The sequence below is a fragment of the Niallia sp. FSL W8-1348 genome, from assembly GCF_038006745.1.
Taxonomy (GTDB): domain Bacteria; phylum Bacillota; class Bacilli; order Bacillales; family Cytobacillaceae; genus Niallia; species Niallia alba.
Genome location: NZ_JBBOVV010000001.1, coordinates 2,803,872 through 2,861,542 on the forward strand (window position 1 = coordinate 2,803,872; position 57,671 = coordinate 2,861,542).

A 57,671-nucleotide genomic window follows, 5' to 3' on the forward strand; every position below is an offset into this window, starting at 1 on the left:
TGCATACGGAATGCCTACTCGATTTTCCCATTGGAGTTTTGGAAAACAGTTTCATAAAATGAAACTACATTATGATTTAGGATTGTCAAAAATATATGAATTAGTTATAAACTCAAACCCGTGCTATGCATTTTTGCTTGATAGTAACTCGTTAATCAATAATAAACTGATCGTTGCCCATGTTCTGGCACACTGTGACTTCTTTAAAAATAATGTGCGGTTTCAAAATACGAAACGTGAAATGGTCGAAAGCATGGCAGCAACAGCCGATCGAATTCGCCAATACGAAATCAAATATGGAAAGCATGAAGTGGAAACGTTTTTGGATGCTGTATTAGCCATTGATGAACATATTGATCCAAGCTTGATGAGACCTAAATTGGCATGGTCGATGGATGATGTAGAGTTTGTGGAGGAAGAAGAACCAACCAGTACTCCTTATGATGAATTATGGGGATTGGATGACCGAAATAAACCAAAAAAGCAAAAGAAAAAGGTAGCGAAGAAATTCCCGCCACAGCCTGAGAAAGATTTATTACTTTTTATCGAAAACTTTAGTAGAGAGCTCACGGACTGGCAAAGGGATGTTTTAACGATGATGCGAGAGGAAATGCTTTATTTCTGGCCTCAATTAGAAACAAAGATCATGAATGAAGGCTGGGCATCCTACTGGCATCAGCGAATTGTCAGGGAATTAGACTTAACAAGTGCAGAAGCGATTGAATTTGCGAAGCTAAATGCAGGGGTTGTACAGCCGTCTAAAACGGGCATAAACCCCTATTATCTAGGATTAAAGATATTTGAAGATATTGAGGAACGCTATAATAATCCAACTGAGGAAATGAAGAAACGCGGAGTTAAGCAAGGTTCAGGACGGGAAAAGATGTTTGAGGTTCGCGAAATAGAATCAGATATTTCTTTTCTAAGAAACTATTTAACAAAAGATCTCGTGATGAGAGAAGACATGTATCTTTTCCAAAAGCAAGGCAGAGATTATAAAATTGTCGATAAAGCATGGGAGCAGGTACGTGATCAATTAGTAAGCATGAGGGTTAACGGTGGATTCCCATATATTACAGTCAATGATGGTGATTATAATAAAAATGGTGAGCTATACTTAAAGCATGGTTATGAAGGAATTGAATTAGACTTGAAATATTTAGAAAAAGTACTTCCGTATATTCATCAATTATGGGGGAGAGGCGTGCATATTGAAACAGTGGTAGAAGATAAACAGCTTGTTTATAGCTATGACGGAAAAGCGCTGCACCGAAAATATTTATAAGAAGAACAGACCTACAGGGACATATTGCGCTGTAGGTCATTTTTTTGTTTTGGCTGTTTTCTAAAAGATTGTTGTTTTTTCAATAGGAAAAAAGAATTAATAGGAAAATTGGAGCAGCCGGAATACACGAAGACGCCACGGGGATTAGCGAGACAGTCTGAGACCCCGGAGGCGAAAGCTGAGGAGGCTCAGCGCGAGCCACACGGAAAGCGAAGTGTATTCCGGCTGCGGGTAATAGCAACAAACTATACGAAAACAGCCTGTGCTTTTATCTATTCCAATTCCAAAAACTTATTTCATCAATGCGAATGTCGTTTATCCAGCTTTCCTTTTTCAACTTTAATATTTCCTCTGTGGGACCTGTAATGACAATTCCATAGTGATAAACCCCATGCTTTTCCAGATACTCTAATCGCTTGTCTAAGTCTAAATGACCGAAATGAAACTTTTCTGCCTTTTTTTCATAGGGCTCTAAAAATTTTAGTGTTTTTAGAAATTGTTGATGTAGAATCTTGGAATCTCCTTCTGTATACTCAGGTGAAGAAGCGGAGCTGGATTCCACTGAGAACCAAAAATTTCCTTCCTCTTCTACGGAATCCGTGATCATATCATCATCATGCCATATTGGTGTACTAGGAAATCCAATGGCTTCGAATCCATATTCCTCTTTAGCTTCTACTCCTGTATCTACTGCAAACCAGATAATATCTAAATTTCTATCTTTAAAATGATCAAAGACTTCATTAGTAGATAATAATTCAGAAAAGGACAGATAAACAGACGAGACAGTACCACTCTTTACTTTTTCAAGTCTGTTCCATTCTGATGGAGAGGTTTCTTTTGATAAAAAAGAAAAAGAAGGTTGTTGCTGTGGTATAATTCCCTCTGTTTCCTTTTCTGGAAAACTCATCATCGAAAATAAAAAATTTGTTTTATATTCTCCTACTTTAAAGATTTCATCTCCAACCCGTTTTTCTATATCTGTTGTTGCTTCCAGTCCAAAGTAAGGTTTTGTATTTGTGCTGGTTCCACTAAACTGACCGTATGGATCTGTTACAGTTAATGTTAAATCAATGATGTTTCGGTATACATCCGTTCTATCTGGAGTGCCCCAGGAGTAATAAACAGCAGTTAAAATGGAAGAAATAATGGTGAAAGTAATTATTAGTCCTAAGGCAGTAAATGCTGTTTGAAATCTGGCTTTCCATTTTCCCTTTCTTAAAATTTTCTTTTGTTTTTTTTGATCCATCATCGGAGTTACAGCTTGTTCTTGATTTCCCATTTCAGCTTCCTCAAAAACTTGTAAATATTGTTCGACTTTTTCTAAATCCCTTTCCATTTCTTCCGCTTCCACTTCCGAAAGTTCTCCTCGTTTAAAGGCCTCTAATTTTTTTTTGTATTCCTCACTCATGGAATTCTTTCCTCCTCTGTCTTATAATCTGTCTTCCCCGGAACAGTAGTACTTTAAAGTAGGTAGGACTAACGTTCATGACCGCTGCGGCTTCTTCTGTTGTTAGTTCATGAAAATCAGCTAATAATACAGCCATCTTTTGTTTCTCAGGTAATATTTTTAGAATGTCTATAACCCTTTGGATATCTTCTTTTAGTACGATTGTCTCCTCTATTCTCTGTGCGTTATCCATCTTTCTTTGAAAGAAATCATCCTCTTTGATTACTAGTCGCTTATTTTTTCGAAACTGATCGATAAATACATGATAAGCAACAGTAAAAAGCCAAGCCTTCACATTTTTTCCTTGAAAATTTTCTAGATAGAGATGTGCCCTAAAAAATGTTTCTTGAACTAAATCTTCTGCAGAATGATGATTATGGCAGAGTGAAAGGAGAAAATAATATATATCATTAAAATCACTAGTGTTGCATTAATTTAAATTCACTATTAAAAATACTCAAAATGTTCAATATTATTATTTTGCGCAAAGAAAAAGTCCTTTATAATGGATTAGTCAGGTGGTAACCCGTCCAAATCCACTAAAAAAGGACCATCACATGGACAAGATTACACGAAAAACTTCATTTGGACAATGGTTTTCACCTATAAATCTTCAATTATTTGAAGAAAACGTGAAAACGATGAAATTAGATTACTATACGAAAAAATTAACGACAGAGTCATTTCTAAAATTACTACTTTTTGCGCAGCTACAAGAAATTGAAAGTCTGCATGCGCTGGGTGATTGTCTTTTCGATGACCAGCTTCAAAAAGGGATAGACCTTGATTCTATTAGTATTTCTCAGTTGTCACGGCGGTTAAACGGCATAAACCCTGATCTATTTCAAAGGCTTTTCCTTGATTTAGTGTCACAAATTCATGCCAAAACGCATTACACGAAACTCGTGATGCCGTTAAAAATCATTGATTCAAGCACATTGCCACTTAATTTGACCAATCATAAATGGGCTAAATTCCGCAAAACAAAAGCAGGTGTAAAGTTACATTTGCGCCTTGTGTTTATGGAAAAGGGTATATCCTATCCTGAAAAGGCCGTTATGACAACGGCAAAAGAACATGACCGTGGTCAGCTTGAAATCATGGTGGATGACAAGGAATGCATGTATGTGTTTGACCGTGGTTATCTAGACTACGAGCGCTTTGATCGCATGACTGATGATGGCTACTTCTTTCTTTCACGGCTACGCAAAAATGCAGTCATACGGAACGTTTACGATTTTAAGCTACCCAAGGATACAGCTGTTTTATCAGACCAAATGGTGTTGATAGGTACGACTCAAAACCGTGCTGAAAATTACTTTCGGCTTCTAAAAGTGATGGACTCAAAAGGAAATGAACTTCATTTAATTACAAATCGTTTTGATTTAAGCGCCGAAGAAATTTCAGAAATGTATAAATCACGGTGGGCAATTGAGCTGTTTTTTAAATGGATCAAACAACATCTCAGCATCAAAAAGTTCTACGGTCAAAGCGAATGGGCGATTCAAAATCAAGTATTTATCGCACTAATTGTTTTTTGCCTACATGTTCTCGTGCAAATCGAGACCAGAAGCAAGCGAAAAACCTTACAGATTAGCCGTTATCTAAGGGCTGCATTGTGGAAACCAGCGAATGTTTGGCTTCGAAAGATTGAAGGAAAAGCCATCCCTTAAATATGCAAATTGTCGTCGTTGCAAAAGTCTAATTGTAAATAAATTTCCAAATGGATGGGGCCACCTTTGATTGGGTATTTACTTTTTTGCCTCTAAACAGGGAAGGTGAGTAAACTGAAAATTATGACACTATTTATGCAACACTAGTGCATTAAAATAAGTTTGATAAATAGTATCGATAGAATCCTTCATCTTCGCCCCCTATTATGTATAACACGGTGATGCAAACGAAAAGTTACAGTAAATTTACTGACATCAAAAATTTTAATCCAAAATAAAGGAAATAGTTACAAAAAGACAGAAATCTATAGCAAGAAAAGCAAAGAAAGGAATAATAAAGGCGATGAAGCAAAGAAAAATAGTTATTACTGGATATGGCACAGTTGCTAAAGAATTTGTCGAATTATTATATCGTAAAAAAGAAGCGTTCATAGAACAATATCATACAGAATATACAGTAATCGGAGTGGTTGGCTCAATTGGGATGATTTATGACCCAGAAGGATTAGATCTATCTATATTGCACGGGCTCCCCACAGGATCAATTGGAATTTCGCAATATGCTAGCATGAAAGATTTAGTGCTTGAATCTCCATCAATGAAAGGGGATATTCTCGTAGAATGTACACCAACGAATCTAGAAACAGGAGAACCCGCCCTTTCTTATATAAAACAAGCGCTTGAGGCGAATATGGATATTGTTTCTGTCAGCAAAGGGGCACTTGTTCATTCCTTGCCTGAATTACTGGCAATTGCAAAGGCAAAAGGGCGGTATATCAAGTATAGTGGAGCTACAGCAGCAGCGTTACCTACATTAGATATTGGTGAATTTAGTTTGGCAGGCAGCACTATTCAATCGATAAAAGGGATTTTAAACGGGACATCTAATTTCATTCTGACAAGTATGTCAGAGGGGAATCTAACTTTTGAAAAAGCATTGCAGCTAGCACAAGAAAATGGAATTGCGGAGAAGAATCCCGATTTAGATATTAAAGGATTGGACAGTGCATGCAAAATACTGCTACTAGCAAATGGCTTATTTCATACTAATCTAACATTAGAAGATATTGTGGTAGATGGCATAGAAAAGGTCACAAAAGCGGATATGCAACGCGCTAAAATAAATGGGTGTGAGTGGAAGCTGATTGCATCAGCAAAAAAGCAAAGAGATAGGTTGGTTTTACAAGTAAAACCAGAAATCATTCCTCCTGAAAATCCGCTAATTCATGTAAAGGGAACAAATAAAGGAATTTTGTTTGAAACGGAAGAGATGGGAACCATTTGCTGTGTTGGCGGTGCGTCTCATCCGAAGGGCGCAGCAGCGGCAGCAATGAAAGATATTATTAATCTTATTCGCTAATTAGTAATCGGTTTAGATGAGGATTCGCAGAGGATTTATGTATAGTATTCTATTTTTGAGCCATTTTTTTCTGATACATGACAATATATGTGTCTAGCTGTTCACTTATTTGAATGGTATTGGGATCATTTAAGCCTTTTTCAATCCCATATTTAAGCAATTGGGTCTTTAGTAAATCGATAGTGTCTAGTAGTTCACATGCATTTTCAATATTAATGCGAGAAAGTACCATTTTTGACGCTCCTAATTTTGATAGATTGCTTTCCTATTTTACCAAATTGAATTGGAAATATTAAGTGCTTTTTCTAAGGAATTTACAAAAAAGTGTATGGATGACTTGTTTCTTTAAGAGGAATGCAACCTAACAAAGTTTTCTAAACAGGAGCCTGGAGGATACGCTGCTTTTTTAGTTGGAAAAGCAGCGTATCCTCCAGATTATTTTTCCGAAGCAATGTTAAATAAATATTCAAGGTAGGATTCTAATTCGAATTTATCTTTGTCAATAAAATCAGTCATTGCAGTATTTGTTTGTAGTTTCATCATGATCCTCTCCTTTAAAAATGCTTTTTCTTTTTCAGTAGTATTTGTCTATAATATTCCCAAACTATTAAACTTTTATACATAGTTTCTAAAAAAATTTGGGAAAAATAATTTTTTCGGAAAATACCAGAAAGGAGAATGGTGTAAATGAAGGGATGGTACGGGCATCTTGATAATGATTTCCCCTTTGAATTATTTTCTGTATCCCATCTAGTTATGATAGGCATTCTTATTACAGGGGGTGTGTTACTTGCTGTTTTTCGGAATGACATCGAAAATCGAAGTGGTATTGTTCGATTTGTCTTTTTCCTATTACTACTAGGTTTAGAGGCGATGTATCATTATTGGATGTATAAGGATCGGTTATGGAATGCTACTTTTATGCTGCCGTTCCATCTTTGTTCCATTAGTTTAGTTCTTTGCTTGCTGCTACTAATTACTAAATGGGAGCTTGTTTTTCAAGTAGTTTATTTTATTGGAATTATAGGCGCATTAATGGCTATTGTCACACCAGAATTGTTTTTTGGTTATCCCCATTTCCGTTATTTTCACTTTTTTGTTACGCACATTCTTATTATATGGACATGTCTTTACTTTGTGCTTGTCCACCAATATAAACCGACAAAAAAAGGATTGTTTCTGTCATTCGCCTTTCTAAATAGTTGTGCTGGACTGGCGTGGATGGTCAATAAATATACAGGTGGTAATTATATGTTTTTAGCCTCTAAGCCAGCAAATGGTTCCCTTTTCGATTATTTGGGACCATATCCGTATTATGTGTTTGTTCTTGAGGTAGTCGCACTTTTATTGTTTTTAGCTTTGCTAATTCCATTTCGATGGAAAAGGGGACAGCAGAGGAGAAAAGGAGCCTTATAAAAAGACTGCTTCATTAGAATATAGTGAAGCAGTCTTCTTTAACGGGAAAATGAATTCAATTCTTTTTTTAAGGCTGTTTTCTAAAGGATTGTTGTTTTTTTAATCGAAAAAAAGAATTAGTTGGAAAAATGGAGCAGCCGGAATACACGAAGACTTCTGTGGGAGGCTCAGCACGAGCCCGACGGAAAGCGAAGTGTATTCCGGGTGCGGGTAGTAGCAACAAACTTTACGAAAAACAGCCTTTTTTAATGATTTACTCGCTCTTTATTCAATAACGCTAAAAATTGTTGTTCATTGATAATTTCAATTGCCTTTCCTTTTGCTTGTAAATCGTATGCTTTTTTCTCTTTTGAACTTATGCCTTCTGATCCGACAAGCTTTTGGTCTTGTACGCCGACAACCAAATAATCGGTTTTGCTGCTGACGCCACTTTTGATGACTCCACCTAAGTCGACAACTTGCTGCATGGCTTCTTTTCGTTCAAGTGATTGTAGATCGCCAGTGAAAACAAGGTTTTTTTCATAAAGTGGGTGGTTCTCATCAAAAGAATCAGTTGTTGGCGTAATTTCTGAAATGGAAACTGATGAGAATTTTTTGACTGGCTTTCTTTTAGAAAAAGTAGTAGCTCTGCCAAAAGTAGTTTGTGGTTTTAGTTCAGAAAATTGTTTAATAGGAAGAGTTGGATAAGAAGCACAATAGGTACTTAACGAATCCTTTTTTCTCGACTGAATGCAAGCAATGACAAGCTCTGCACATGCTCGCGCATCCGAACCTGCGTGATGATGTTCTTCCATTGAAATACCAAAATAAGATGTTCGCTCCTTCAATGATTGGCCCACCTTCGCCCCTCTAGTTGCGCGATTACTAATGGGAATGCTACAAATATAAGAAAAATCAGGCATATCGAATTGATATTTTTCCAGACAGCAATAGAGAACACTCATATCAAACTGAGCATTGTGGGCAATGATGGTATGAGAAGAAATAGCTTCTTTTATCCATTCCCAAACCTCCGGAAAACTTTTCGCTTCCTCAACATCTTTTTCGGTTATTCCATGAATCGCTGTAAACTTTGGATCAAATAATAGACTTGGAGGTTTAATTAAAAAATATTCCTCTTTAATAATAGAATTATTTTCTACATAAGCTAGTCCTATTGAGCAGGCACTTGCCATATCCGCATTCGCTATTTCAAAATCGATAGCAATAAAATCCACGGCTTACACGCTCCCTCTTTTTTTCTATTAGTATATCATGTTCTATCTTTTCATCAGAGAAATTAGGTCAGATGGAGAAAGAAGATAATGGTATTAGAGGAATATTATTCTTATATAGTATTGTAATAGAATTGTAATCCAATTTCTATAAAGATGTAACCTAATTATCTGAATAATATGAGAAGATAGATTTGTTGATAGAAGGAAGCCTTGGGAACATAATCTTACGTAAATGAGGTCACTGGATGAAAAAGGTTATTGTCTTGTCACTCCTGTCATTTGGATTGTTTTTTTCTGGCATATTTGGTACCAATGAAGCAAGTGCCGCTTCAAAAAAATCGGTTGTTACCGTTGCGAAGAATTATATAGGTACTCCTTATAAATATGGAGGAACCACTCCGAAAGGATTTGACTGCTCCGGATTTGTTGGTTATAGCTATAAAAAAGTTGGCAAATCTCTGCCAAGAACAGCCGCGAGTATGTATACAAAAGGGAAAAAAGTAAAGAAATCTGAATTGAAAAAAGGAGATTTAATCTTCTTTGAAACATATAAAAAAGGTGCATCCCATGTTGGTATATACATAGGAAGTAATCAGTTTATTCATAGCTCCTCTTCAAAAGGAGTAAAAGTGGACAAGCTATCCAACTCTTATTGGAAAACAAAATATTATGGTGCAAAAAGAATTTAACCCTTTCTTTAGAAGGGGTTTTTTGTGTTTGCTGAGAAATTTGATTTTGAAAAAGGATCAAATTGGTAATCTATCATATTTATTAAAATGAAAAATTTCTATATGATAGGAGAATAAGTAAAAAAACTAGCAACTTGATTTCAGTTTTGGAGGAATAGCATGAGCGCAGCAATGAAATTTGCATTATCAATGGCTATATTTGGTTCGATTGGCTATTTTTCTGCTAAAACGAATTTGCCAGCTATCGAACTGGTATTTATTCGATGTATTTGTGCGTGTGTCGTATTAAGTATTGTCTATTTATTTTCACAGCGGAAAAAGGAAGCGATTGAGAGAAAAGAAATTGGCTACAGTGTGCTGTGTGGCGTGTTTCTCGTTGTGAACTGGGTCTTCTTCTTCCGTTCATTTGAGCATATGTCAGTGACTGTTGCGGTTTCCATTTATCATTTGGCGCCAGTTCTTGTCGTTTTATTGGGGAGCTTTCTTTATCGGGAAAAAGTCAGTTTGAAAGTATTGCTAACAGTTATTATTTGTTTTATTGGAACGTTATTGGTTGGTGGAATTCAAGATTATTTGTCTTTTGATGATCTTATTTCAGCTGGATTGCCATGGGCATTTGGGGCTTCCTTATTTTATGCGTTGACGACATTGACAGGGAAGAAAATTGCAAAGTTAAATCCGATTTTAACAACGATTATTCAAACAAGTGTTGGGATTATTATGCTATTGCCACTGGTCAGATGGGATTATTTTAACCATTTAACAGGAGAAAACTGGTTTTATATTTTATTGACAGGAATTATACATACTGGATTTGTTTATTATTTGTTTTTTAGCAGCTTGCCAAAGCTATCTTCTGGGACAATCGCTGTTCTTGTGTTTATAGATCCTGCAGTTGCAATCTTTATGGACATCGTATTAACAGCATATCGCCCTGATTTTCTGCAAATTATCGGTATTTTGCTTATATTTTGGGGGCAAACTCACGCTGCGCTTAAGCGGAAAATGAGTGAATCAGGGAACTAGCGAGTAAGATAAAAAGAGCCTGATAACAGGGGCATCGCCTTCTAACCATCAGTGGGGAAGAGGAAAAACCCGCACTGATGGAAGTTTTCTTTATCTCATACTTTTGGATAATGTAACTCATAAATTGGCTTTTTATAATAGGGTGGTTTTACCGTTGTTTTTGGCATCGACCATTTGTGGTTGATATATGTCATATGAACAGGTTCGCTAGAATGTTTTTGCAGCAATAATTTTAATTTTGGATGAAATTCATACCTCATAATAAGACCCTCCTCCATTTTCTTCTTTTTAGCGTATTCACTCCCATCAAAAAGAGAGTTAGTCCATGGAAGATAAGTAGGCACAAAATAGGCAGAACCACATAGGATAATTTACTACTATTAATGGAGGGATTAGTATGTCCTTTTATCCGCATGATCCGAGAGATCCAATGTTTCAAGTGCCACAAGCTTATTATGAATTAGTAGAGCCCAGAAATCACCAATCTGAAAAGTACATCGAGCTAAAAGAAGTGCAGGCGTTATTTGAAGCAAATAAGCAGACAGATCCGTATCCGCTTTATCCGAATTATGGAAAAGTGACAAAGTATGAGGAAATTCCGATTAATTTTCCTGAAAATAGACAGCTCCGTCAGCCAGGATTAGAAAGTTATATGGTTCCAAAACCAATTATTGAAAATGACCACTACATAGGAAGTGGAAAGCTGAAAGGGAAAGTAGCCTTAATAACAGGGGGAGATAGTGGTATTGGTGCAGCAGTTGCGATTGCTTTTGCGAAAGAAGGAGCTGATGTAGCAATCGCCTATTTAGATGAGCATGAGGATGCCAATCGGACAAAAAACAGGGTCGAAGAATTAGGGCAACATTGTCTATTGCTGCCAGGTGATTTGCGCAAGAAAAAACAGTGTATCGATATTGTGGAGAAAACGGTAAAGACATTTGGAAAACTAGATATTCTTTGTAACCATGTCGGTATACAATTTCAACAGGCGAAATTAACGGATATTACCGATGAACAATTTGATGATACATTTAAGGTTAATATTTACTCCCATTTTTACACAACAAGAGCGGCCCTTCCCCATTTAAAGCCGGGAAGTAGCATTATTAATACAGCTTCCGTCGTTGCTTACGCAGGGGAACCGCTGCTCATTGATTATGTTGCCACAAAAGCAGCAAATGTTGGTTTCACAAGATCCCTCGCCAGAAGTGTTGTCAAAGAAGGAATTCGTGTGAATGCAGTAGCGCCAGGACGCACATGGACACCATTAATTCCAGCGAGCTTCTCCTCTGATCAAGTAGCAATCTTTGGTTCTGCTAATCCAATGCAAAGAGCAGCACAGCCATTCGAATTGGCACCGACCTTTGTATATTTAGCTTCTGATGATTCCCGGTTTGTAACAGGGCAAGTTCTTCACGTAAATGGAGGCGAGACAGTAAGTTCATAAAAGGAAATGGGCTAGCAGCTAGCCCATTTTCAGTGATTAGCCAAGCAGTTTTACAAACTTTCTTTTCCCTACTTGAATAATTAATTCCTTGTTGATCGTAACTTCAAGATCTACTTCTTCGATTTTCTCTCCATCGATGCGAACACCGCCGTTTTGAATCATCCTTTTTGCTTCACTTTTTGAGGGTAATAGATTAACGTCTACTAGCAGCTGGACAAGTGATTCAGGATTGTTGCCAGTCCACTGGACGGTTGGAATATCCTCAGGTAAAGCTCCTTTTTGAAAAATAGTAATGAATTGCTGTTCCGCTTTTTCTGCCGCTTCTTTGCTATGGTACATACGGACGATTGTTCTTGCTAGCAGCATTTTAGCATCTCTAGGATGAAGAGACCCAGCATGCAAATCCTTTTTAATTTGGGCAATTTCAGCAGGTTCTAAGTCTGTAATAAGCTCAAAGTATTTGCTCATTAATGGATCAGGGATGGACATTGCTTTTCCGTACATTTCATTTGGGCTTTCGTCAATGCCAATATAGTTATGCTTTGACTTAGACATTTTTTCAACACCGTCTAATCCCTCTAACAGGGGCATTAATATCGCAATTTGCTTTTCTTTTCCAAACTTTTCTTGGTAGTGACGTCCCATGAGAATATTAAAATGCTGATCTGTACCGCCAAGTTCAATATCTGCCTCTAATATCACGGAATCATAGCCTTGCATCAGTGGGTAGAAGAATTCATGCAAGGAAATCGATTTTCCATATGCTAACCGCTCTTCAAAATCATCCCGTTCTAGCAAGCGGGCAACGGTTATTTTTCCAGCAAGTTGAATGACATCTTCAAAGGAAAGGGAAGAGAGCCATTTAGAGTTGTAATGAAGCTCGACCTTTTCCATGTCCAGTACTTTGCCGAATTGCTCAAAATAAGTTTTCGCATTCTCCTTCACTTCTTCATCTGTCAGCTGTTTTCTAGCAGAAGATTTTCCAGTTGGATCACCAATTTTGCCGGTGAAATCACCGATGATTAATTGAATCGTATGCCCGTTTTCTTGGAATTGGCGCAGTTTATTCAGTACAACTGTATGGCCGAGATGAACATCTGGAGCAGATGGATCAAGGCCGAGCTTTACTTTTAACGGGGTATTTGTCACAAGTGACTTAGCGATTTTTTCTGCTAGTTCTTCCGTCGGAATAATATCTTGCACGCCTTGACGATAAACATCAAGTTGCCTCTTCATTTCTTTTTCTTGGTCTGTAGTTAACTGTTCAATAAATGGACTCATCTTTCTTTCTCCTTTCGTTGAATTGGTTTGTAAGAAAGGCGCAAGCTCCTTGTTCACCACCTAGCAACCTGGGAGGTGACCTGAAGTTTGCTAGGTGGTAGGCGCTGGAGCTAGACACCAAATTGACTTTAGAAAAACTGTAAAAAAAAACCACGCCCCTAAACAAGGGACGTGGTTGCTTTTAAGCACGTGGTACCACCCTAATTGAAGAATATATAGCTATTCAACACTCATTATGGGTAACGGCTCATCCGTTCTCTGCTAATCGAGTAAACTCTTTCACAAAGAATGCTCCTGGAGGTAATTCGCCCCTATTTTTGTGTCAATTTGCACCAACCATTGACTCTCTAATAACAGGGAAATAGGCACTACTGATTCCAATCAAAGCATATATATTTAAAAGGTATAATTAGTAAAATTTTTCGTTAGCGCTAACTTGTAAAAGATACTAACAGATAAAGTTCAGAAAAACAAGAGGATAATTTATTTTCTTTTGAAAATATTTTTTGTAACATAATCCTCATTTTTAAATAAATGGCGATACTTTCAACGTTTTTAAGTCATTCAGTGGCTTCGCTGCCATCTGGATTTTTTTAGGTTCTTATTCATAATATCCTTCTAAAAGATAAGAATATGTAAGCATCTCTTGACCTTTTTAATCTTATAATTTACTATATATGTAATATTAATGAGCGATGAGGAAGAAGAGTAAGCAGTTAAGAGGTTTCAGAGAGCTGATGGGTGGTGCGAATCAGTACGGATTGATTGCTGAATGGGCTTCTGAGCTACAAGGCTGAACCCACTAGTAGGCTGCGCGGAACGTCTTACCGTTAAAAAAGACAAAGTATCGGAACAGCTATGTTTCTGTACGGATTAAGTGCGTTTATGTGAAATAAACGAATGAAGGTGGCACCACGGGGTTACTCGTCCTTTTTATAGGATGAGTGGCCCTTTTTGTGTTTTATAAAAGGGAGGATAAGCAGATGGGAAAAATAGTTTTAACTGGTATTAAACCAACTGGACAAATACATTTAGGAAACTATATAGGGGCAATTAAACCTGCTTTGCAACTAGCGGAAAACAGTGATTATCAGGCAGCTTATTTTATTGCAGATTATCATGGTTTAACGAAAATTCACGATCGCGAAGAGTTTCGAACGTTAACCTATGGGGTGGCAGCAACATGGTTAGCTCTTGGGTTAGATCCGGAAAAAGTAATCCTTTATCGGCAGTCCGACGTACCGGAAATCTTTGAATTGAATTGGATATTAGCTTGTTTTTCTCCAAAAGGGTTGATGAATCGCGCACATGCTTATAAAGGAATCGTCGACAGCAATAAACAAGCAGGAAAAGAGGTTGATGATGGCGTAAACATGGGACTGTTTACGTACCCAATCCTCATGGCAGCCGATATTCTTGCTTTTCAAGCCAATATGGTACCTGTAGGAAAAGATCAAATCCAGCATGTTGAAATTGCGCGAGATATTGCCGACAGCTTTAATCATCATTATGGGGAAACTTTTGTGCTACCGGAATATATAGTGGATGAAGAAACTAGTATCTTGCCAGGCTTGGATGGTCGAAAAATGAGCAAAAGTTATCATAATACAATTCCTCTTTTTGAAGAGCCAGTAAAGTTACAAAAGCTTATTAATAAAATCAAAACCGATTCTCTCCCACCAGAAGCACCAAAAGAGACGGAGACGTCTATCTTGTTTACTTTGTATAAGGAATTTGCAAGTGCTGAAGAAGTAGAGCAAATGCGCCAAAGATACGAAAATGGAGTCGGATGGGGAGAAGTGAAAAAGGAATTGTTCCAAGTCATGAATCGATTCTTAGAAGAACCACGCAAGAAATACAAGGAGTTAATGGATAATCCTGAAAAAATAGATGAGCTTCTCCGAAAAGGAGCGGAAAAAGCAAGAGCTCGAACACTGCCATTTTTACAAGAAGTAAGAAAGCAAATTGGGGTGTCGCGTTAAGGAGAAGGAAAGTTGGAGATGGAGAGAGTCGCAAGTAAAAATGGTGGAGTCGCAAGTAAAAGGGTGAGAGTCGCAAGTAAAAGGGTGGGAGTCGCAAGTAAGCGGGTGAAAGTCGCAAGTAAGCGGGTGAAAGTCGCAAGTAAAAGTGCGAAAGTCGCAAGTAAAAGAATAAAAGCCACAAGTAAAGCGCCAAAACTATAAATAAAATCAACAGAGTCAACAGCTATTAGCCTTAACATCTAAAAATGTGCTCCATCAGGTGCGAAAAAAGATATCCTTTTTACGTATCGATTGCTCTAAATAGTTTTATCTTGAATAAACTTCCATTTAATTGTAAACATTATAGGTAAAAACACGAAGAGGTGTACATCATGGCACATAAAATGGAAGCATTTCTCGACTATATTAAGACGAGATTTGACTCTGAACCGAAGCCGCTACTTCATATTGGAGAGGCGATGGGTTGCTGGACATATCAAGCTGCAATAGCGGATGAAATTCCTGTACTTGAAATGGCTCTTAATACAACAACAGACAATGTTTTAATTAAATTGATTAATGAAGCAAGAGAATTAGAAACAGAACAGCGAAACAACCTAGAGGAATTCATGATAAATGAAGGCGTGCCTCTTTCCAGCTCTGCTGAATCTAAACCAAAATCTGATCCAAATGCCATTCCTTTAGGGGCGAAATCTACCGATATGGAAATAGCAAACTTACTAGCTGCCAAAGTAACAGGCAATATTGTTATGTGTTCCACAAATATCACGCAAAGTGTTCGTAGCGACGTTGGCTTAATGTGGATTCGTTTCCATACAGAAAAAAGTATTTATGGGATGGAGCTTAAAACGAGAATGAGGGAACATGGATGGATTAAAATGCCGCCAAGTTTCTATCCACCTGGCGCACCGCATGAGTAATTCACAAATATTTCGACCTGTGCTATAGTAAGAAAAGAGCACCTTCCCTTAAACAAACGAGTGTAGGAAAGGTGTTTTAGCTAAAAACAAATAAAGGTTTCACACAAATCTAGTGTTGCGAGCACTAGATTTTTTCTTTTTAAGGAGAAGTGCACATTTCATGTGATCGTCACCTTTACATAAGTTCCGTCTTTTAGGCAAATATCAACAAGTGGCTCAGACAGAGAAGTGTATTTAAGCTCTTTACTCAACATTTTTAATAAAAATTTTATATCACTAGCGTTCCTATAGATGGCCACGGCTGTTTGCTCCTTCGTTCGGTTGTGAATAAATTTCCATAACCGTTTTGAAAAGGCGAAATTAATAAAAGTACTTAACAGAAAAGTAGGGAGAATGATGTAATAACGTTTATGTTTTTCTGTCTGGACAGTTACCTTTACCATAGTTTCACTCCACTATTCCACATACACATTGATGCTGTCACCGTTCGCTAATTTGGCATTAACAATTTCGCCGACTAATTCGCTATCAATGGCAGTTAATAATAATTCCACATCGATATTTTCCGTATAGGTTTGGCTTGGGGGATTTTTGCCGCGATACCTATTCCGGTTTGAAGCAGTACTTTTACTAGTCTAATTGGAACATTAACGTTAATATTATCATTTGTTTCCGATTGGATTCGTACTTTAAGTAGGCGATTTAGATAAGGGCTATCTTCAAGCAAGGTTTTCTTTTCCGTTTTTTCCTCCATTGAATCGATAAGTGTCGTTGCTTGATCAGATGTTAGTTTTCCGTTTTCAACCATTGTTAAAATTCGTTTCAATTCATCATTCATGTTTCATATCCTCCTTAAATGTTCTTCATTAATTGGATGGCTTCCTCTGCTGTTATTTCATTATTTTCTAGCTTTTCTAGAATATCCGCTCTTCTTTCCGTACTAATTTTACTTGGTTGTCTCTCTGTTTCTTCCCCTTCGCCTGTCATAATCCGAATAATATCATCCAGCTTTCCTCGAACAGTTGGATAAGAAATACCAAGTTTTTTTTCTACTTCTTTAATGCTTCCTCGTGAAAGGATAAATGTTTCAATAAAATGCATTTGCTCATCTGAAAAAGAATGCCATTTGGAAAGATGAAAGCGATTTTCAATCGTTGTATGGCAATGACTACATTCTAGCTTTGTTACATGGAGTTCGTGATGACAGACAGGACAATCATTAATAACTGGATAATTCATATTAATGCCTACCTCCTTTCTATGTTAGATTAATAAATTATATTAAAAAGTCAATTTAATAGTTGAAAAAATAAATAAATTAGATTTTAAATATAAGATTATTTAATTTTACATTTAAATTTATTGAAATAACAAAGAATGTAGAAAATCAACAGCTACAAGTTGAAACTTTTTCCTAAATGGGAGCGTAATAAAGGCTATATGGAAATCAAGGCGAAAATACTTTTAGAAGGGAACAATTTATATGGAAGATTTTTATACAGGTGGGGATGATATCATGTTCACGATTGGACCGATTTTCATCTTTGTGGTATTTGTTATTATTATTGGTCTTTTTATTTTTGCTATCATCAGTTCAATTATGAAATGGAATAAAAACAATCAGCAGCCACTACTTTCTACACCCGCTAAAGTGGTTACGAAAAGAACGAGTGTACATGGTGGTGGGGAAAGTAGCTCGTATAGCAACTATTATATAACCTTTGAATTTCCCAGTGGAGATCGCACCGAATTTCAACTAAAAGGAGAAGAATATGGCATGCTGGTAGAAGGAGACAGCGGGGAACTGCAATTTCAAGGAACGAGATATTTGGGGTTCACTCGAAATAAACACATAGAGGAGAATAGGTAATGGACTTTTCTATACAAAAGATGACAGAGCAAGCAACGAGGGAAATTCTTAGCTGGACTTATCCCGCTCCTTACGATTTATATAATAGTGAAGTGACAGAGGAATCGTTGCAAGAGTTCGCAGAAAATCCCTATTATGCAATTGAACATAATGGAGAGTTAGTGGGATTCTATTGCACAGGCTATGCTGCCCAGGTTCCGATCGGCTACCTTTTTCAAGCATACCCAGAAGGATACCTTGATATTGGTTTAGGCATGCGCCCTGATTTAACCGGACAAGGTCAGGGAACCAGCTTTATGCAATGTATCCTCGATTCTATAGAGACGGAACATCCTTTGCGTCTCACCGTTGCAACTTTTAATAATCGAGCCATCGCTTTATATGAAAAGTTTGGTTTTCGCAGAATCTCTGCATTTAAGAATGCTAATGATGTAGAATTTTTCATAATGACAACAGAAGAATAAGATAAAAAATGTTCTGGTGATTAGCCAGAACATTTCAGACTGTAGTCAAACTTCTGAATAGTATATTTATTAGTCCCTTTGAATAGGGATGTTGCTTTCCGCTCCAGGGGTTCGCTTTCCGTGGGGCTCGCGCTTAGCCGCGGTCTGCCTTTGGCCTGCAGGGTCTAAGCTGTCTCGCTAATCCCACAGGAGTCTCACCCCTTCCACTCCAAGCAACGCATGAAAATTCAATGTAAGTTTCTAAAAATTTTTTTGTCCCACTTTTAACTGGTAGTAAGACCCCCATCGAGAGAAGTTTTCTTAAAAAAAATGACATTTGTCATCCGAGATTCCTGACATCTGCGACTAATCAGTTCTCCTGCTGCTAGCTAAAATAAAGATAGAAGCTTGGAGGTGGAGAAATTGCAAACGATTGTAGAGTTAAGGAACGTAACGAAAGAATTTCAGCAGAAGAAAGCAGTAAAGGACGTTTCTTTTTCGATTAAACAAGGGGAAATGGTAGCGATCTTAGGAGCGAATGGAGCAGGGAAAACGACGACGATGCGGATGCTGCTAGGCTTAATGAAGCCTACACGAGGAACTGTCTCCCTTTTTCAAAAGAATCCAAGACAAAAGGAAGTGTTAGAAAAGATTGGTGGAATGCTTCAAGAAGTCAGTGTAATGGATAGTTTAAAGGTAAGAGAGCTGATTCAATTAATTCAAAGCTATTATCAAAATCCCATTGAATTGACTACCTTGTTGGAACTAACAGGACTTCAAGAAGAAGACTGGAATCAACGGACAGAAAAGCTCTCCGGTGGCCAAAAAAGACGACTAAACTTTGCGCTGGCACTAGCAGGTAATCCTGATTTGCTGTTTTTGGATGAGCCAACCGTTGGCATGGATGTAACATCAAGAGAACAGTTTTGGAAAAAAATGAAGGAACTAAACAGGCAAGGAAAAACAATCCTTTTTACAACCCATTACTTGCAAGAGGCAGATGAAGTAGCGGGGAGAATAATCATGATAAATAAAGGTGAGGTTGTAGGCGACGGTACGCCAGCACATCTAAAGGAAAAGCTAACAAAGCCAAGAGTTATGTTCCAAGAACGAACCCCTTATACATTAGATTTCTATCAGAATTTTCCCTTTGTTGAGGATGTGCAGAAAGAGAAGGATAAAGTAACAATTGTTGCTAAAAACTCGGATCAACTCTTAAAAGAAATCTTTGATAGGCAACTAAATATCTACCATATTGAAGTAAAGCTAGGTCGATTAGAAGAGGTTTTTTCACAGCTATTGGGAGAGAAGAAGGAGGTAGGCAATGAAATCTTTTTGGATGCAAAGTAAAGTAGAAATCATACGAATGCTTCGAAACAAATATTATATTTTTTGGTCCTTGCTTGTTCCCGTCCTTTTCTATTTTTTATTTACAAATATTTTCACAGCACCTCGAGATGATGAGGCATTATGGAATCTTCATTATTTAATGTCGATGACGACCTTTAGTATTATGGGTTCTAGTATTATGACCTTAGGAATTAAAATCGTGCAGGAAAAAGCAGAAGGCTGGACAATTTATTTACAAATTACTCCACTATCCCAATTCGTTTATTATGGTGCAAAAATGATAGCACAAACAGTGATTCATCTATTTTCCATCCTTGTTATCTTTACCGCTGGGATCCTCATTAATAATGTTAGCCTAACTTTTTCTCAGTGGATGCTTTGTGGTCTTTGGATATTATTTGGATCACTGCCGTTTTTGGCGCTTGGAACAATTATTGGTACCATTAAAAAAGTAGAAACTGCTTCAGGAATTAGTAATCTTATCTATATGACTATGGCCATAACAGGGGGAATGTGGATGCCAATCGAGGTATTTCCATCCTTCATGCAGCAAGTGGCAAAATGGGTTCCTTCCTATCATTTTGCAAACGGAGCATGGGAAATAATTAGGAACCAGTCCCCCTCTTTTTTTAATTATCTGATGATTATCGGGTACCTCCTTCTATTTATGGTATTATCAACTTATATTGGAAAAAAACGAGAGGCGGTGTAGGAGAAAGATGGATACCAAGAAGAGGTTCGAGCTTTTTCCGAGAAGATATGGCTTTTTTCCTTATATCTTTTTAGTATATGTACTCCTTCCGATTATGCAGGTGATGAAGGAAGAGGGGATTAAGCAAATAGTCGGATTTCTTCTTGTACTTGTATTTCTTCTGTCATACCGACAATTATACAGCAGTATAGAAGAGAATCGATTTAATTATTGGCTTGTTATTCAAATTTTGCTTGTCATGATTTTTAGTATCTTTTATGATCCTAATCTATTATTTATGGGGTATTTCCCTGCAAATTTCATCGGATATTATTCTGGGAAAAAATATTTCTATTATTTTTACAGTCTGTTTGTCCTCTCTTTACTAATCCCAATTGGAATCAGTTGGAAGGATATCAACCCTAATTCCCTGATCTTTTTGATTCCCTTCTTTCTTATTATGCTGATTTCTCCTTTTGGAATCCGCTCCATGAATCGTCGTATGGATTTAGAAAGGCAGTTGGATTTAGCGAATGAACAAATTAGTTATTTAGTTAAAAAAGAAGAACGCATGAGAATTGCCCGCGATTTGCATGATACGCTCGGCCACACTTTATCGCTCCTGACATTAAAGAGCCAGCTCGTTGGAAAAATGGTCTATCCCCAACCAGAAAGCGCAATTAAAGAAGCGAAAGAAATGGAAGGAATTTCTAGGGCAGCTTTAAAACAAGTTCGTGAGCTAGTGTCTGACATGCGGGCAATTACTATTCGAGAAGCAATAATAGAGGTGCAAACAACTTTGGAAGCAGCAGGGATTAATACAGAAATTACAATCGACATGAAAGATAGCGAAGTGCCGCTTTTATCACAGAATATTATTAGTCTTTGTTTAAAAGAAGCTGTTACCAATATTGTTAAGCACAGTGCTGCAACAACCAGCAAAGTAGCAATTCAACAACATATAGGGACAATTGAACTTATTGTTCAGGATAATGGAAAAGGCTTGGAAGAGGGACGGAATGAGGGAAATGGACTATTGGGAATGCAAGAAAGACTGGAGCTAGTAGACGGAAAATGGAGAATTTCATCCAGTAATGGAACAACCCTTCACATCGTTGTTCCAATCATTCGAAAGGAAAGACGAAAGGAGGAAATATGGTGATTCGAATTATCATCTCAGAAGACCAACGCATGCTTAGAGGAGCTTTAGGAACACTGCTTAACTTTGAAGAAGATTTAGAAGTCGTCGGCCAAGCAGAAAATGGTGAACAAGCATTAACCCTTATTAAAGAGCATAACCCAGATGTTTGCTTATTAGATATTGAAATGCCGATAAAAAGCGGCCTTGATGTCGCAGAGGAATTGAAGAAGCTGAAATCTCCTTGTAAAGTTGTTATTTTAACCACATTTGCACGACCAGGATATTTTGAAAGAGCCCTAAACGCGAATGTCCATGGCTATTTATTAAAAGATGGTCCAAGTGAAGAATTAGCGGAAGCAATTCGAAATATTATGAATGGAAAAAGAGAATTCGCTTCTGAATTAATTTTTGGCAGTATCGGAAAAGAAAACCCATTATCAAAGCGGGAAAGAGAAATATTAATACTAATTGAAAAAGGGAAGTCAGTAAAGGAGATTGCTGCAACACTTTTTTTATCATCTGGAACAATTCGCAATTACATCTCCGAAGCAATCAGCAAATTAGAAGCAAAAAATCGAATGGAAGCCATTGCGAAAGCGAAGCGGAATGGTTGGTTGTAAAGGTACCTCGCTTCGCTCCCCATTAACCTTGTTTCTCACTGCGAATAAAGGTTAAATGCCATCTTGTATAAAGTAAGGCAAATGCATAATAAATTCCTGAATACCATAAGTGCCATCCGCTATAAGTAAGGAATTCGAAGTAAAGCAGGAGATACTCCAAAAGAACAGAGTAAACGAGCCAAGCGCAAAAATAGGGGATATAGCTTTTGAAGTGCTGGGGCATAAAATTCAAATAAATTATTCCATGAGTGGCACCAAGTGTTAGTTCAATAAAATGAACAGAAAGCTGTACTCCTTTTGGTCCTAACTCATACATATGGAAGACAAAACTTAAGATGAGGTCCGAGCTTAAATTAATTAAAGCGACCACAAACCATGTTACATATATTTCTACTTTTGTCAGGCGCTTTGGCATGAACAAAAGGATGATTAGAGTCAAAAGGAGATAAAGATAAGGAAACCACATCATATATTTCACTCCCGAAAAGATACATAACATAAGTATGACCCACTTGTTATGATTTTAACCGAGAATGCAAATGAAATAGGAATCATCTATTTACTAAAAGCATATAAAACAATAATTGATTTTATCCCAGTCTTAACGGACAGTAAGATTCCCCCTCAAGCTTATGAGAATATGAAGAAGAAAGGTGGGAAATCGACAAGGTCCGATTGGCTCAACTAACTAAAGGTGGGGGATGAAGGAACCCCCCACTGGAAGTTTCACTTTATATCACCTGCTTATTTTTCAAGTTTTTAACAATTCATTTCCTTATTTTGATAGAATGTTAGTAACTATCCTTTGGGAGGAACAAATATGGTAGATAGTCAGAATATCCGTAGGGGAATACAATATGCCTTAATAAAACTAGCAGGAGCAGGTTTTGCGGCATCAATCTTTTTTTCCTATCTTTTTCTATCAAGTTTTGATTTATATTTATTTTCTCATGAAATTAAAAATCCATTCTTTTGGATAGGTTTTTTTGGTTTTGGGATTCTTCTTTCGATGTTGATTGACTGGATAGTTAAATATTTTCCAAAGCTAGAGGTATGTTTGTATATTTTAGCTGGCCTTTGTCTTTTTCTGCCGATAGTTTGGAATGTTTTCCCTCTATTTGCGGCAACTTCTGGTTTAATTAGCGCGTTATTATTTTACATAGGGATTAAAATCGCAGCAAAAGTAAGCTGGTTTAAATGGACATTTGCTATTACACCGATTTTCTTCCTCTTGCTAACAATTCCTGATTTCACTGTAAAAAAGGAATGGAATACCATAAGAGGCGAACAATCCTATGAAGCATATTTTGCTTATTTTAATGGGGAGGAAGAGGTTCCGATTAAAGCCAAAAAAGGGGAAAATGTTACCGTCCATATTGATTTTACCAATCGTAATGGTGGTGGCTTTGGCTACTACTTAATAGACGAAAAAAACCGTAGAATTGGTTTAAGTAATGAAGAGAAGACCATTTTAACCTTTGAAGCTAAAAAAACAGAAACTTATAAGCTCATTGTTACCGGAGATGGATTGCAGGGCGGTTTTGAGGTGAAATGGGAGAAAGAGTGATGTAAGTGAAAAAAAGAATGTTAATTATTAGCCTATTAATAGGCATCTGTCTGTTTTTTTCTTTCTATCAAAATAATAGTCTGACTACCTCCACTTTCACTCTCTCATCCCCAAAAATAGGGGATTCGTTAAAAATAGTGCAGTTATCGGATCTGCATAGCAAGCAGTTTGGAAAAAACCAAAAGCGGTTAGTAAATCGTGTAAAACAGCTAGATCCGGATCTCATTGTTTTTACTGGAGATCTAGTGGATTCAAAAAAATATGACGAACAGAAAAGCATGACACTAATGGAAAAACTGGTTGAACTAGCTCCGGCGTATTATGTTACAGGAAATCATGAATCATGGTCAGGAAAATTTCCTTCGTTAGAAGAGAAATTAGAGCAAACCGGCGTTCAAGTATTAAGAAATGAACAGACCTTGTTCCATATAGGTGGAGAGACGATAAATATCATGGGGGTGGATGATCCTGCTTTTTTGTCAGGAGAACAAGAGCTGTCTAGAATAGTAGATAGCTTATCACAAGAGGAACATTTTAATCTGTTGCTCTCCCATCGACCTGAATTATTTTCCCTCTATGAAAATATCGATCTAGTGTTAACTGGCCATGCACATGGCGGCCAAGTAAGACTGCCTTTTATCGGTGGTATAATTGCGCCAGATCAAGGATTCGTGCCGAAATATACAGCAGGTATGTATAAAAACAAAGAAACGGTAATGATCGTTAATAGAGGTTTAGGAAATAGCATTATTCCCCAAAGAATTTTTAACCGACCAGAGATTGTGGAAGTAGTGTTGAAGAAAGAGTGAGGAGCATTCCGAGTTTTCATTGGAATGCCCTTTTTAAAAAATGGAAAACCATTCATTTACCATTGTTAAAAGCCAAAGGAAAATAGGCAATGCAATAGATAACAGACTATGTGTCCAGGTGAAGAAACGGTCTTTTTTTCGAAGCAGCCGATCAATGAGGTAAAATAGCAAAGCAGCCGGCAAACTAATAAAAAGAAGGACAGACCCAAATAATAGATGGAGCAATAAAGAAATGTGCCAAGCGAAATTATTTTCCCCTGTTTTCCGCGCAAACAATTCCCCAATCTTATCACTTACAAAAGAAGTGAACAGACCATAAACAAAGATTGCTGGTATCGTATAAAGAAAGTAGATGGAAATACTTGTTATTACCGATTGAAAATATGTTGCCTTGCTATCAATTAAATCTGGTACTAATAATCCAAGCAGTATCGTATAAAGAGAACAAGTAAAACTAGCAGCGATTAATTTTCTTTTAAAAATAATCCTCACCCCTTTGTCATCGGGTATACGGTAAAAAATTCAGTATAGTTTGCGAGAGAAAAGTCAGCAAAATCACACTGGTTTTGGAACATACAGGTGGGGATTCCTAATTCCTTTGCTGGAATTAAATCCAGTTCCCGATCCCCAATGGCTAAGTCAATTGAATATTTTGTATGTAAATATTGATAAAAATTTACTGCCGGCTTTCTGGGAAAGCCATTCGCTAAAGTAACAATTTCCGCAAAATAGTTCTCCCATCCATAATACCGCAAAAACTTCATTACACCCTCATGACTTTTGTCCCACTCTTAACGGACAGTAAGACTCCCCCCCTCAAGCTTATGGGAATACGAGGAAGCTAGGTGGGAGATCAACTGTCCGTAAAGGTCCGATTGGTTCAACTAACCATCAGTGGGGGAGGAAGGAAACCCCCACTGATGGAAGTTTCACTTTATGTGTCATAATCACATTTGTTTCCGCAGCCTTTAAAATTTCCTCTACACCAGGAAAAGGCCTCACTTCACTAACAACAATTCCTTTATTCATCTGCTTAATCTCATTTCGTTGCTCTTCTGTTAAGTGAAAATACTCAATTGCATGGGAGAAAGAAACTTTCAACTCTTTATAAATAGCTGCCTTAGCCATCTTTTCTCCCAATACTGTATAAAGAATATCTGTATAAGCAGGATATGTATCAAATAACGTACCATCAAAATCCCAAAGAATATTCAAATTTTACTCCTCCATAAATACTGTTTTCTTACATGGTAATATACTTATTTTGGAAAGTCTATTGGGAGATTGCTAGAGGAGGAGTTAGGGGGTGAAGATGAACACCAAAAAGCAGAAGAGGCAGGAGAAAAGTAGTGTTCATCAAGTGAATGAAAGCCAAAAGTAGAGGAGGCAGGAGAAAAGTGGCGTTCATCAAGTGGATGAACGCCAAAAAGCAAAGGAGATAGGAGAAAAGTGGTTTTCATCAAGTGGATGAAAACCAAAAAGCAAAGGAGATAAGAGAAAAGTGGCGTTCATTAAGTGGATGAAAACCGAAAAGTAGAGGAAGCAGGAGAAAAGTGGTTTTCATCAAGTGGATGAAAACCAAAAAGCAAAGGAGATAAGAGAAAAGTGGCGTTCATTAAGTGGATGAACGCCAAAAAGTTGAGGAAGCAGGAGAAAAGTGGTGTTCATCGAGTGGATGAAAGCCAAAAAGCAGAGGAGGCAGTAGAAAGGTGGCGTTCATTAAGTGGCTGAACGCCAAAAAGTAGAGAAAGCAGGAGAAAAGTGGCGTTCATTAAGTGGCTGAACGCCAAAAAGTAAAGGAAGCAGGAGAAAAGTGGCGTTCATTAAGTGGATGAAAGCCAAAAAGCAGAGGAAACAGGAGAAAAGTGGTGTTCATCGCTTAGATGAACGCCAAAAAGCAGAGAATCAAACGAAAAAGTAGCGTTCATCCCGCACAGATTCCTCCCAGCTTACTACCATCAAAACAAACAAAATCTCCCTAAACATTGACGGTTAACCAAAAAAAGTTTATTATTTAACTGACATAAATAATATTTGTTTGTAAAATAACAAACATATAAACGAGGTGTTTGTTTTATGGAGATTTCATCTTATTTTCAAAATGCAACGATTGATGAATTAAAAAAGGGCTATATTGATGAACAGGATTCCTATCTTTGTCTTTTATGTGGGGAGCAGATAGAGAAAGGTATTATCTATCCACAAGATGGAACATTATATGAAGCGGAAAAGTTCATGCAGCACCACATAAAAGATGCTCATCAATCTGTTTTTCATTATTTACTTAGCTTAGATAAAAAGATGACAGGGTTAACGGAGCATCAGACTAAATTGCTGGAGCTATTTTATCATGGGAAAAGTGATGAAGAAGTGAAAAAAGCGCTGGCAATTGGAAGTGCTTCAACCATTCGGCATCATCGCTTTGCTCTTAAGGAAAAGGAAAGGCAAGCGAGAAATTTTCTGGCGATTATGGAGTTAATGAAGGAAAAGGATAATCATGCGCCTAGCTTTGTTCCTGTTCATAAAACAGCCACAATGGTAGACGATAGATACAATATTACGGAAGAAGAACAGGAAAGCATAACAGCTAAATATTTCAAGGATGGGGTTTTGAGTAAATTTCCAATCAAGCAAAAGCAAAAATTAATTGTTCTCCGTGAAATATCCAAGTATTTAGAAGAGCAAGAGAGCTATTCCGAAAAGGAATTAAATCAGCTTTTAAAGACTATTTATGATGATTATGTTCTGATAAGAAGATATTTAATTGAATACGGATTTCTTGATCGCAAAGCAGATGGAAGCCTTTATTGGTTAAAAAAATAGTTTTTTTCAAAAAGAATCTTGTTTTTTCAATAGAAAATTAATTATTCAAGCTGTGGGGAACAGCAACAACCTTTACGAGAACACAAAAAAATAATAGAAAGGTGATAGACATAACATGGACCGCAAAAAAGAGCTAAAACAACAGTATAGAGAAATTCCGATTGAAGCTGGTATTTATACGATAACGAATAGTAAGAACGGGAAAATTTGTGTTGTTAGCACGAGAAATTTTAAAACAATTAATGGAGTGAAATTTTCACTGGAAAATGGCGGATATGCCAATAAGAAATTAGTGGAAGAATGGAAGGAATACGGGAAGGACGCATTTTCATTTGAGATTGTAGAAGTGCTAAAGCCGAAAGACGATCCTTATTATAATGAAAAAGAAGAGCTAGCAAAGTTGGAGGAAAAGTGGTTGGAGAAATTACAGCCATTTGGTGAAAGAGGCTACAATAATAAGAAATAGGATGGAGATGTCTGAACAGGACATCTTTTTTTCATATCCGCAATTAATAGAAAATACTTTCATTTTTCGTCCCTACTTGGTATCTTACTTAATAAGATTAGTATATTAGAGAGAATTTTTTTAATAGTAAAAAAGGGGATAAAGCGATGATCCGAGAGATGAAGGAAACAGATTTAGGAGAGGTTTTAGAAATATATAATGATGCAATCTTACATACGACTGCCGTATATGATTATCATGCACACTCTTTGGAAGACAGAAAAGCATGGTATGACCAGAAAGTGGAGGGTGGGTATCCTCTCTTTGTTTTTGAAGAGGATGGAAAAGTATTTGGATTTGCTACATATGGTCCTTTTCGGGCATGGCCAGCATATAAGTATTCGATTGAGCATTCGGTGTATGTCCATAAAGAAGCAAGAAAGAAAGGAATTGGTACTCAATTATTAAAAGTACTAATTGAACGCGCAGAAGAAGAGGGCTATGCGACCCTTATTGCTGGAATCGATAGCACAAATAAAGGAAGTATTTTCATTCATGAGAAACTAGGATTTACGTATTCGGGCACGATTAAAAAAGCAGGCTATAAATTTGAGAAATGGTTAGATTTAGCTTTTTATCAGCTAGAATTAGCAGGTCCTAAGTCTCCAGTAGAAGGGTAATGTAAAGCAACAGTAGGTTCGCAAATAACGGAGAATCCACGGTCAATATCGGTCGTGGACGTCATCATTTGAAACGGATAAAAAAGATTTACGGTTTAAACAAATAAGGAGATTCCAATTGAGGAATTTCTCAATTTGTAGACAAAAAGATTTTTGAAAAGTTAAATGGAATTTTATGCCTTGCTTGGAGTGGAAGGGGTGAGACTCCTGTAGGATTAGTGAGACAGCTTAGATCCTGCAGGCTAAAGGCCGAAGCGGCTCAGCGCGAGCCCCTGGAGCGGAAAGTAACATCCCTATTCAAAGGGACTAATAAATATGCTATATACAAACTTCTATTTTAAAAAATTAGGGGTTTTCTACAAACTGAGAGATTCCAATTAGGGAATCTCTTTTTAAGCGGAATAAGTCTATTTACAAAACAATGCCCAAACAACATAATCTACATAAAAATGAGAGAAACTAGAGAAAGAATTTTCAAGGAGACAACAAGATGGAGTTATTAATTACAATCATTTTATTACTGCTTTGCTTACTGATTTCTAATATTGTTAGCCATTATCTTCCGTCCATTCCAACTGCGCTAACGCAAATTGCGTTTGGAGTGTTGATGGCCTTATTATTTTCTGAGTTTGAGCTCGAATTGGAGGCGGAGTGGTTTTTGCTCTTATTCGTTGCTCCATTGCTTTACAACGATGGTAGGCATTTTCCAAGAGAAGAGCTGTGGAAAATGCGAGCTTCTATTTTAGGAAATGCCATTATATTAGTATTGCTGACGACAATAGTCGGCGGCTACTTTATTCATTGGCTCATTCCAAGTATTCCGTTAGCGGCAGCGTTTGCTTTAGCAGCGATTCTGTCCCCGACAGATCCAGTTGCAGTAAATGGAATTGCCAAGCGAATTCATATACCGGCAAGAGTGCTCAACCTTGTAAGAGGGGAATCGCTTATTAATGATGCTTCTGGGTTAGTCGCATTTAATTATGCGGTTGCTGCTGTTGTAACTGGATATTTCTCGATTACAGAGGCACTTACTGATTTTACTTATACGTTCTTTATAGGGGCAGTTGCAGGTCTTGTTTTAGGCCTTCTTATTATCATGATTCGTTTTATATTGCGGAAACAAGGGATACAGGATGTCACCTTTCACTCCTTATTACAAGTGTTGACGCCGTTCTTAATCTTTATCGTGGCAGAGGAAGTGCTTCATGCCTCTGGGGTTATTGCTGTTGTAGTTGGGGGAATTATTCATTCATTAGTAAGTGAAAGAACAGAGACGATGCTTGCTGAGGAACAGGTTCTGACGGAAAATATTTGGTCTATCGTTATTTTTATTCTCAACGGGATTGTATTTTTACTATTAGGCTTAAATATTCCATCTTCTATTGTAGATACGGTCGAAGATCCTTCTTTGAGTAACTGGTTAATTATTGGATATGTTATTTTAATTGGTGTCGTGATTCTTAGTATTCGCTTTTTCTGGTCCTATTTATTTTCTATCTATGAATTTAAAACAGATAAGACGAAGGAAATCGAAAAGCCAAGTATTAAGCATACCTTGCTTGTCAGTTTGACAGGAGTTCGCGGAGCCGTAACAATGGCAGGGGTGCTATCAATTCCATTTGTCATCCATACTGGACAAGGATTTCCGGAACGCTCCTTAATCCTCTTTCTAGCAGCAGGTGTGATCCTGTTCACCTTACTTGCAGCAACGATATTCTTGCCATACCTTAGTAAAAATAGTGGAGCAGCGGAAATAGATGATGAGGATCTGTTAATTAGAGCGAAGAAAAAGATTATGTTCTCTACGATTGATAAGCTCTATTTAGAAATGAATGAAGAAAATAGTGCGGCGGCTTATGAACTAATTGATGAATATAAACGACGCATTCGGCAGTTAAATCAAGTGGAAAGAACAGAAGAAGAAGAAACCAATTTCAATGCAATGGTTGAAATAAGATTGCGTGCACTGAAGGAAGAGCGAAACTATGTGCATCAATTATTAAAGGAGGATAAAATCACAGAAGAAGTGTTTGAGATCTTTGAAAAATCATTGGATTATCGAGAAGAAATACTTTCCACAAACGTGCAGGCAGGGACCAAATTTTTATTTGGAAAGGCAATGAGAGGATGGAAACGCTTTGCACGAAAGCAACGTGGCACCAAATTGGATCGAAGGGAACAAATGCGTATCAGCAAAGAAATTTTATTGGATTCGATGAAATCTGCCATTTCTTATTTAGAAAAATGGAAAGAATCTGCTGAGAAAAAACAACTAGTAGAGACCGTTATTCTAGAGTACCGACGCATGGTCGATCGTTGGGAAAAACCAACTGCATCATTTAATGAAAAGCTGCAGGAACAAATAGAAGAATTGCGTCTAGGTATTGTGGATCAACAGCGAGCGACGATTCAGAAAATGTATGAAAAAGGGGAAATGAATCGAGAACAGGCAAAAGAGCTTCGTCGATTTGTTAATTATATTGAAAGTGCAACATTGTATGAATACGAAGAATAAGAAAAGGAAGGACAGTCCCTCACTGTATTAAAGCAGTGAAGGACTGTCCTTTAATTTTAAGAAAAACAAAAAATCATCCAAATAGTCGGAAATTTACATGCTATAATAAAAGGATATTAAACTTATAAAGAAAGTAGGGGGTTTTTAATGGCTGTATATACTCCTCAGACAAGATACCATCCAGAGATTGCTCTTACAAATCTCTCCGATTTGACTTGCGGCGCACATATCATGTACATAACAAGCAATGAAGAAAAATACATAACCAATGCAGCGTCCTTCATAAAAACCGGTCTGCTTTTAGAGCAAATAGTTGTTTTAGTAGATCAGAAGAAAATATGGCCACTAATAATCAAGAAGTTGGAAGAACATGGACTGTTTAATGAGCAAATCGATCGGATTCATTTTATTGATAGTGAAGAGGTCTATTATCGAAATGGGGAGCTTTATTTAGGTAGTATTTTAGAAGCAACCAATGGCTCCATTAATTCCGATTATTTTTTTAATAAAGATATAACGATTCGTTATTGGGGAAAAATACCCGTCCTCCTCAAGCAAGAGGAAATCATGGATAAATTGCTTCAATATGAGGATGAGGTAGATAAGTATATTAGAACTTATCAGAATTACACGGTATGTGCCTATAACGGGACGGAGTTATCTGCAAGTAATTATTTTGATTTAGCAAAGCACCATCCATATGTGATGACAGATACAGAATTCACATTATCCAATGGGTATGAAAAGGAAATCTTGTCTCCTCCCCTCGTGAGAAATGGCAAATACGAAGAGACCATTGCCAATCTACAACTAGCACAAACCTACTATTCCCGTCTAGTAGAAGATATGCTAGATGCTGTCTTCATTACTTCCAACAATATTATTATGTATGCTAATAAAGCAGCTGTAAAACTACTTGATACAGAAGACCTTGTCGGAAAATCTGCTTATGAAATTATGGAACCAGACTTTTTAGAAAAGTTTTTAGAAAAGAAAGAGCTTATATGGCAGGAAGAAATAGTAACTCCATACGAAATGGAGCTAATTACACCTAATGGAAAGGTAGTCGAGGTGGAGCTGTTAGCTTATCCGTTCCTTTTTGAAGATTTAAGTTCCACAATCATTATTATAGCTCGAGACATAAGTGTCAGAAAAGAGAACCAACAGCTGCAGATCAAGAACGAAAAACTAGGAATAGCTGGGCAATTGGCCGCAAGTATTGCCCATGAAATTAGAAATCCCTTAACCGCTATTAAAGGATTTCTAAAACTTGCATACCAAGGAGCAATGAAATTAAAAGACATTTATCCAATCCTTGATATTGAAATCAATCGGATTGAAACAATTGCGAGCGAGTTAATGTTTCTAGGAAAACCAGCAAAGTCAGAAATTAAAGAAATAAACATCGGAAAAATTCTTCTAGATGTTTATACGTTGATGCAATCACAAGCAAATCTTGATAATGTCGTAATTAATTTAGATACATATGATAATGATTTACATGCTTTATGTAATGTTGATCAGATGAAACAAGTTTTTATCAATTTGGTTAAAAATGCGATTGAAGCGATGGAAAACGGTGGCATCATCAATATGGAAGCAAAACTTGATGGGAAATGGATTGTTGTCACCATCAACGACAATGGTAAGGGAATTCCTGATGACATAAAGAATAAACTGGGAGAACCTTTTTACACGACGAAAGAAAAAGGAACAGGTTTAGGGTTAGTAATTTGCTATAACATTATTGCAGAGCATAAAGGCGAAATAGATTTCATTTCAGAAGATGGTGTTGGCACAACCTTTACTATTCGATTACCTTTAGCGAATAAATAGACCAATGTTTAAAATTTCCTCTTTAGTGAAAGAATTCATAATAGAGGAGGTAATAGAATGAAAAGTAGACATGTTTATATCGCTGCAATTTTTACCGTATTGTTATTGTTTTATGGCTGTTCCTCCGGTGAAAAAAATAGCGACAATCAAACGCAGTCAAACCAATCCGAGCATGGGCACCAAGAAACTGGCTCACCAGATATTCCCGAAGGCTTAGAACCGGCAGCGGATCCAACATATAAAGAAGGTAGTCAGGTGGTTTTAAAAGCAGATCATATGGAAGGGATGGATCGTGCAGAAGCAACGGTGTTAAATGCATTTGATACGATTGCTTATCAGGTTACTTACACTCCAACAACAGGAGGAGAACCGATCAAGCATCATAAATGGGTTATCCAAGATGAAATAAAGGATGCTGGAAGTGAAATGCTTGAGAAGGGAACAGAGGTTACCCTAGAAGCAGATCATATGGAAGGAATGAAAGGCGCGAAGGCTATAATCGAATCTGCTGAGAACACAACTGTATATATGGTAGACTACCAGCCAACAACAGGTGGCGAAATGGTAACCAATCACAAATGGGTTACAGAGAAAGAAGTTTATCCCGAATAATGTAGAAAAAAAAGGGTTGTCATTACAGCTCTTTTTTTGTATGCTAAAATAACAAGTTTTCTGAATATTCAATTCTTAAAATGGTTAAAAGGACATTTGACAAAAAAATGTAAAAAGTGATAAGTTTATTAACAAATACATATAAAACTATTTTCAAAAATGCTAGAAAATGGTATGATAGTTGTGCGTTATTAAGAACATTTTAATACTTGTTTTGTTTTATATATATATTATATAGAACAAATTTTTAAGCATTGCTAATAATTTACAAAGAAGAAATTCGTATTTAAAACCCTTTTTAGCAAAAAAATGGTATAATTATAAAGTTAATTGTCTAAAGGAGGAAATAAGTTGAAAAAAGTAAGAAAAGCGATCATACCAGCCGCTGGTCTAGGAACTAGATTTTTGCCAGCAACGAAAGCAATGCCGAAAGAAATGTTACCAATTGTCGATAAGCCTACTATTCAATATATCGTAGAAGAAGCAATTGCTTCTGGTATTGAAGATATTATTATCGTTACTGGTAAGGGAAAGAGAGCGATTGAAGATCACTTCGATTACGCACATGAATTAGAACAGAATCTACGTGATAAAGAGAAATTTGAATTACTTGAAAAAGTTCAATATTCCTCAAATCTTGCAGATATTCATTATATTAGACAAAAAGAGCCAAAAGGTTTAGGACATGCTGTTTGGTGTGCGAAAAGCTTTATTGGTGATGAGCCATTTGCTGTTCTACTTGGCGACGATATCGTACAAAGCGATACACCATGCCTGAAACAATTAATTGACCAATATGAAGAAACGCATGCTTCTGTTATTGGTGTTCAAACTGTACCAGATAATGAAACACACCGTTACGGAATTGTAGATCCAGGTGAAAGCGAAGGAAGAAGATACCAGGTAAATAATTTTATTGAAAAACCAGCTCCTGGAACAGCACCTTCTAATCTAGCAATCATGGGTCGCTACGTGTTAACACCAGAAATCTTCATGTACTTGGAAAATCAACAAACAGGTGCAGGCGGAGAAATCCAATTAACAGATGCTATCCAACAATTAAACCAAATTCAACGCGTTTTCGCTTACGATTTTGAAGGTGACCGCTATGATGTTGGTGAAACGTTAGGATTCGTTAAAACAACATTAGAATTCGCATTACAACGCGATGAAATGCGAGAAGAAATTATGGAATATATGAAGACAGTACTTGATAAAGCTGATTTAGATAAAATCAAAGTATTGTAATAAAAAACACCTTTTGAATGTAGAGTTATCTGCATTTGAGAGGTGTTTTTTTTAACGTACTTTTCAACTGGTAGGTTAATTTCATTCTAGGAGTCTCGTACTAGGACTCACTAATCTTCTAATCAGCTCACAATCTCATACATAATTCGCGCAATGATGTCTTGATTGTAATTGCCGAAGTTTTTTCCGTATAGGGTAAGTCCGCCGATGTTTCCTTGATCGGCTACTGCTAAGCGGAATTTAATGTCTGATTTTTGATCTAATATAATATCGGAAATGGTGACATTGGAGATGCGGCAGCCATCGATAAAGGTGCCGTGTTCATTGATGCGCAATAATTTTAGTAAGCCATATTGGTTTAAATGGGGTGGCCACCATGCAGGAGTACAGACTCCTTTTTCTCCCCCAAAGTCTCCAGGCGACGTCCATTTCCCTAGCTCCTTATTATTTAAGGAAAAAACGATGTCAGAAGGCCAATTGTTATTATAATAAGGTGCCTCTGAGCCTATTTCAAAAATGAATTGGATTTCCTTAAAGTCTTGATTTTTTTTTAAGTAATTGGGGATGCGGTATTCTAAGAAGCCTTTCGTTAACCATACGATGCCTGCTTTTATATGTTCTGGATCTGCGAAATAGCGAGGATCATCAAATTCTCCAATAATGCTGTCCTTTGTAGCAAGTCCACATGTTGCTTCCGCCAAATAATCGCAATAATGCCCCACCTTTATTTCATATTCATAATAATTTTCACTTTTATTGTTTTGCAGCTCAACTGTAAGTAGATTCTCATTTAAATAGCAAATTTTTTGAATACCATGTTTGCCAACAGCCGTTGATACATCGATTATTCCGCTCTCTTCTAGTTTTTTAATGTGCATGGTTACAGCCCCATTGGACAAGTTTAATTTTTGAGCAATCTCATTTAAATTAAGACTTCCATTTTTCGTTAGTAATGAAAGGATTTCAACCCGTATTTCAGAGCTTAATGCCTTGAAAATAGGAATACCAGAACGTAAATCTTTAATATGTATCATGACATCACATCCTTAAGTTTGTTGTTGAATAGCTCTTTTCCTTTCGTATTGTGTAAAGGCCGAGTTGGCAACCCACATCATGTAAAGAGCTGGGATACATCCGCCAAAGAGAAGAACAAATCCAGGAAATGTAATGAATAAATAGCTAATGGTTCCAAGACCGATGATATGCTTCACAAAAGAGATAGGTGCAATGAAGCCAATAAGAAAGGCATTTTTAATCAGCTGGAACCCTTTAGTATCATAATGAACGTACATTGGAAAAAAAGAAAGGATAGTAGATAGGTATAACCCACAAATAAGAAGGAGCGGGACATACAAATAATGTAGAACGATAATAGTAGTTTGTTGAATCATTAGTAAATCAGCATATAGGACAAGCCCGATAAAAAGCAGAAGAGCTCCTAAAAGGTTGCTCGGGATAAATTCCTTTTTATACGCACTCCAAAAGGTTGAAAAAATAGAGATATCGCGATCCCCCAACACCCACTTCCGACAAACAGTAAACAGCGCAACCGTAGCGGGGAAAAACCCAAATACAATCAATCCCACTAGCATAAAGATCCCCCATAATAGGTTCACATAGCATATTTTTACTATCCAATTGGAAAGGGAGTAGATTTTATTAATAAGAGGATTAGTAAACATTGTAAATGACCTCCTTTATATTTTGAAGTTTGCTAGATTTAAAAGGATTAACCTCTTTTTAAATCATATGTTTTAGGTTTTGTTAAAAAGAAGGAAAAAGATAAATTCGTTCTTTTGACTTAGAAGAACAGATATTTCTTTTAAATAATGAAAAGGGTCAAGCTTATGGAACTAGGAATAGACGTTGGATGAAGAAGAATATTAAAATATTACATAAATTCTATGCCAATTGAACGAAAAATGAAAACGTATTCATTAAACTTTAATTTAGTTAATACTATGTAAACATGTAAATCAATTTAAACAAATCTAAAATAAAGAACAGCTTTTAGCCATGGCTTAAATCCTAATAAGGGTTAGCATAAAAACAAACTAAGAGGGGATAAAAAATGAAAAAGAGTATGTTTGCTTTTCTTGTCATGCTGCTTGTATTCTCCGTATTTTTAGCTGGCTGTAATAAGGATAGTTCTAACTCAGGCTACTCCAATGAGGGAAAGGGGACAAAAGTAGAATTATGGACCTTTAATGAATTGCATGGACAGTATTATGAAAAAATGGCGGAAATGTGGAATGAAGAAAATCCAGACGATCAAATCAGCATTAAGGTAAATACGTATCCATATGAAGACTTGCATAATAAATTACTTGTCGCCTTGCAATCAGGAAAAGGGGCTCCAGATATTTCCGATATAGAAATTAGTAAATTTGGTAACTTTTTAAAAGGAACACCTCAGATTTTACCATTGGATGATGTGGTCGATCCAGAAAGAGAAAATGTCGTGCAATCTAGACTAGATATTTATTCGAAGGATGGAGTCACCTATGGAATAGACTTTCATGTTGGGGCAGCTGTTATTTATTATAACAAAGAAATAATGGATAAAGCCGGTGTAAATCCAGATGATATCGTCACATGGGAAGATTTTAAAGAAGCAGGAAAATTGGTTGTGGAGAAAACAGGTATACCAATGACAACACTTGATGTGGAGGATCAATGGTCCTTTTGGCCACAGGTTGCTCAACTAGAGGGAAATGATGATTTATTAGACCATAATGGCAACGTCAATCTAACTGATTCGCGCATTGTCGACGTATTAAAATACCAGCAAGAATTAGTAAAAGAAGGTATTGCTATTCCAGCACCCGGTAATGATCACCATGCTGAAGAGTATTATGGTTTCATGAATAATGGGGGTGCTGCTTCTGTTTGGATGCCAATGTGGTATATGGGAAGATTCACAGATTATATGCCAGATTTGAAAGGGAAAATAATCATTAGACCAATGCCATCATGGAAAGAAGGCTCTCCAAGATCAGCCGGAATGGGTGGAACAGGGACAGTAGTAACCAATCAATCAGAACATCCTGAGTTTGCGAAAAAATTCCTCGCCTATGCAAAGCTATCAAAAGAAGGGAATATCAAGATTTGGCAGTTATTAGGATTTGATCCTATTCGCACAGACGTTTGGGAATTACCAGAGTTGAAGGAATCCAACCAGTTTACGGAATATTTTGGTCCGAATATTTTTGATACATTACTTGAGGTAGAAGATGAAATCGAAGGAGTAAATATCGGTGAAAAAACACCAGACGTTTCAAATGCGGTTAAAACAACAATACTCTTTCAAACACTGATTGATAGGAAGGATCCACAGCAAGTTCTAGAAGAGGCCCAGAAGGAATTAGAATAAATTTTACAAATGAGGGGGTGTTTGATTGTTGAATACTCCCTATAAAAAAAGATAGGAGGAGGGTACATGGATAAGGGAAGTATAGGAAAGCAGCTTGGGAAAAAGAGACGTACTAATCTATTATATTCACAAAAAGCAGCTCCATATTTTTTTGTTCTACCTTTTATTATTTCTTTTGCTATCTTTTTTGCCTACCCGGTAGTATCTACTTTTATTATGAGTTTCCAAGAAGTATTGCCAGGCCAAACTACTTTCATCGGTATAGAAAACTATGCAGGGTTATGGAATTCTACCTTTCTAACAGCAATAAAAAATAGCACGATATATACGTTATTGACTCTTTGTATTCTTATCCCATTGCCATTGATATTGGCAGTACTACTAAACTCAAAATTAATGTTTGCGAAAAATTTTTTCCGATCCGTCACATTTATACCAGCGCTAACCTCTGTCGTAGTAGCTGGAATTATCTTTCGTCTCATTTTTGGAGGCCAAGATGGAGCACTATTAAACTCCATTCTTTCTACTTTTGGATTAGAGCCAAGAGCTTGGCTTAATTATGCTGGAACAAGTATGTTTGTGCTTGTTGTGCTTGCTACATGGAAGTGGATGGGGATCAATATTCTTTATTTCTTAGCAGGTCTGCAAAATATTCCAAAAGAACTTTACGAATCAGCAGAAGTAGATGGAGCATCTACTTGGAAGAAATTCACACATATTACCCTACCTCTATTAAAGCCAATATCTATTTATGTTTTTACGATTAGTATTTATGGTGGACTTTCCATGTTTGCAGAAAGCTATATGTTATATGGAAGCAATCGCTCCCCCAATAATATTGGTTTAACAATCGTTGGCTATCTTTATCAGAAGGGAATTGAACAAAATAACTTAGGATTTGGCTCTGCGGTGGGCATTACATTATTGGTGATCACTTTTATCATTACCTTTATTCAATTAAAGTTCTTTGGGATGTTCAGAAAGGAGGAACAGTAGATGAATCCTGCAAGAAAAGGCAAGAAGTTAACATCGATATTACTCTTTCTGTTATTCCTTGTCATTAGCGTTTTTGCCTTATTTCCTTTGTTTGCTATTGTTCTTGGCTCATTAAAACCATCCACAGAGATATTAAGATTTGGACTGAATTTGAAGTTGCAGCCAGAGCTTTTGTCTTTAAACAACTACTCCTTTTTATTTACTGGGGATACGGACTATTTTATTTGGTATAAAAATAGTATTGTGATTACGATTATATCAACTTTATCCTGCTTATTACTCACAAGTATGGTTGGTTATGGGCTAGCAGTATATAACTTTAAAGGAAAGAACGTCATTTTTGGTTTAGTCTTAATCGTTATGATGATTCCAGTGGAAATCATCATGCTCCCTTTATATAAGTTAACAATGAGTCTAGGATTAATGGATACATTGCTTGGGGCATTTCTTCCTTTTGTGGTTGCTCCTATTCCTATATTCTTTTTCAGGCAATATGCAAGTGGTTTACCTAAAGACTTACTTGATGCTTCCCGTGTAGATGGCTGTACGGAAATTGGCATCTATTTTCGTGTCATGATGCCATTGATGGCGCCAGCTTTTTCTTCAATGGCTATCTTGCAGGCTTTAGGAAGCTGGAATAATTTCTTATGGCCACTTATTGTTTTACGATCTAGCGAAAATTTAACACTTCCTATCGGTTTATCCACGCTGCTAACACCGTATGGAAATAATTATGATGTATTGATTGCAGGTTCGGTAATGGCGATTTTTCCAGTACTAATTCTTTATATCTTCTTCCAGCGCTACTTTATTGAAGGAATGACAGCTGGCGGAGTGAAAGGATAAAAGTCTACTTCTATAAATGTTTTTCCGTAAGGCGGAATATAAATTTTTCAGCAGAAGGGATGATTCCATTGAGTCAAAAGGCAAAAATGATTATTGAAAAGGATTTTAAAGTAGCAGAAATAGATAAGAGAATCTATGGTTCCTTTATTGAACATCTTGGGCGTGCTGTATATGGAGGCGTTTATGAACCAGGACATCCATCGGCAGATGAACAAGGTTTTAGAAAAGATGTCATTGGCCTAATTAAAGAGCTAAAAGTGCCAATCATTCGTTATCCAGGTGGAAACTTTGTTTCTGGTTATAATTGGGAAGATGGTATTGGACCTATTGCAGAACGTCCAAAGCGTTTAGAGCTTGCATGGAGAACGACAGAAACAAATGAAATTGGCACAAATGAATTTATGGATTTTACTAAAAAGGTGGATGCTGAAGTCAATATGGCGGTCAATTTAGGAACAAGAGGGATCGATGCAGCTAGAAATCTAGTAGAATATTGTAATCATCCAGGTGGCTCCTACTACAGTGACTTACGAATTAGCCATGGTTACAAAGAACCGCATAAAATAAAAACCTGGTGCCTTGGGAATGAAATGGATGGTCCTTGGCAAATTGGCCATAAAACGGCAGCAGAATATGGGCGAATTGCCCAAGAAGCAGCGAAAGTGATGAAATGGGTGGATCCATCGATCGAACTTGTTGCTTGTGGAAGCTCCAATCGCAGTATGCCAACATTCGCAGAATGGGAGGCGACAGTATTAGATTATACGTATGATCATGTAGAGTTTATATCGCTCCACCAATACTATGGAAATTATGATAATGATATCGGAAATTATTTAGCCCTTTCGCTGGAAATGGATGATTTCATTCGCTCCGTCATCAGTATAGCGGATTATATCAAGGCAAAAAAACGTAGCAAGAAATCTATTTATTTATCTTTTGATGAGTGGAATGTATGGTATCACTCCAAAGAGGCAGATAAAAGAATAGAACCATGGACTGTTGCGCCACCTCAATTAGAAGATATCTATAATTTTGAAGATGCCCTTTTAGTAGGCTGTATGTTAATTACAATGTTAAAGCATGCAGACCGGTTGAAAATTGCCTGTCTTGCTCAATTGGTAAATGTAATTGCGCCTATCATGACAGAAGCAAATGGTCCTGCTTGGAAACAAACTATTTTTTATCCATATATGCATACTTCTATTTATGGAAGAGGAGTTGCATTGAATCCGATTATTTCCAGTCCAAAATATGACAGCAAGGATTTCACAGATATCTCGTTCCTAGAATCTACGGCAGTCTATAATGAAGAAACAGAAGAGTTAACGATTTTTGCAGTTAATAGAGATCAGGAAGAGGGTTTACAGCTAGAATGTGATATTCGTAACTTTGATGGATATAAAGTGGTCGAGCATATAGTCCTGGAAAATCCAGATTTAAAAAGAACAAATTCCGTTCAAGCTCAACCGGTTGCCCCGCATTCTAATGGAGATGCGAGTGTGGAAAATGGAAAAGTAGCCGCTTTATTGCCGAAGTTATCTTGGAATGTGATTCGGTTGGGGAAGTAATGGGGGGAGGAGGAGTTTGGCTGATATCGTGATGGGTTTGGCTGAAAAAGCGAAAGATTGGCTGATAAGAGTTGAAGTTTGGCTGAAAACATAAAACTTTGGCTGATATCCAACATTTTCGTTCCAATTAAAGTGACTCTGGCTCGGCTAAAATAGAATTTTCATCATTCCCACCACCACCAAACATCAAAAAGGCTGTAGTGCTTGTTCGAATAACAAACACTACAGCCTTTTTCTTAAGTGAAATACTACTAGAGCTCCTTTGCTTCATTCTTCAGCGCAGTTCGACTCTTCTTTTGCCAAAATTCCTTCACTTTGACCATTGCATCCTCTGTATTTTTTACATATAAATCGATGGTTAGTTGTCTTTATAGGATGACAGATCCGCGTGTGTTAGGACACGGCGGATCTGTTCTTTTTTACGACTTCCGTTGACGAACGTATCACTAGTTCTGGTTCATAAATAATAGGAGGCTCGTTTGATAGATTAAGTTCTTTTCCTTCTACTGCTGCAATAATCCATTTAGCAGCATCAACCCCCATACGGCTTTTCGGATGGGCAATGGTTGTTAATGGTATCTTTGTTGATCCAGCTGGTTTAACATCATCAAATCCGATGAGAGAGACATCCTCTGGTACGGACAATTGTAATTTTTCTAAAACTTTATGTACTGACATTGCGATAAAATCGTTGTAACAAACAATAGCAGTTGGCATTGTGTTTTTATTTGTAAGCGTATTCAAAAGTTTTTCTGTAAAATCGTCATTTAATTGTTCGGTAGTAAAGGTTACGACATGCTCTGGACTAATTGGCCGTTTTCCGTTTCGCATTGCCTGCAAAAAGCCTTGCATACGATGAACACCTTGCAAATCATCAGACTTAAAGATTCCAAGAATTTGTTCATGACCAAGCTGAATCAGATGATCTGTTGCCATATATCCTCCTTTGACATCATCTATTTTTAAATGGAAGGGAGAAAGCTGAGAATAGAACTGATTAATCATTAAATACGGAATATTACGCTCTTCCAGTTCAAGATAACAGTCCATATTAGGATTAAATTGACTGCTTTTAGTAGGCTCCAAAATAAGGCCATCCATGTTCAAATCAAGCAAATTGCGGAGACATAGCCGTTCTTTCGCATGGTCATTTTCCGTACAGACTAATGTTAAAGAATAACCTCTATCCGTCAAATAGGTCTCCATTCCGCGGATAATCGATGGAAAAATATAATCGGAAAGATAAGTCATCATCACGCCTATATTTTTCCCATTTGTTTTGCTATCGCCTTTCTTACTAGCAAAAGGCTCGCCGCAAAAAGTGCCAACACCCTGCTCCCGATAAAGCCACCCTTCATGAACCAGCTCTCTCATCGCTAGACGAACCGTATGCCTACTCACATCAAATAATTTCGCCAGTTCATACTCTGAATAAAATCGCTCTCCCATCCATCACCCAATCCTTTACCGCATCAACCACTATTAACTTCTTCGAATGTCGTCCCACTGTAAAGCCCCCCTTTAAAAGCAAATCTGTTACTTCTAACAAATGCAGATAATTCTGCAGATATACATTATTTATGCTTTTTTGTGAAAAGTTTCTTTATTTTGGGTCGAAAGAGTGAAGGAGTATTAGGTGGTGAACTGCAAGAAAAAGAGTGGGAGTCGCAAGAAAAAGAGTGGAGTTGCAAGTAAAAGGGTGGGAGTTGCAAGTAAAAGGGTGGGAGTTGCAAGTAAAAGGGTGGGAGTCGCAAGTAAAAGGGGTGAAGTCGCAAGTAAAGAAGCTGATATCGCAAATAAAAGCGTGGAATCGGCAAGTAATAGGGAGCAAAATCACCAATAAAATAGCCACACCAGCGAGTTAACGCTATCACCCAAAGTTTTGGTTTTACATTTTTAAAATAAATATAGACATTTACAATTTCAAGTATATACATTATAATGAAAGCGATAACAGTGCGGAGGTGCCCTTCATGAAAAAAGAGCAGGTAATCAATGAATATCGAGAATATAAAGGCTCTGGTAGAAAGCCCGCGGATTATGATGTGTTTTGGGATAAGGCGTTGCAAGAGCTGGATGAACAAAGCTTGGATTACGAGTTAGAAAAAGTAGACATTCCTTCAAAAACAGCAGACTTTTACAATTTATATTTTACAGGTGTAAAAGGTGCTAAGATAAGATGCCAATACATCCGACCGAAGAAAATAGAAGGAAAAGTGCCTGGTATGCTGATGTTCCATGGTTACCATGGGGACAGCGGTGACTTTGGCGATAAGCTTTCTTGGGTAACAGAGGGATTCGCCGTTCTTGCGATGGATTGTCGCGGGCAAGGCGGAGAATCAGAAGATAATACAACCGCAAAAGGAACGACATTAAAAGGGTTAATTATTCGTGGTGTCGAAGAAGGACCAGAAAGCCTTTATTATCGAAGTGTATTTTTAGATACTGCTCATGCTGCAAGAATTTTAATGAGCATGGAGGAAGTCGATGAAGAGGCGATTTCTGTTCAAGGGGCATCGCAAGGCGGAGCTTTATCGTTAGCCTGTGCAGCACTTGAACCGAGAGTGATAAAAGTCGTCGCACAATATCCATTCCTTAGTGATTATCGAAAAGTGTTTGAGTTAGATATTAACGCTTCTGCTTATGAGGAATTGGCTTATTGGTTCCGATTCCGCGATCCAATGCATGACAGAGAAGAGGAATTTTTCGATACATTAGAATATATCGATTTACAGCATTTAGCGCCTAGAATTAAGGCGGAAGTAAAGTGGGCGATTGCTTTAGAAGACGGGGTTTGCCCGCCAGTGACACAATTTGCTGTCTACAATCAGATTTCATCACCAAAAGAGATGATATTCTTCCCAGAGTATGGGCATGAATATTTGCCGAAACTAGGAGATAGAGTCAGGGGGTTCTTGCTAGATCATGAGTAAAATGATTACGTTCAATAAAGAAACACTAGAATTTCATTTAACAAACGGATTTATTAGTTATTTATTTCGTGTCATAGAAAAAACATCTCAGCTAGAGCATCTCTATTTTGGCAAAGCAATTAGACATCGTGATAATTTTCAATACTTACTAGAAAGAGAGATTCGTCCCTCGAATAACCAAATAGAGGGGGATCATACCTCTTCCTTAGAACATATAAGACAAGAATATCCTTCTTATGGAACAACTGACTTTCGTACGCCAGCTCAGCAAATCCGCTATCCGGAAGGAGATCGAATTTCTGATTTTCGTTACGATCATCATAACATCCTAGAAGGAAAACCAGCATTAACTGGGCTACCTGCTACTTATGTAGAGAACATGGACGAAGCGGAGACATTAGAAGTTGTATTAAAAGATACGTATTCTGATATAAGTATTCATTTATTTTATACCATTTTTGCAGGAAGAAAGGCGATTGCTCGCAGTGCGAAGTTTGTAAACAACGGAGAGCATGAATATGATTTGGAGTCGGCGATGAGTTTAAGCCTTGATTTTCCAGATAAGAACTTTGAACTTGTTCATTTGCATGGTGCCTGGGCAAGGGAAAATCATATGGAGAGAAAGCCAGTTATAACAGGTATTCAAGCTGTCTCTAGTGCGAGAGGGGCGAGCAGCCATCAACATAATCCTTTTATGGCATTGGTGCGACCAGATACGACAGAGCATACAGGCCAAGCTTATGGCTTCAGTCTAATTTATAGCGGCAACTTTTTAGCACAAGTAGAAGTAGATACGTATCAAGTTACAAGAGCAATGCTCGGAATCAATCCATTCGAATTCGCTTGGCGATTGAAACCAACTGAAGCATTTCAGACACCAGAAGCAGTTATTGTTTTTTCGGATGAAGGATTAAATGGGATGAGCCAGACCTTCCATGAACTTTATCGTACAAGACTTGCTCGAGGCGAATGGCGTGATAGGGAGCGTCCGATTCTCATTAACAACTGGGAAGCAACCTATTTTGACTTTAACGAGGAAAAAATCTTAGATATTGCCAAAAAAGCGGCAGAGCTTGGTGTCGAATTATTCGTTTTAGATGATGGCTGGTTTGGGGAAAGGCATGATGACACTTCCTCGCTAGGTGATTGGTTTGAAAACAAAGATAAATTGCCTAATGGCATCAAAGGCTTAGCAGAGAAAATTCATGCATTAGACCTAAAGTTTGGTTTATGGTTTGAGCCAGAAATGATCAGTAAAGGGACCAAGCTTTTTAATGAACATCCTGATTGGCTCATTCATGTTCCTGGAAAAAGAACATCCCATGGCAGAAACCAATTTGTCCTCGATTATTCTCGTCCTGAGGTTGTCGACGGAATTTTTGCCCAAATGGATGCACTTCTTTCGGCCAGCAAAATTGACTATATCAAATGGGATATGAACCGCTATATTTCCGAAGTCTTCTCTATTGCGTTGCCAAAGGATCAGCAAGGAGAAGTATTCCATCGCTATATTTTAGGCGTATATTCTTTATATGAGAGATTGCTAGATAAATATCCACATCTGTTAATTGAATCCTGTGCTGGTGGCGGGGCGCGATTTGACCCAGGAATGCTTTATTATGCGCCGCAAGCATGGGCTAGTGATGATACGGATGCGGTAGAGCGTCTGAAAATTCAATATGGTACGTCTTTGGTTTATCCGCTATCTAGTATTGGAAGCCATGTATCAGCAATTCCGAACCATCAAGTTGGCAGAATGACAAGTCTAGATACAAGAGCAAATGTTGCCTATTTCGGTACATTTGGTTATGAGCTAGACATTACGAAAATGCCTGAAAAAGAGCATGCAAAAATGAAGGAGCATATTGCCTTCTTTAAAAAACATCGCAAATTGATTCAACAAGGAACATTTATCCGTCTGCAAAGTCCTTTTACCAATAACGAAACAGCTTGGATGGTTGTTTCCCAAGATAAAACAGAAGCAATTGTTGGCTACTATGAAGTTTTAGCGAAGCCCAATAGACCATATGAACGCTTGCAGCTAAAAGGTTTGGAAGCAGATAAATTATATACAGTGAATAGTGACTTAGAACGATATGGCGATGATTTAATGGAAATCGGGCTTATTTTAGCAGGAAACTATATCGATCGAGCTAGCGATTACTGGTCAAGAGAGCATATTACCGATTACAACAGCAAAATATTTTACTTAACGGAGAAACAATAAAGGAGACGAATATCATGAAAAAGTTCCCGGAAAATTTTTGGTGGGGTGCAGCAACATCTGGACCGCAAAGTGAAGGTCGTTTTAATAAACAACATGCAAATGTTTTTGACTACTGGTATGAAGTGGAGCCAGAATTATTCTATAACCACGTAGGACCAGATACAGCATCTAATTTTTACAATAGCTATGAAGAGGATATTGCTTTAATGAAAGATATCAACTTAAACTCTGTTCGTACTTCCATTCAATGGACACGTTTAATTGATGATTTCGAAACAGCAAGCTTAAACGAAGATGGGGTACGCTTTTATAACAATGTCATTGATGAATTTATTAAACAAGGAATGACACCGGTTATGAATTTACACCATTTTGATTTGCCAGTAGAGCTATATCATAAATATGGCGGTTGGGAATCCAAGCATGTCGTCGATCTTTTTGCAAAATTTGCTCGTCGCTGTTTCGAATTATTCGGCGATCGTGTGAAGCACTGGTTCACATTTAATGAGCCAATGGTAATTGTTGATGGACAATATTTGTACCAATTCCATTATCCAAAAGTAGTAGACGGGAAAAAGGCAGTGCAGGTGGCATACAATCTAAATCTTGCTTCTGCAAAAGCAATCAAAGAATTCCACGATTTGAAGATGAACGAAAAGGGTGCAAAAATAGGCACCATCTTAAACCTGACGCCTTCTTATCCAGCAAGCGATAAGCCAGAAGACGTGGAAGCAGGGCGAATTGCGGACCTATGGCGCAATGAAATGTTCCTTCATACAGCAGTTTACGGTGAATTCCCACCGGCATTAGTGGAACTTTTAACAAAAGACAAAGTAATTTGGGAATCAACAGAAGAAGAATTAGCTATTTTAAAAGAAAATACGATCGATACTCTTGGGGTAAACTTCTATCATCCATCACGCGTAAAAGCGCCGGATGTAGCACCAAATAGTGTTGGAGACTGGATGCCAGATCGTTATTATGATAATTACGCAATGCCAGGTCGCCGCATGAACTTAGATAAAGGGTGGGAAATCTTCCCTGAGGCACTTTATGATATTGCTATCAACATTCGCGATAACTATAAAAATATCGAATGGTTCGTGTCGGAAAACGGCATGGGTGTTTCTCGAGAAGATCGCTTCTTAAATGAAGAAGGCGTGATCGAGGATGATTACCGAATCGAATTTATTCAAGAGCATTTAGAATGGGTTCATAAAGGAATCGAGGAAGGCTCTAATTGCTACGGTTACCATTTATGGACGCCAATCGATTGCTGGAGCTGGATGAATGCCTACCGTAACCGTTATGGATTTATCTCAAACAATATTCATACACAAGTGAAAACAATCAAGAAGTCTGGGCATTGGATCAAAGAAGTAAGTACCAATAATGCGATTGAATAAATAGTAAGAAGATCATCGCTTACCTTTTGCGATGGTCTTTTCTTAAAGTACAATAAGAGTGAAAGTGCACACATGAGGAGGTGTTCATATGTCTTTATTAGTAATGGATATAGGCGGGTCTTCCGTAAAGTTTGCTGTATGGGAAAAAGAACAACTAGTGGACAAAGGCTCTTTTGTCACTCCCAAAACTTGGGATGAGATGAAACAAGAGATGGTTCAGCTAAAAGGAAAGATGGACGCTAAATATACTATTGATGGTGTTGCATTCAGTGCTCCTGGCGCTGTGAATCAGAGTAAAGGTGTGATTGAAGGGGCAAGTGCCGTTCCTTATATCCACCACTTTCCGGTTTTTTTCGAGTTAGAGGAGCTATTTGGCTGCCCGGTTTCAATGGAAAATGACGCCAATTGTGCTGGGCTTGCGGAAGTATGGAGAGGTGCAGCAAAAGGACTGCAAAATGTGCTATTTGTTGTGATTGGTTCAGGAATTGGAGGCGCTGTTATCGTTGATGGTAAAGTCCGCCACGGAAAACATCTATTTGGCGGCGAATTTGGCTACATGCTCCTTAAAGAAGATAAAACGTTCAGTGATCTAGGCACCGCCGTGAATATGGCAAAACGCTATTCTAAACGAATGGAATTAGAAACCGAATTAAGCGGCAAGGAAGTATTTGAACTCGCTGAACAAGGAGATGAAATCGCAGAAGAAGAGGTTGAAACGTTCTATCACTACTTAGCAATAGGCATCTATAATCTGCAGTACAGCTTTGATCCAGAGAAAATCATTATTGGCGGCGGCGTCTCCAGTAAAGAAGGACTACTTGACGAGCTCAACGTTCATCTAGCAAAAGTAGTAGAAAGCGCAAAAATTGCCCCATTTATCCCGGAAGTAGCTATTTGCGAGTTTCAAAACGACGCTAATTTAATTGGTGCTGTTTATAATTATGAGCTTGCTTTTGGGAAGTAGGGATCGCAAGAAAAAGTGCCGGAGTCGCAAGTAAAGTGGTGAAAGTCGCAAGAAAAAGTGTCGGAGTCGCAAGTAAAGTGGTGAAAGTCGCAAGAAAAAGTGTCGGAGTCGCAAGTAAAGTGGTGAAAGTCGCAAGAAAAAGTGTCGGAGTCGCAAGTAAAGTGGTGAAAGTCGCAAGAAAAAGTGCCGGAGTCGCAAATAAAGTGTGAGAGTCGCAAGAAAAAGTGTCGGAGTCGCAAATAAAAGCGCCAAACCTACAATTAAACTAGGAAAATGCGCATATAAAACTGCTAAGCTCACAAACAAACTGGCACGGTTCCGCCGAAGTGGGGACTAACCACCAAATGATCTGCCTAAATTCGAATAAATCGTTAGTCCACTTTGTTATTTTTTTTTCAAAAAGTAGCAGTTAAATAATTTGAGAAGAGGGATACATTATGTATATTGCAGACGAAAATAGATATGAGAAGATGTTGTATAATCGTGTTGGGAAAAGTGGGTTGAAATTATCGGCGTTGTCTTTAGGGTTATGGCATAATTTTGGGGATGTTGATTTGTTTGAGAATGGGATTGCCCTTGTGAGAAGAGCGTTTGACTTAGGGATTACGCATTTTGACTTGGCGAATAACTATGGGCCTCCTGCTGGTAGTGCGGAAGAAAACTTTGCGAAGATTTTGGAAAGAGATTTAAAGCCGTATCGCGATGAACTGATTATTTCTACAAAAGCGGGTTATGGGATGTGGGCTGGTCCTTATGGAGATGGTGGCTCGAAAAAGTATTTAGTCGCTAGTCTTGACCAAAGCTTAAAGCGAATGGGACTTGATTATGTCGATATTTATTATCATCATCGTCCTGACAAGGAAACACCTTTAGAGGAGACTGCGGAAGCATTGGATTTATTGGTACGTCAAGGAAAGGCTCTATATGTTGGCGTTTCGAACTATTCGCCAGAGCAAACTAGGGAGATTGCTGAAATTTTTGCAGCGAAAAAAACGCCATTCATTATTCATCAGCCGTCCTATAGCATGTTTAATCGCTGGATTGAAGATGGTTTGAAGGATGTACTGGTGGAAAAACAGCTCGGGGCAATTGCTTTCAGTCCGCTTGCACAAGGGTTATTGACAGATCGTTATCTAAATGGCATTCCTGAAGATTCTCGTGCAAACCGAGAAACGGGATTATGGCTACATAAAGAAAATGTTAACCAGACAATTGGTAAAGTGAAAGCATTAAACCATATTGCCAAAGAAAGAGGGCAAACACTTGCGGAAATGGCTGTTGCCTGGATTTTACGCGATGGCATTGTAACAAGCGTTCTAATAGGGGCGAGTAAAGTAAGCCAAATTGAAGACAACGTGAAGGCATTGGACAACATTCACTTTAGCGAAGAAGAACTTGCTGCGATTGACGAGGTGCTAAAAGGATAGAAGATAAGAGGCTGGGACAAAACTAGATAGCCAATCTGTAAAGACGAACAATCTCTAATTTATCACTTAAATAAAGGTTCCTTTTATACAATGGTTATTTATGTTTTTAAATATAGTCAAGTGTAAAAACTAATTCGTTCCATTGCGCTACAGAAACTCGCTTTCCGCGGGGAGCAACCTAAGCCTCCTCGGCTAAAGCCTGTGGGGTCTTAGGTTTTGCTCTACTTCCCGCAGGAGTCGAGTGTCTTCCGCTCCATTCCACTCTGTTTTTAAAGGCAATTCCCTAAAAAATATTGTTTTTTTAGAAAAAATGAATTAGTAGGAAATATGGAGCAGCCTGAATACACGTAGACTCCTATGGGAGCTGCGAGAAAGTCCGAGACCCTGCAGGCCATAGGCCGAAGCGGCTCGGCGCTCGCCCCATGGAAAGCGAAGTGTATTCAGGCTGCGGATATTAACACTAACTGTACTGAAACAGCCTTTTATAAAACTAATAAAACCCGAACAATCATTTAGGATTATTTGATAGTTGTTCGTGTTTATCTATGACTGGAATACTTATTTCCCAACCTCTTTCCTTTTAATCAGTTAAACGTTTAATCATTTCTAAGCACATTCGAGCATTATGGTATGGGCATTTCCATGAATCGACGATGTTTTCTTGTGAATAGTATTTAGTATCACGCAGGGAAGAAATAACTTCACCATTTGCATCAATGCGGGAGTACCATTCTCCACCTTCGCGCTGATCATGGATAGATGCTTGAATGTATTTCCATACATCTTCACTATACATTAAATAGTTTGGAATATTCGTTAATTCATAGGCGTTGTGGAAGCCGATTACTGCTTCGGCTTGGCCCCACCAGACTCTTGTAGGGTGAATGAAATCATTTGCCTTGTAATCCATTAGGGATCCATCATCTGCGAGTCCCTCTCTTGCAACCTCAAGTGCCATAAGCTTATTTATTTCCACGATCTCGGGACGATCAAGCTTTGTTACTGTTAAAGCTTCTGTTAAAAGCCAGCTCGTTTCAATATCGTGGCCAAATGAGAAAGTATCCTTAATGCTATTCCAATTTGGATCAAAGGCAGCTTGGTAATAATGCTTTTCATGGTCGAAAATATGAGTATGGAAAAGGGTTAATAGATTATCGATTTTACTTAATAGCTTTTCGTCAGGCCAAATTTGATAGAGTGTCGTATAAGCTTCGATAATATGCAAATGGCTATTTGTTGTAAAAGCAGCCTCCGCACCTTCATTTAATAAAACATTTTCCTTCTTCGTCCAATCGGCATGAAACTCTTCCAGATACCCATTCAAGGCTTCAGAATAGCAAATATTTTCAATGAGGTAAAACAATTTTTGTGCTAATGCTAATACTTCCGTATCTTTAGACACCTTATAATACTCACTTAAGCCATACAGTGCAAAGCTTTGTGCATAAACGTGTTTTGATGAAAGAACAGGATTGCCTTTATAATCAACGAGCCAATAGATGCCACCATTTTCATGATCCCAAAGCTTATTTTTCAAAAATTCATAGGCATGATGGGCTGCTTCTAAATAGGCTGGGTCTTGTTTGTACTGATATGCAGCGGAAAAGGTCCACAAGTTTCTAGCACCTAAAACGCCTCCTTTATGGGCTTCAGGATGAATCTTGAGATTGTAATCAACGACTCCATAAAAACCGCCATTCTCCTTATCTACTAAATTCAACCAAAATGGCAGTATGCGATTCTCTAACTCTTCGATAAACTCTACTTTTTTCATCGTAACTCCTCCTCTTTTTTACACTCTTTACCCTTCAACGATATTGCGAATCCATTTTTTCGTATAAGTTCTTTTTATTCCCAAGAAAGCTCGAATAAAATCATGGGAGTTAGCAAGTGCATAGACAGCAAACAAAGGTAGCTGGAAGTATACGCCTAATGCCGCAAGTGGCAGACCTATGAGCCACACGCCGATCGTATCTAACCACATCACGTATTTTGTATCTCCACCGGCACGAAGAATGCCTACATTGTTAATATAATTTAAATTTTTCGCAAGCGAATAGGGAATATATACAAATATAATTCCGTAAACAAGTTGTTCTACTTCTGGGGTAAGTTGATAAAGAGATAATACATGTGGCAGCGCAATCAGAATTAGAATTCCAACGACAACAGAGGTACCCGTTGTAATCCGGATGAAATTCTTAGCATACTGAAATGCCCCTTTCTTATCATTTGCTCCAAGCTGGTTTCCAATCATTACCGCTGAGGCATCACTTATTCCAGTAAATATACAGGTGAAAATAAAAATAATCGGATCAATCATCGAAATAGCGGCTGTTTGATTTGTACCCAACGACGCATACAGCCAGAAAAACAGCGTATCGCCGAGTGTCCACGTACCATGGTTGATAATTGATGGCATCGTGATTTTAAAATAATGCTTGCTTAAACTGCTTCGGAAAACATCGAGATTCTTTTTAATAATCGATAAAGAAATGAACTCTTTTTTTACAAGGAGCATAAATAAAAGACCTGTTTGGATGATCCGCGCAATTAGCGTAGCAATCGCAGCTCCTTCGACCCCTAAAGCAGGCGCCCCGAAGTTACCGTAAATTAAGACATAGTTTAATAGAGTATTAACTAATAAAGCAATTACGCTATAGTAGGTCGGTTTCCGTACCTCGCCTGTTGTTTTTAAAGCGATTACAAAAATCATCGATAAAGCAGTAAAAACATAGGAGTAACCAAGGATATGAAGGAATTCGCCTCCCAATTGTTTAACAGACATATCCGATGAAAAGAAGCCAAGAATCGGATAGGAGAAAAACTGGGTCAAAAGCGTAAAGAAAAGGGAGAAAATCATGGTGAGTACGCTTACAAAAATAATAGAGCGACTAATGCCATTTTTATTTCTGGCCCCCCAGTATTGTGCACAAAAAATCGTCGCGCCACTAGCAAATCCCTGTAGCAGGATTGTTGGAATTTGCGTAAATTTATTGGCGATACCGACAGCGGCAATACTATCTACTCCGAGTCTACCTACCATAATCGAATCAATTATATTCAGACCCGAAGTAATCAAAAGCTGAATGGTTATAGGAATCGTGAAATACAACATTTTCCTATAGTATTCTTTCTTGCTATCTTCCATTCTGTCACTTTCTTTCTATTAAATTGTCTATTTTTTCTCCCGATTGGTTCTTTACATATCAGAAGTCGAAATATATAATTAATTTACAACAAAAGTATAGACAATTCAATATAAAACTTTATATTTATATAGGTTTATAGATGAAAAGGAGAGAATCTCGATGGAATTCATTAAAGGTTTTAGCTTTGGATTTATGAACAAAAGGGGAGAATGGCAAGACGCAAGAACAAAAGAATCACTACAGTTGTTAAAAGAAAGATGTGCGGTTGAGCATATTGTCCTTACTGTTGTAGCAGAGCAGGATACCCCACAATCCATCACTATCAATTGGAGGAATCATCCGAATGTAGTTAGTGATGATGAAACGGTGGAATTAATTGAATGCGCTAACAAAATGGGTTTGAAGGTTATTTTAAAACCAATGGTAAACGTTTCGGACGGCACATGGCGTGCCCATATTAATTTTTTCGACACCGATGTACCATGTGAACCAAAATGGTCGGAGTGGTTCGCATCTTATAATGAGTACATTCTTCACTATGCGAAAATAGCAGAGGAAATGAAGTGCCCGATGTTTGTTATTGGCTGCGAGTTAGTAAATGCAGACAGAAGAGAGGCAGAATGGCGTCATCTTATAAAGGAAGTGCGCAAAGTTTACAATGGATTAATTACCTACAATTGCGATAAATACCAAGAAGATGTCTTAAAATGGTGGGATGCTGTCGATGTAATTTCATCTAGCGGCTATTACCCGATTGATGCGTGGGAAACACAATTAGACCGCATTGAAAAGGTAGTCGAGAAACATCAGAAACCATTCTTTTTTTGTGAAGCCGGTTGTCCAAGCTGGGTAGGGGGAGATGTACTTCCAAATGACTGGACAAAAAGAGGAAAATTCAGCGAAGAAGTCCAAAAAAGTTGGTATGAAGCCATGTTTAAAGCGACAAGCAAAAGAAGCTGGGTAAAAGGCTTTGCCCTATGGGATTGGAAAGCTCATCTTTATCCAATTGAACGAGCAAGTAGTGATCAAGATTACGCAGTGTATGGAAAAGCAGCGGAGAAAGTGATTAAAGATTATTATTCTTCTGTTGGTGGGAATGAGGAGTGGATTTAGAGAGAAGCGGTGATTATTAGAGGAATGAAAGCCATTGGAAGCATGGTTAAGTGAAAAAGTGGTGTTCATCGAGGGGGTCAAATCAAAGTAAAGCTGGGAGAGCAAGCAAAAGGTAACATGGCAAGGTTATCAAAGCCTGTTTAGTAGCAAGTATCTCAAATAAAAAACCAACTACTATCTCAAAAAACAACAAAATGTATACGCTTAACCACTCATAAAACAACGGAAAATATTTGTACTTACTTTTATAATAAAAGTCTATACAAATGAAAATATCCATGGTAGAATATGTTTGTAAGCGCTTAATGATAGGGTTTTCAGAATAGCTTCAACTCTTTATATGACCTAATTATTTGGAGGGAAAATAGAATGGGGATCAAAAAAAGTAACAAACTATTTCGTTTTGGCCTAATTGCTAGTGCAGCTGCGTTAATGCTGGGTGCTTGTAGTAGTGATTCGGACAAGCAAGGAGAAAAAGGCGCAGACGGTAAAGAGACAATCACTTTTATTAACCACAAAACAGACTGGTCTGGGAATGGGAAATGGGATGAATACATTGCTGAATTCAATGAAAAACATCCTGACATTGAAGTGAAAGTAGAGACAATTACTGACTATGCTGGCCAAATGCAAATTCGTATGAATTCAAAAGACTACGGCGATGTATTAATGGTTCCAACAACTATTAAGCCAGAAGACAACACAAATTTCTTTGAGCCACTTGGTGATCAGAAAGAATTAGAAGAAAAATACTTACTATTAACAGACCGTGCATATGACGGAGTATCATACGGTATTCCTATTGCAGTAAATACAACAGGTGTACTTGTCAATATGAAAGTGTTCAATGATGCTGGAATCACCGAATTCCCAAGAACACCAGAAGATTTCATAGCAGCATTAGGAAAAATTAAAGAATCCAATCCGGATAGTACACCATTATATACAAACTATGCTTCTAACTGGGCAATGTCTAACTGGGATTTCGTACGTGAATCCGCAGCAGGAGATCCAAACTTCACGAATGAGCTAACAACAGATAAAACGCCATTTGACGATGGAAAGCCAATGAATACTATCTACAAATTACTTTATGATACGGTAAAAGAAGGCTATTCAGAAGCGGACCCAACAACGACAGATTGGGAACAATCTAAGCAAGATCTTGCTGATGGAAAAATCGCAGCAATGGTATTAGGAAGCTGGGCAATTGAACAGGTTCAAGCATTAGCAGAAAATCCAGAAGATATCCAATTTGCGGCATTCCCAACAACACATGATGGAAAACAATATACTACAATTGGTGGAGACTACAATATCGGTATTAACGTAAACAGCAAGCATAAAGAAGCAGCGCGTACTTTCTTAGATTGGTTTGTAGAAGAGTCTAACTATGCTGCTGATACTGGTGGTATTTCTCCAAAAGTTGGAGCACAACTACCTGCTGCTCTTAAATCAATGGAAACAGCTGGCGTGGAATTCTTCCAACCAACCCCTGCACCTGCTGGAAAAGAATCATTATTTGCTGATATTAACAACAGCTCTGAAATTGGTTTAGGCACAACAGATGCAACGAAACAACGAATCGTGGATTCTGCAAAAGGAAACACGAAAGAATCTTTTGAAGATATCATGAAAGACCTCAACGAAAAATGGGGCAAAGCAATCGAAGAAGTTGGTCAATAAACCAAAAAAGCAGTTACATGCTCATGGTTTAATGAGAACGATTAGAACACAACAACAACAGATAACAGATAGAAAAACAACAGTTTTAAAGAATGGAGGGTTATCTTAAAAGAGTCAATCTCTTAAGGTAACCTTCGTTATTATAAGTTTTTGTAAAAATCATTTTTTAGACGGAACACAGCAGAGAGTAGCATCCATACTTTGTAGCTATTATTTATCCACTCTTAACGGACAGTAAGACTCAACCGTAAGCTTATAAGAATACGAGGAAGATCAACTGTCCGTAAAGGTCCGAATGGTTCAACTAACCATCAGTGGGGGAGGAAGGAAAATCCCCACTGATGGAAGTTTCACTTTATTCCTTTTACATTGCTATAACAAAAGAGAGTTCCGTTCTAGGTAGTTTTATATTTTGCTCCGGCGCCGATGGAGGTGAATAAGTTTTCCATAAATAGGCGTTATCGAAAGAATAAAGAGGTGTAGGCAAGATGAATAAAATTAAATTGGGGTACGATGGGCAAAGAAGATTAATCATTGTATTGTTCTCCGCACTACCAGTATTTTTGCTTTTGTTATTTTCATATTATCCTTTATTTAAAATGGTACAGTATAGCTTTACAAACTGGAATGGAATAAGTCCAACAAGTGAAAGTGTTGGCTGGGATAACTATATTCGAATTTTTACTACTCCTGAATATTTCTCCGTTTTTAAAGTAAGTTTATATTATTTCTTTGCAACATTCGTGCAATTAGGAATCGCATTATATTTTGCAACGGTTTTAACCTTTAAAGTGAAATTTGCGAATCTTTGGAAAGGGATTCTTTTCTTCCCATACTTATTGAATGGGGTAGCAATTGGGTTTATTTTCTTATACTTCTACAAAGGTGGAGGGACGTTAGATACTGTTTTATCTTTCTTAGGATTAGAAGATCAAATCCGTTTATGGTTAGGAGATCGCTCGATTAATAACGTTTCGATGGCATTTACGTCGATCTGGCGTTATATGGGCTTTAACTTCATTATTTTTCTTGGTGCTATTCAGTCTATTGATTCAGAAATTTATGAAGCTGCAGAGATTGATGGAGCAAATCGCTGGCAGCAATTCCGATATATTATCATGCCAAGCATTAAACAAATCATCTTCTTAAATATTATTCTCGGTATTAGCGGATCACTAAGCGTATTCGAAATTCCTTACATTATGACAGGCGGATCAAATGGTACAAAGACATTCGTTATCCAGACGATTGACACTGCATTTAAGTTCAGCAAAGTCGGATTAGCCTCTGCGATGGCATTAGTATTACTTGTTATTGTCATTGTTGTGACCTTGCTGCAGCAATACTTAACAAGAGAGAAAGGAGCGAAATAGTATGAAATCACAAGCAGGATTTGAAAAACAAACAGGAATAAAAAGCGACAATGGATTAACGACTGCGATGATGATAAAGAATATCCTTGGATTTTTCGTCAAATATGGAAGCTTATTACTCGGAGCAGCCGTTGCTATCGTACCTGTTTTAGTTGTGATTATCGGCTCCTTTAAAACCAAACAGGAATTTTTAACAACAGGTGTCTTA

Annotated in this window: 57 protein-coding genes, 1 pseudogene and 2 other annotated features (2 of these 60 cut by a window edge); of the genes and pseudogenes, 41 read left to right on the plus strand and 17 right to left on the minus strand. The window is 37.6% G+C overall.

The features are described from left to right. On the plus strand, positions 1–1,285 hold the 3' portion of the coding sequence (locus NST60_RS13370) for a SpoVR family protein (RefSeq protein ID WP_101729833.1). It extends 131 nt beyond the left edge of the window; 1,285 of the gene's 1,416 nt are visible here — the last part of the coding sequence; the start codon falls outside the window, past its left edge; it ends in the stop codon at positions 1,283–1,285. Between the two features lie 268 nt (positions 1,286–1,553). Here the strand turns inward: NST60_RS13370 and NST60_RS13375 are convergent, their stop codons facing one another. Both NST60_RS13375 and NST60_RS13380 read right to left on the minus strand, forming a co-directional pair. Beyond that, positions 1,554–2,696, minus strand: coding sequence for an anti-sigma factor (locus NST60_RS13375; protein ID WP_341098954.1), 1,143 nt, complete (start codon positions 2,694–2,696; stop codon positions 1,554–1,556). Continuing rightward, positions 2,689–3,141 carry a sigma-70 family RNA polymerase sigma factor gene (locus NST60_RS13380; protein WP_051994067.1) on the minus strand — a complete coding sequence of 151 codons (453 nt, stop codon included), beginning with the start codon at positions 3,139–3,141 and terminating at the stop codon, positions 2,689–2,691. Before NST60_RS13380 ends, NST60_RS13375 begins: the two co-directional genes overlap by 8 nt. 151 nt (positions 3,142–3,292) lie before the next feature. Here NST60_RS13380 and NST60_RS13385 point away from each other — a divergent pair, with 151 nt between their 5' ends. Both NST60_RS13385 and NST60_RS13390 read left to right on the plus strand, forming a co-directional pair. Next, entirely contained in the window at positions 3,293–4,408 is a 1,116-nt protein-coding gene (locus NST60_RS13385) for an IS4 family transposase (protein ID WP_169187985.1), read from the plus strand. A 331-nt stretch (positions 4,409–4,739) separates the two neighbouring features. Beyond that, positions 4,740–5,768 (plus strand): homoserine dehydrogenase, encoded by a 1,029-nt coding sequence (locus NST60_RS13390; RefSeq protein WP_407939871.1) that lies wholly within the window; start codon positions 4,740–4,742, stop codon positions 5,766–5,768. Between the two features lie 49 nt (positions 5,769–5,817). On the opposite strand, the gene NST60_RS13395 is transcribed toward NST60_RS13390, so the two are convergent. Next, the gene (locus NST60_RS13395) at positions 5,818–6,000 is read right to left on the minus strand and encodes an aspartyl-phosphate phosphatase Spo0E family protein (RefSeq protein ID WP_016205468.1); all 183 of its coding nucleotides are present in this window, start codon (positions 5,998–6,000) and stop codon (positions 5,818–5,820) included. A gap of 455 nt (positions 6,001–6,455) precedes the next feature. Here NST60_RS13395 and NST60_RS13400 point away from each other — a divergent pair, with 455 nt between their 5' ends. Next, the gene (locus NST60_RS13400; protein WP_016205467.1) at positions 6,456–7,184 is read left to right on the plus strand and encodes a YwaF family protein; all 729 of its coding nucleotides are present in this window, start codon (positions 6,456–6,458) and stop codon (positions 7,182–7,184) included. Positions 7,185–7,429: 245 nt separating this feature from the next. On the opposite strand, the gene NST60_RS13405 is transcribed toward NST60_RS13400, so the two are convergent. Next, entirely contained in the window at positions 7,430–8,401 is a 972-nt protein-coding gene (locus NST60_RS13405; RefSeq protein ID WP_016203383.1) for an exonuclease domain-containing protein, read from the minus strand. A gap of 245 nt (positions 8,402–8,646) precedes the next feature. Here NST60_RS13405 and NST60_RS13410 point away from each other — a divergent pair, with 245 nt between their 5' ends. After that, positions 8,647–9,090 carry a C40 family peptidase gene (locus NST60_RS13410; RefSeq protein ID WP_016203382.1) on the plus strand — a complete coding sequence of 148 codons (444 nt, stop codon included), beginning with the start codon at positions 8,647–8,649 and terminating at the stop codon, positions 9,088–9,090. Positions 9,091–9,249: 159 nt separating this feature from the next. Beyond that, a complete protein-coding gene (locus tag NST60_RS13415) occupies positions 9,250–10,116 on the plus strand; it encodes a DMT family transporter (RefSeq protein WP_169189373.1) in 867 nt (288 codons plus the stop codon). A 95-nt stretch (positions 10,117–10,211) separates the two neighbouring features. Here NST60_RS13415 and NST60_RS13420 read toward each other — a convergent pair whose 3' ends face one another. After that, complete coding sequence (locus NST60_RS13420) at positions 10,212–10,376, minus strand: hypothetical protein (RefSeq protein ID WP_016203379.1); 165 nt, start codon at positions 10,374–10,376, stop codon at positions 10,212–10,214. A gap of 137 nt (positions 10,377–10,513) precedes the next feature. On the opposite strand from NST60_RS13420, the gene NST60_RS13425 reads away from it, so the two are divergent. Next, on the plus strand, positions 10,514–11,563 hold the full coding sequence (locus NST60_RS13425; protein WP_407939845.1) for an SDR family oxidoreductase: 1,050 nt from the start codon (positions 10,514–10,516) through the stop codon (positions 11,561–11,563). Positions 11,564–11,599: 36 nt separating this feature from the next. Here NST60_RS13425 and tyrS read toward each other — a convergent pair whose 3' ends face one another. After that, a complete protein-coding gene (gene tyrS / locus NST60_RS13430; protein WP_016203377.1) occupies positions 11,600–12,844 on the minus strand; it encodes a tyrosine--tRNA ligase in 1,245 nt (414 codons plus the stop codon). 162 nt (positions 12,845–13,006) lie between these two features. Then, positions 13,007–13,238: a binding site (T-box leader), on the minus strand. 292 nt (positions 13,239–13,530) lie between these two features. After that, positions 13,531–13,779: a binding site (T-box leader), on the plus strand. A gap of 48 nt (positions 13,780–13,827) precedes the next feature. Between tyrS and NST60_RS13435 the strand changes: the two genes are divergently transcribed. The 3 genes from NST60_RS13435 to NST60_RS13445 all read left to right on the plus strand — a co-directional run bounded on the left by NST60_RS13435 (position 13,828) and on the right by NST60_RS13445 (position 15,746). Next, the gene (locus tag NST60_RS13435; protein ID WP_341098959.1) at positions 13,828–14,826 is read left to right on the plus strand and encodes a tryptophan--tRNA ligase; all 999 of its coding nucleotides are present in this window, start codon (positions 13,828–13,830) and stop codon (positions 14,824–14,826) included. A 12-nt stretch (positions 14,827–14,838) separates the two neighbouring features. Then, positions 14,839–15,027, plus strand: a complete 189-nt coding sequence (locus NST60_RS13440; protein ID WP_341098960.1) for a hypothetical protein — start codon at positions 14,839–14,841, stop codon at positions 15,025–15,027. A gap of 170 nt (positions 15,028–15,197) precedes the next feature. Next, positions 15,198–15,746, plus strand: a complete 549-nt coding sequence (locus NST60_RS13445) for a DUF3231 family protein (RefSeq protein WP_341098962.1) — start codon at positions 15,198–15,200, stop codon at positions 15,744–15,746. 158 nt (positions 15,747–15,904) lie between these two features. On the opposite strand, the gene NST60_RS13450 is transcribed toward NST60_RS13445, so the two are convergent. The 3 genes from NST60_RS13450 to NST60_RS13460 form a co-directional block, all read right to left on the minus strand. Next, positions 15,905–16,189 carry a hypothetical protein gene (locus NST60_RS13450; protein WP_016203374.1) on the minus strand — a complete coding sequence of 95 codons (285 nt, stop codon included), beginning with the start codon at positions 16,187–16,189 and terminating at the stop codon, positions 15,905–15,907. A gap of 95 nt (positions 16,190–16,284) precedes the next feature. After that, positions 16,285–16,584, minus strand: a complete 300-nt coding sequence (locus NST60_RS13455) for an SHOCT-like domain-containing protein (protein WP_224427348.1) — start codon at positions 16,582–16,584, stop codon at positions 16,285–16,287. A gap of 14 nt (positions 16,585–16,598) precedes the next feature. Continuing rightward, positions 16,599–16,985: a DUF2089 domain-containing protein gene (locus NST60_RS13460; RefSeq protein ID WP_224427347.1), complete on the minus strand. Its 387-nt coding sequence runs from the start codon at positions 16,983–16,985 to the stop codon at positions 16,599–16,601. 244 nt (positions 16,986–17,229) lie between these two features. Between NST60_RS13460 and NST60_RS13465 the strand changes: the two genes are divergently transcribed. From NST60_RS13465 to NST60_RS13500, 8 genes are all read left to right on the plus strand, one after another. Beyond that, positions 17,230–17,616, plus strand: coding sequence for a DUF2500 domain-containing protein (locus NST60_RS13465; RefSeq protein WP_016203371.1), 387 nt, complete (start codon positions 17,230–17,232; stop codon positions 17,614–17,616). After that, positions 17,616–18,080: a GNAT family N-acetyltransferase gene (locus tag NST60_RS13470; protein WP_169189369.1), complete on the plus strand. Its 465-nt coding sequence runs from the start codon at positions 17,616–17,618 to the stop codon at positions 18,078–18,080. Before NST60_RS13465 ends, NST60_RS13470 begins: the two co-directional genes overlap by 1 nt. A 393-nt stretch (positions 18,081–18,473) precedes the next feature. Beyond that, positions 18,474–19,409 (plus strand): ABC transporter ATP-binding protein, encoded by a 936-nt coding sequence (locus NST60_RS13475; RefSeq protein ID WP_411955772.1) that lies wholly within the window; start codon positions 18,474–18,476, stop codon positions 19,407–19,409. After that, the gene (locus tag NST60_RS13480) at positions 19,384–20,121 is read left to right on the plus strand and encodes an ABC transporter permease (protein WP_212118025.1); all 738 of its coding nucleotides are present in this window, start codon (positions 19,384–19,386) and stop codon (positions 20,119–20,121) included. The genes NST60_RS13475 and NST60_RS13480 overlap by 26 nt, the downstream gene beginning before the upstream one ends. A 7-nt stretch (positions 20,122–20,128) precedes the next feature. Further along, a complete protein-coding gene (locus NST60_RS13485; RefSeq protein WP_016203367.1) occupies positions 20,129–21,262 on the plus strand; it encodes a sensor histidine kinase in 1,134 nt (377 codons plus the stop codon). Then, complete coding sequence (locus NST60_RS13490) at positions 21,259–21,861, plus strand: response regulator transcription factor (protein ID WP_016203366.1); 603 nt, start codon at positions 21,259–21,261, stop codon at positions 21,859–21,861. The genes NST60_RS13485 and NST60_RS13490 overlap by 4 nt, the downstream gene beginning before the upstream one ends. Positions 21,862–22,681: 820 nt before the next feature. Continuing rightward, a complete protein-coding gene (locus NST60_RS13495) occupies positions 22,682–23,428 on the plus strand; it encodes a Yip1 family protein (protein ID WP_341098969.1) in 747 nt (248 codons plus the stop codon). A gap of 17 nt (positions 23,429–23,445) precedes the next feature. Then, positions 23,446–24,237, plus strand: coding sequence for a metallophosphoesterase (locus tag NST60_RS13500; protein ID WP_224427368.1), 792 nt, complete (start codon positions 23,446–23,448; stop codon positions 24,235–24,237). A gap of 33 nt (positions 24,238–24,270) precedes the next feature. Here NST60_RS13500 and NST60_RS13505 read toward each other — a convergent pair whose 3' ends face one another. The 3 genes and pseudogenes from NST60_RS13505 to NST60_RS13515 form a co-directional block, all read right to left on the minus strand. Next, the gene (locus NST60_RS13505; protein WP_016203362.1) at positions 24,271–24,729 is read right to left on the minus strand and encodes a hypothetical protein; all 459 of its coding nucleotides are present in this window, start codon (positions 24,727–24,729) and stop codon (positions 24,271–24,273) included. Next, a pseudogene (locus NST60_RS13510) lies at positions 24,726–25,019 on the minus strand (HAD hydrolase-like protein); the annotation flags it as partial. The pseudogene NST60_RS13510 and the gene NST60_RS13505, both read right to left, overlap by 4 nt. Positions 25,020–25,128: 109 nt before the next feature. Beyond that, complete coding sequence (locus NST60_RS13515; RefSeq protein WP_224427341.1) at positions 25,129–25,452, minus strand: HAD hydrolase-like protein; 324 nt, start codon at positions 25,450–25,452, stop codon at positions 25,129–25,131. 390 nt (positions 25,453–25,842) lie between these two features. On the opposite strand from NST60_RS13515, the gene NST60_RS13520 reads away from it, so the two are divergent. From NST60_RS13520 to galU, 8 genes are all read left to right on the plus strand, one after another. Beyond that, positions 25,843–25,968 (plus strand): hypothetical protein, encoded by a 126-nt coding sequence (locus tag NST60_RS13520; RefSeq protein WP_263479743.1) that lies wholly within the window; start codon positions 25,843–25,845, stop codon positions 25,966–25,968. Between the two features lie 345 nt (positions 25,969–26,313). Further along, positions 26,314–27,060, plus strand: coding sequence for a DUF2087 domain-containing protein (locus NST60_RS13525; protein WP_016203359.1), 747 nt, complete (start codon positions 26,314–26,316; stop codon positions 27,058–27,060). A 115-nt stretch (positions 27,061–27,175) separates the two neighbouring features. Further along, a complete protein-coding gene (locus NST60_RS13530; protein ID WP_016203358.1) occupies positions 27,176–27,526 on the plus strand; it encodes a GIY-YIG nuclease family protein in 351 nt (116 codons plus the stop codon). Between the two features lie 146 nt (positions 27,527–27,672). Beyond that, entirely contained in the window at positions 27,673–28,185 is a 513-nt protein-coding gene (locus tag NST60_RS13535; protein WP_169189364.1) for a GNAT family N-acetyltransferase, read from the plus strand. Between the two features lie 490 nt (positions 28,186–28,675). Further along, positions 28,676–30,700, plus strand: coding sequence for a Na+/H+ antiporter (locus tag NST60_RS13540; protein ID WP_224427339.1), 2,025 nt, complete (start codon positions 28,676–28,678; stop codon positions 30,698–30,700). Between the two features lie 147 nt (positions 30,701–30,847). After that, complete coding sequence (locus NST60_RS13545) at positions 30,848–32,536, plus strand: ATP-binding protein (RefSeq protein WP_224427338.1); 1,689 nt, start codon at positions 30,848–30,850, stop codon at positions 32,534–32,536. Positions 32,537–32,593: 57 nt separating this feature from the next. Further along, positions 32,594–33,148, plus strand: a complete 555-nt coding sequence (locus NST60_RS13550; protein ID WP_016203354.1) for a YdhK family protein — start codon at positions 32,594–32,596, stop codon at positions 33,146–33,148. 351 nt (positions 33,149–33,499) lie between these two features. Beyond that, positions 33,500–34,396 (plus strand): UTP--glucose-1-phosphate uridylyltransferase GalU, encoded by an 897-nt coding sequence (gene galU, locus NST60_RS13555; RefSeq protein WP_016203353.1) that lies wholly within the window; start codon positions 33,500–33,502, stop codon positions 34,394–34,396. 122 nt (positions 34,397–34,518) lie between these two features. Here galU and NST60_RS13560 read toward each other — a convergent pair whose 3' ends face one another. Both NST60_RS13560 and NST60_RS13565 read right to left on the minus strand, forming a co-directional pair. Next, the gene (locus tag NST60_RS13560) at positions 34,519–35,430 is read right to left on the minus strand and encodes an ArsR/SmtB family transcription factor (protein WP_016203352.1); all 912 of its coding nucleotides are present in this window, start codon (positions 35,428–35,430) and stop codon (positions 34,519–34,521) included. Positions 35,431–35,442: 12 nt separating this feature from the next. Further along, positions 35,443–36,078, minus strand: a complete 636-nt coding sequence (locus tag NST60_RS13565) for a YesL family protein (RefSeq protein WP_212118048.1) — start codon at positions 36,076–36,078, stop codon at positions 35,443–35,445. Positions 36,079–36,467: 389 nt separating this feature from the next. Between NST60_RS13565 and NST60_RS13570 the strand changes: the two genes are divergently transcribed. The 4 genes from NST60_RS13570 to arfA all read left to right on the plus strand — a co-directional run bounded on the left by NST60_RS13570 (position 36,468) and on the right by arfA (position 41,182). Then, a complete protein-coding gene (locus NST60_RS13570) occupies positions 36,468–37,769 on the plus strand; it encodes an ABC transporter substrate-binding protein (protein ID WP_254415839.1) in 1,302 nt (433 codons plus the stop codon). Between the two features lie 66 nt (positions 37,770–37,835). Then, a complete protein-coding gene (locus tag NST60_RS13575; protein ID WP_212118059.1) occupies positions 37,836–38,765 on the plus strand; it encodes a carbohydrate ABC transporter permease in 930 nt (309 codons plus the stop codon). Beyond that, positions 38,766–39,611 (plus strand): carbohydrate ABC transporter permease, encoded by an 846-nt coding sequence (locus tag NST60_RS13580; RefSeq protein ID WP_016203348.1) that lies wholly within the window; start codon positions 38,766–38,768, stop codon positions 39,609–39,611. It begins immediately after the preceding gene. Between the two features lie 59 nt (positions 39,612–39,670). Further along, complete coding sequence (arfA, locus tag NST60_RS13585) at positions 39,671–41,182, plus strand: arabinosylfuranosidase ArfA (RefSeq protein ID WP_341098978.1); 1,512 nt, start codon at positions 39,671–39,673, stop codon at positions 41,180–41,182. 393 nt (positions 41,183–41,575) lie between these two features. Here arfA and NST60_RS13590 read toward each other — a convergent pair whose 3' ends face one another. Further along, a complete protein-coding gene (locus NST60_RS13590; protein WP_341098979.1) occupies positions 41,576–42,631 on the minus strand; it encodes a GntR family transcriptional regulator in 1,056 nt (351 codons plus the stop codon). A 190-nt stretch (positions 42,632–42,821) separates the two neighbouring features. Here NST60_RS13590 and NST60_RS13595 point away from each other — a divergent pair, with 190 nt between their 5' ends. The 7 genes from NST60_RS13595 to mgrA all read left to right on the plus strand — a co-directional run bounded on the left by NST60_RS13595 (position 42,822) and on the right by mgrA (position 50,139). After that, positions 42,822–43,025 (plus strand): hypothetical protein, encoded by a 204-nt coding sequence (locus NST60_RS13595; protein WP_341098980.1) that lies wholly within the window; start codon positions 42,822–42,824, stop codon positions 43,023–43,025. A gap of 130 nt (positions 43,026–43,155) precedes the next feature. Continuing rightward, positions 43,156–44,115 carry an acetylxylan esterase gene (locus tag NST60_RS13600; RefSeq protein ID WP_212118070.1) on the plus strand — a complete coding sequence of 320 codons (960 nt, stop codon included), beginning with the start codon at positions 43,156–43,158 and terminating at the stop codon, positions 44,113–44,115. Next, entirely contained in the window at positions 44,108–46,342 is a 2,235-nt protein-coding gene (locus tag NST60_RS13605; RefSeq protein ID WP_341098982.1) for an alpha-galactosidase, read from the plus strand. The genes NST60_RS13600 and NST60_RS13605 overlap by 8 nt, the downstream gene beginning before the upstream one ends. An 11-nt stretch (positions 46,343–46,353) precedes the next feature. Beyond that, positions 46,354–47,748 (plus strand): glycoside hydrolase family 1 protein, encoded by a 1,395-nt coding sequence (locus NST60_RS13610; RefSeq protein ID WP_341099853.1) that lies wholly within the window; start codon positions 46,354–46,356, stop codon positions 47,746–47,748. Between the two features lie 88 nt (positions 47,749–47,836). Next, entirely contained in the window at positions 47,837–48,712 is an 876-nt protein-coding gene (locus NST60_RS13615; RefSeq protein ID WP_341098983.1) for an ROK family protein, read from the plus strand. A 35-nt stretch (positions 48,713–48,747) separates the two neighbouring features. Continuing rightward, positions 48,748–48,921, plus strand: coding sequence for a hypothetical protein (locus NST60_RS13620; RefSeq protein WP_224427329.1), 174 nt, complete (start codon positions 48,748–48,750; stop codon positions 48,919–48,921). 225 nt (positions 48,922–49,146) lie between these two features. Next, the gene (gene mgrA, locus NST60_RS13625; RefSeq protein WP_224427367.1) at positions 49,147–50,139 is read left to right on the plus strand and encodes an L-glyceraldehyde 3-phosphate reductase; all 993 of its coding nucleotides are present in this window, start codon (positions 49,147–49,149) and stop codon (positions 50,137–50,139) included. Positions 50,140–50,719: 580 nt separating this feature from the next. Here the strand turns inward: mgrA and NST60_RS13630 are convergent. Together NST60_RS13630 and NST60_RS13635 are read right to left on the minus strand one after the other, a co-directional pair. Next, positions 50,720–51,913, minus strand: a complete 1,194-nt coding sequence (locus tag NST60_RS13630) for an AGE family epimerase/isomerase (RefSeq protein WP_341098985.1) — start codon at positions 51,911–51,913, stop codon at positions 50,720–50,722. A gap of 27 nt (positions 51,914–51,940) precedes the next feature. After that, on the minus strand, positions 51,941–53,290 hold the full coding sequence (locus NST60_RS13635) for an MATE family efflux transporter (protein ID WP_341098987.1): 1,350 nt from the start codon (positions 53,288–53,290) through the stop codon (positions 51,941–51,943). Between the two features lie 160 nt (positions 53,291–53,450). Here NST60_RS13635 and NST60_RS13640 point away from each other — a divergent pair, with 160 nt between their 5' ends. The 4 genes from NST60_RS13640 to NST60_RS13655 all read left to right on the plus strand — a co-directional run. Continuing rightward, positions 53,451–54,404, plus strand: coding sequence for a glycoside hydrolase family 113 (locus NST60_RS13640; RefSeq protein WP_341098990.1), 954 nt, complete (start codon positions 53,451–53,453; stop codon positions 54,402–54,404). A gap of 369 nt (positions 54,405–54,773) precedes the next feature. Next, positions 54,774–56,090 carry an ABC transporter substrate-binding protein gene (locus NST60_RS13645; protein WP_169189353.1) on the plus strand — a complete coding sequence of 439 codons (1,317 nt, stop codon included), beginning with the start codon at positions 54,774–54,776 and terminating at the stop codon, positions 56,088–56,090. A gap of 488 nt (positions 56,091–56,578) precedes the next feature. Beyond that, entirely contained in the window at positions 56,579–57,463 is an 885-nt protein-coding gene (locus NST60_RS13650; RefSeq protein ID WP_016203331.1) for a carbohydrate ABC transporter permease, read from the plus strand. A gap of 67 nt (positions 57,464–57,530) precedes the next feature. Further along, positions 57,531–57,671 carry the beginning of a carbohydrate ABC transporter permease gene (locus NST60_RS13655; RefSeq protein ID WP_205835847.1) on the plus strand. It continues 684 nt past the right edge of the window, so only the first 141 of its 825 coding nucleotides appear in the window; it begins with the start codon at positions 57,531–57,533; its stop codon lies beyond the right edge, outside the window.

Bases quoted from the DNA above. Each gene is read 5' to 3' on its own strand.
- NST60_RS13540 (WP_224427339.1), top strand. From the start codon at position 28,676: ATGGAGTTATTAATTACAATCATTTTATTACTGCTTTGCTTACTGATT.
- NST60_RS13605 (WP_341098982.1), top strand. From the start codon at position 44,108: ATGAGTAAAATGATTACGTTCAATAAAGAAACACTAGAATTTCATTTA.
- NST60_RS13470 (WP_169189369.1), top strand. From the start codon at position 17,616: ATGGACTTTTCTATACAAAAGATGACAGAGCAAGCAACGAGGGAAATT.
- NST60_RS13500 (WP_224427368.1), top strand. From the start codon at position 23,446: ATGTTAATTATTAGCCTATTAATAGGCATCTGTCTGTTTTTTTCTTTC.
- NST60_RS13530 (WP_016203358.1), top strand. From the start codon at position 27,176: ATGGACCGCAAAAAAGAGCTAAAACAACAGTATAGAGAAATTCCGATT.
- NST60_RS13375 (WP_341098954.1), bottom strand. From the start codon at position 2,696: ATGAGTGAGGAATACAAAAAAAAATTAGAGGCCTTTAAACGAGGAGAA.
- NST60_RS13590 (WP_341098979.1), bottom strand. From the start codon at position 42,631: ATGGGAGAGCGATTTTATTCAGAGTATGAACTGGCGAAATTATTTGAT.
- NST60_RS13570 (WP_254415839.1), top strand. From the start codon at position 36,468: ATGAAAAAGAGTATGTTTGCTTTTCTTGTCATGCTGCTTGTATTCTCC.
- NST60_RS13615 (WP_341098983.1), top strand. From the start codon at position 47,837: ATGTCTTTATTAGTAATGGATATAGGCGGGTCTTCCGTAAAGTTTGCT.
- NST60_RS13560 (WP_016203352.1), bottom strand. From the start codon at position 35,430: ATGATACATATTAAAGATTTACGTTCTGGTATTCCTATTTTCAAGGCA.
- NST60_RS13565 (WP_212118048.1), bottom strand. From the start codon at position 36,078: ATGTTTACTAATCCTCTTATTAATAAAATCTACTCCCTTTCCAATTGG.
- NST60_RS13650 (WP_016203331.1), top strand. From the start codon at position 56,579: ATGAATAAAATTAAATTGGGGTACGATGGGCAAAGAAGATTAATCATT.
- NST60_RS13425 (WP_407939845.1), top strand. From the start codon at position 10,514: ATGTCCTTTTATCCGCATGATCCGAGAGATCCAATGTTTCAAGTGCCA.
- NST60_RS13485 (WP_016203367.1), top strand. From the start codon at position 20,129: ATGGATACCAAGAAGAGGTTCGAGCTTTTTCCGAGAAGATATGGCTTT.
- tyrS (WP_016203377.1), bottom strand. From the start codon at position 12,844: ATGAGTCCATTTATTGAACAGTTAACTACAGACCAAGAAAAAGAAATG.
- NST60_RS13415 (WP_169189373.1), top strand. From the start codon at position 9,250: ATGAGCGCAGCAATGAAATTTGCATTATCAATGGCTATATTTGGTTCG.
- NST60_RS13550 (WP_016203354.1), top strand. From the start codon at position 32,594: ATGAAAAGTAGACATGTTTATATCGCTGCAATTTTTACCGTATTGTTA.
- NST60_RS13525 (WP_016203359.1), top strand. From the start codon at position 26,314: ATGGAGATTTCATCTTATTTTCAAAATGCAACGATTGATGAATTAAAA.
- NST60_RS13395 (WP_016205468.1), bottom strand. From the start codon at position 6,000: ATGGTACTTTCTCGCATTAATATTGAAAATGCATGTGAACTACTAGAC.
- arfA (WP_341098978.1), top strand. From the start codon at position 39,671: ATGATTCCATTGAGTCAAAAGGCAAAAATGATTATTGAAAAGGATTTT.
- NST60_RS13420 (WP_016203379.1), bottom strand. From the start codon at position 10,376: ATGAGGTATGAATTTCATCCAAAATTAAAATTATTGCTGCAAAAACAT.
- NST60_RS13385 (WP_169187985.1), top strand. From the start codon at position 3,293: ATGGACAAGATTACACGAAAAACTTCATTTGGACAATGGTTTTCACCT.
- NST60_RS13495 (WP_341098969.1), top strand. From the start codon at position 22,682: ATGGTAGATAGTCAGAATATCCGTAGGGGAATACAATATGCCTTAATA.
- NST60_RS13545 (WP_224427338.1), top strand. From the start codon at position 30,848: ATGGCTGTATATACTCCTCAGACAAGATACCATCCAGAGATTGCTCTT.
- NST60_RS13535 (WP_169189364.1), top strand. From the start codon at position 27,673: ATGATCCGAGAGATGAAGGAAACAGATTTAGGAGAGGTTTTAGAAATA.
- NST60_RS13575 (WP_212118059.1), top strand. From the start codon at position 37,836: ATGGATAAGGGAAGTATAGGAAAGCAGCTTGGGAAAAAGAGACGTACT.
- NST60_RS13445 (WP_341098962.1), top strand. From the start codon at position 15,198: ATGGCACATAAAATGGAAGCATTTCTCGACTATATTAAGACGAGATTT.
- NST60_RS13450 (WP_016203374.1), bottom strand. From the start codon at position 16,189: ATGGTAAAGGTAACTGTCCAGACAGAAAAACATAAACGTTATTACATC.
- NST60_RS13410 (WP_016203382.1), top strand. From the start codon at position 8,647: ATGAAAAAGGTTATTGTCTTGTCACTCCTGTCATTTGGATTGTTTTTT.
- NST60_RS13640 (WP_341098990.1), top strand. From the start codon at position 53,451: ATGGAATTCATTAAAGGTTTTAGCTTTGGATTTATGAACAAAAGGGGA.
- NST60_RS13630 (WP_341098985.1), bottom strand. From the start codon at position 51,913: ATGAAAAAAGTAGAGTTTATCGAAGAGTTAGAGAATCGCATACTGCCA.
- NST60_RS13455 (WP_224427348.1), bottom strand. From the start codon at position 16,584: ATGAATGATGAATTGAAACGAATTTTAACAATGGTTGAAAACGGAAAA.
- NST60_RS13580 (WP_016203348.1), top strand. From the start codon at position 38,766: ATGAATCCTGCAAGAAAAGGCAAGAAGTTAACATCGATATTACTCTTT.
- NST60_RS13460 (WP_224427347.1), bottom strand. From the start codon at position 16,985: ATGAATTATCCAGTTATTAATGATTGTCCTGTCTGTCATCACGAACTC.
- NST60_RS13435 (WP_341098959.1), top strand. From the start codon at position 13,828: ATGGGAAAAATAGTTTTAACTGGTATTAAACCAACTGGACAAATACAT.
- NST60_RS13645 (WP_169189353.1), top strand. From the start codon at position 54,774: ATGGGGATCAAAAAAAGTAACAAACTATTTCGTTTTGGCCTAATTGCT.
- NST60_RS13635 (WP_341098987.1), bottom strand. From the start codon at position 53,290: ATGGAAGATAGCAAGAAAGAATACTATAGGAAAATGTTGTATTTCACG.
- NST60_RS13480 (WP_212118025.1), top strand. From the start codon at position 19,384: ATGAAATCTTTTTGGATGCAAAGTAAAGTAGAAATCATACGAATGCTT.
- NST60_RS13400 (WP_016205467.1), top strand. From the start codon at position 6,456: ATGAAGGGATGGTACGGGCATCTTGATAATGATTTCCCCTTTGAATTA.
- NST60_RS13465 (WP_016203371.1), top strand. From the start codon at position 17,230: ATGGAAGATTTTTATACAGGTGGGGATGATATCATGTTCACGATTGGA.
- NST60_RS13600 (WP_212118070.1), top strand. From the start codon at position 43,156: ATGAAAAAAGAGCAGGTAATCAATGAATATCGAGAATATAAAGGCTCT.